Genomic DNA, 57671 nt, shown 5'->3' on the forward strand with positions numbered 1-57671 from the left:
ACTCTTATCACATCGAAGTTTTTTGAATATCATTATTCTGTATATTCAGAATATTAATGATGCCGATAGGTTATTTTTGGAGGACTAAGTCCATTTTTTTAGCAAGAAAAATCTATCAATAAATCATTTTTTTCAGTACTGTACAAGTAGGATAATTTATAGTTATATAATACAAAAAAAATTTCATTAGTAAAAGTAAATGATTTTGTTAAGAAAACATTATTTATTTCTGGAATAGAATGGCTTATCACAGGACTTTACGTATGCAATAAAAAATTATGAAACAAACTAACTATAATAAAAAGCACTGATCATTATTTCATCAGTGCTCGATTCTCTCTATTTAGAACAAATAAATTTTTTGATCGTTTCTTTATTAAAGTTATTAATTGGTCACGGAACCCTTATCCCCGGATAAGGCCCTTTTTCAAAAGGTTCAGTTCAATTATATAATTATTTACAGCTTCATCATAAGTTAATTCACGTGAAAATTTGTCGATGATATTACGAAAGGTTACTGAAGTAATGATTTGCATGACATGAAATAATTCCTTATCATCTGAAATGTTCAAGTTGGATTTATTGATTAATGAGCTGATTTTCTTAAAATTTTCGTTCATTTCCTGATCGCTAATGCTTCCTGCAAATGTTCTTTCGATTTTATACGTCATATTTAAAAAAGTATTTCTTAAGAAATGGAGATTATCTTCTTTTTTTATAATTAATTTAAAAAAGTCGAGCATCGTATCAAATATATCACCATTATTTTTATTTAGGATGAAAACGAAATTGTTTTTGTTTTCTTTTACGAGTTGATTTAATAAAAAGAAAAAAGCATCCTCTTTGTCTTCAAAGTATTGATAAAAGCTGCCTCTTGGTATGCCTGCTGATTTTACAATATTAGAGATCGATGCTTCATATAACGGCACCCTTGAAAATTCTTTTTGCAATGCATGAATAAGCATTTGTTTTTTATCTTCTGGTAAATTAAAAAAAGTTAGTTTTGGCAATTTAGACTCTCCTAATTTAGTTATTATTAACTTTTCCCATTATTGCCTAATGCTAAAAAGTCATTTGGGAGATGGAATCTTTCATTATTAATGAAAAGTTCTTGCATGTCCTCCTGAATACTAGCGTTTTCCTTAAGCTTATTCATTTCTTTATGAATATTCTCCATTTTCATATCTAATTGTGTTGCAGAATCCGCTGCCTCTTTTAATTCATCTAATGTTTTTTGAGGAACTTCCTTGTTATATTTATAGTAAATTTTATGTTCCAAGCTTGCCCAGAAATCCATTGCAATGGTGCGAATTTGAATTTCAACATTGATATAGTCTTCTCTATCTGACATAAAGATAGGTATTTGGGTAATTAAATGAAGACTTCGATAACCATTTGGTTTAGGGTTTTTAATGTAATCCTTGCACTCAATCACTTTTATATCTCTTTGTTTTTGCAACATATTACTTATTTCATAAATGTCAGAGATAAATGAACAAGTAATACGAATTCCAGCTATATCTCGAATATTTTCTTTTATAGAAGAAAGTGAGAAGTCATACCCCTTCCTTTGAACTTTTTTTAATATACTTGCAGGAGACTTAATGCGAGAATTCACATGCTCAATAGGATTATAATCATGAATATATTGAAATTCTTGTTTTAAGATATCGATTTTCGTATTCATTTCAGCTAACGCGAACTTATAGGACATCATAAACCGGATTAAATCTGTTTTTAATGTTTGCATTTGTTTTACACTAACTAATTTTTCGACTTCCATTGTTTATCTCCTTTTTTAATAGCCTCTGTCTCTGTTCATCTATTGTTTTACTAAGGAACATTGATCATTAAGATTTTCCTTCTTTTAAAATAGGTCTCTTACATAATGACACATTAATCCCTTGTAATTGTAATTCATATATTAATTTTTTTAATTTCTCCAGATGCATATGTTTTTTATTCAAAATTGGTATTCACCTCAATATGACATCGTGTCAGCTTTTCTATACCGTATATAATAAGTGACATCGTGTCATATGTCAACAAAATTATGACACGATGTCACAATGAACCAAAAAAGAAACTGCTTCAAAAGGTAATTTATTATACCTTAGCTCTTTAGGAATCTAGTTCGGGAACTGACCATCTGTCCCTTTTTATTCAATGTATTTTTTTAATATTATATTTTTTCCGACTTACTGTATTGAAATCTAAAAAATACTATTATAGTATTTAGTTATAAAGTTCAAGTTAAAAATACCTATATTACTAAATTATATTAAAGAGTTTTTGAACTTGACCAAAAAATGGGAGGCTTATCTAAAAAATAGTAAATATGAATCGATCATCTATTCTATTTTTTAGATTTGTAATAAATATAGAAAAAAGGAGTTTGTAATCTATATATTTCAGATTACGAACTCCCTTTCTTTATTCTTGTTCCATCCTACAGAACAAAGAACAAAAATTTCAGTACATCAAGATAGTTCGATGATTCATATTCTACCTCCTTCGCACCAATTTGTTTCGCCCCCGGATAGAAGGAGCCCCCATAAGCAGCAAAATGATCTGTAAAAGAGATTTCTACCTTAAAATGTTTTGGTAGCTCGATAAGATATTTTGATAGATCATCCCCAAGAACATCCTTCACCTTTTGTTTGATTTCTTTTACAGCTAGCTCTGGGTGAATCGATATTGAGGCATTCCCAATACCTTCACTTACCGGTACGGTCATTATATTTGAGTTTAGTTTTTTGGCCTCTTCACAAAGCAACTTGTCTCCAGTAATGAGAAGAACAGGAACATTAAACATGGACGAAGTATAGGCATTGATTAAAAACTCGCTAGCGATCTGTCCGTTGATTTTCACATATTCATTCTTCATATTCATTGTGTGTGCGAGTGGATTCCCATTTGTTCCCCCTGCTGAATGATAACCGATAAACATAGCTCCAGCAAAAGATTCATCTAACCCAGCCATCATCATATAAGGATTTCTTGCCCACCCCCGCATGATTTTCACCTGTTCAGGAAGCTTTGATGGGATTAGATTTCTTGCAGTATTATGTGCATCTTTAACAAAGATCTCTGTTATCCCAGATTCCAGAGCACCTTCACAAGCGGCATTTACTTCTTTGGTCATTTGTTCAAGAAAATACTTACTATAATAAGTTGCTGGATCAGTCTCATCCCAATTCACAATTCCCGCTACACCTTCAATATCTGCACTGATAAATAATTTCAACAAAGTCACTCCTTATTTAGTATGAGATAATGCTTTCTTCTCTTTATACTTATGTGATTCTTGAATGAAATAACTGAATATTTTTAAGTGAATAGGGTGCCGTTTTTTTTGTATACACTCTGGATTCCATTGTACACCCATTACATATTGATCTAATGTAATCTCCACCGCTTCGACAATTCCATCTGGTGAATAAGAATAGTTTTAAGATGTTCGCCTAGTTGTTTTTGCTTCCGCTACATTCTCTTCAAACAAATTCCCTACAACATCACGATATTCCTTGTCCTGTTGTACACTTTTTTGTGTTTATATCAAAATAGTAAGTACCAATTTTTGAGCTGACAGTAAAAATCAAGAAGAACTATTAAATGAGCTGCGTGATTTATATAAGAAACGTCCGGATTTTATAGATGAATTGAGTAAAATTAAATAACAAGAAAAACCACCCGCATCGTAGTAAATGTATTGGAACAAAGGACCAGACCCTCTGTCCTAAGATATGACAATATTTTTACAAAAATATAGAAAGTATAAAAAAGCAATGAGAACGGAGGTATAATAATAATAGGATAACAAATTTATCCAATTATTATCATTTAGAAGGCAGGGTGTATATGATGTTATACTCTAAAATATTAGTACCTTATAATGATACGGATCTATCAAACAAAGCTTTAGCAACGGCTAAAGAATTAGCAAAAGTTAGTCCGAAGGCTGAAATCGATATTTTATTTGCTTTTCAGCTCCCAATTTCGACTTATTCATCAGGTGTATTTACCCAGGACACACAAGATAAGCTAAATGAATATGCCGAAGAAGTATTAAATAAAGCAATGAGCTACTTAGAAGATCTTCCAAATCCTATTCATAAATATGTTGTTGATAGTCAGCCCATCTCAGCTATTCTTAATCATGTTGAAACAAACGGAAACGATTTAATTATTATGGGAAACCGAGGACTAAAGGGAATTAAGGAGTTTTTAGAAAGCGTAAGTCATGTCGTCGTTCAACAATCTCCAATTCCAGTATTACTAGTAAAATAATATTTCTTTAGAGAAAAGAGGGTGTTTTATGCTCACCCTCTTCTAATTTTCCACCAAAGCAAAATAGCGACAATGGTTATTGGGACAGTGGACCCGACCCCGCGTCCCATCCTATGCTTAGTGTATTTAGTGTCTCAAAAAAGCTCGGGAACGAAACATTTATGGCTTCACTATTTTCAATAATGGTCTCACCATCAGCTATATAGCTTGCAATGGCTAGCATCATACCAATTCGGTGATCACCATGGCTATTTACGCGGGTTCCTTTTAGAGGGGTTCTTCCATAAATAATCATTCCATCTTCTGTTGTTTCAATATGTGCACCCATTTTCTTCAATTCTAAAGCAACTGTATCAATTCGATTCGTTTCTTTCACCTTTAATTCTTGTGCATCTCTAATAACGGTTATTCCTTCTGCTTGTGTAGCAGCTAACGCAATAATTGGAATTTCATCAATTAGTCTGGGGATGATTTCACCAGCAATTTCAACGGCTTTTAACGGAGATGTTTGGATTTGTATATCTGCTAAAGGCTCGAAAGCTTCTCCACTTTTTGGTGTAACCTCTAGTTTAGCCCCCATTTTCTTAAGTACATCTATAATTCCCGTTCTTGTTGGATTTACCCCAACTTGCTGCAATATTATTTTGCTATTAGGAACGATCGAACCAGCTACTAAGAAAAAGCTTGCAGAAGAAATATCTCCTGGAACACATACTTTTGTTGCTTGTAGGCTTTGCTTTCCTTTAATAGATATTTTATTTCCGTTTTGAAGAACCGTAACACCGAATGCTTTCAACATCCGTTCAGTATGATCTCTTGTTGCTTGTAATTCTGTAACTGATGTTGTTCCATTAGCCTGAAGTCCTGCAAGTAATATTGCTGATTTCACCTGGGCACTAGCAACAGGGAGTTGATAATCAATGGACTCCATGTTTCCCCCACTAATGGAGATAGGTGTATAACTACCTGATTTGCGTCCATCTATTTTAGCGCCCATTAATCGCAGCGGTTCAACGATTCTATTCATCGGTCTTTTCGCAATAGATGAATCCCCTTGCAAACAGCTGTAAAAAGGGAGTCCTACTAGTATTCCGGATAATAGTCGAAGGGTTGTTCCAGAATTCCCTACGTCAAGTACAGCTTCAGACTCTAATAAATTTTCTAATCCCTTTCCATCAATTTCCACATAATCTCCGTCTTGCATAATATGAACTCCAAGTTGTCTGAGGCAGGCAATGGTACTCATACAATCCTCTCCAGGTAAAAAGCCTTCTATGATTGTTTTTCCATTTGCTATTGCTCCCAACATAACAGCTCGATGGGAAATTGATTTATCACCCGGGACTGTAATCGTACCTATAAGTCCTTTTTTTGCTTTTTCCAACACGTTAAAAGCCAATTTACTCCCTCCTTATGCTACTTCATAAGTTTTAAATTTCCTTCCGAGCCTACAGGTAATGAATCACGATACTCTTTCGCTTCTTCAAAGAAATGATAAATCTCCTGTTCATTACCGCTGTGCAAAACATTGTGCAATTTATGCATTTCAATTAGCCAATTATCCAATAACCTAACCAGATGCCTGCGATTTTGTATGACAATATCCTTCCACATTTGAGGGCTACTAGATGCAATTCTAGTAATATCCCTAAATCCACCAGCGGCTAGTAACCGAATAAGCGGGTTATTCTTTGCTTGCTTTTTTGTTTGATTGACTAAAGCGCCAGCAATCAAATGGGGAAAATGACTAATCATGCCTGTAATTACATCATGCTCATCTTTATCGATCATTAGAAAGTTTGCATTTGTTCCACTCAACCAATTCTTTAATTCTTCTATTTTTTTCAAACGAGTATGAGGAAGTGGAGTAATTAAATAATAGGCATCTTCAAATAAATTTCCCCTTGCATTTTCAACTCCTGTCGTATGTGAACCTGCCATTGGATGTCCCCCAATAAATTCGATACTCTTTGGGAACATCTCACTGACAAATTCCATAATCTCACCTTTCGTACTACCAGTATCAGTAATAATTACACCTTCTTTTAAAGTCATCCTCGACAATTGTGTAACTATTTTTTTCGTTTCTAATACAGGTGTCGCTAGGATGATTAAATCCGCATTTTCGGCTCCTTCCTTAAAGGAAGTTACCTTTTCATCAATAATATTGAGAGTGATTGCTTTGTCTAATGCATCTATGTTAGCGTCATAACCGTAAATAATAAAATTGGGATGCTGCTTTTTAATAGCAAGTGCTATTGAGCCTCCAATTAAACCTACGCCTACAACAAATACATTGCCTTTCATAAAAATACCTCCACAGAACTATAGCCTATTCATGATGTATATGAATAAATTCGTTTATTGCATTTCTTACTTTTTCGTTTTGCTCTTTTAATCCAATAGTTATCCGCACACAGGTTGGAAATCCTAGTAACCTTCCAGAACGTACGATAAGCCCCTTTGATAACAAAAACTGTGTCGCTTCATCACTATCACATTTAAAATCAATTAAAATAAAGTTTGTCTCTGAAGGAAAATACTCAAGCTGATTTTCTAAGCAAAACGTATAATATTTCTCCCTTTCTTCAGCATTTCTCTTCTGACAATTTTGGACAAATTCTTGATCTTGTACAGCTGTAGCGGCAGCTGTTTGGCCAAGTACATTTGTATTAAAAGGTAGACGCAGCGGTTCTAATTTTTGAATAATTGCTTCCGACGAGATACCATAACCTATACGAAAACTAGCAAGACCATAAATCTTAGAAAAAGTCCTCATAATCAATAGATTAGGAAAATCCTTTATAAAATCGAGTGTATTATGTGATTGGTTTACATATTCAATATAGGCTTCATCAAGGACGATCAACACGTCTTTTGGTGTGTTTCTTAAAAAGCTTAACAGCTGATTATTTGGAATGTATGTCCCTGTCGGATTGTTAGGATTGCATATCCATACCACAGCTGTATCCTTATCAATTTCTGCTAGCATTTGATTCAGATCATGCTTTCCATTCTTTAAGGGAACTTCACGAACTTCTCCACCTTCAATAATGGCATTATGTTTATATTGTGAAAAAGTTGGTGTAGCCATGACGGTATTTTTTCCGTGTTCAAGTAAAGCTCTAGAAATGATTTGAATTAATTCATCCGTACCATTTGTAAAGATTAATTGTTTTTTGTTCACACCTAACAAAGATGATACAGACTCTCTTAATTTAGCTGCACTTGCATCTGGATAAACACTAAAATTGAAATGATATTGTTTCAATGCTTTATCCACATTGGCAGAATAACCATATGGATTTTCATTAGAGGCAAGCTTGATGATTGGATGTAATTGATCATTTTTCACCTCTTCAATTGATTTACCAGGTTGATAGGCTTGTAGATTATGAATTTGGTCCTTCCATTTCATTTATCAATACTCCTTTGCTTAGCTTTCCTGTAGTAAGTAAAAACTTTCACGTAATAGTTGCTGGTCTATCTTTTGAATAACCGGTTTCCCTAATTCCTTCAATAAAATAAATACAGGTGTATGACCCGAAGACTTCTTATCTTTCTTCATCCGTTCAAAAATGGAATCGAAATGAATATTTTTAGGGATTCTCCATTGATACCCCAGGCTTTCTATCCAATGAATAAACTTCTCATATGGCATCTCTAAATGATGAATATGCTTACTCAAATGTAGAGCATAGATCATTCCAATCATGACCGCTTCTCCATGAGGTAAATTTCCATAGCCTAAATGGGCTTCTAATGCATGACCCAGCGTATGGCCAAAATTTAAATGAGCTCGAATATCATTTTCCGTTTCATCCATACTTACGATATTCGCCTTTATTTCAATGCCTCTTTTCAAAAAGCTCTGTAATTGATTATTTGTTAAATCGTCGAGCGATCTGATTTCATTCATTATTTTTTGTAAAAAATGAGGATCAGCTATTAATAAATGCTTAACCACTTCCGCAAAACCGCTTCTTATTTCTCTATCTGATAAGGTTGATAGGAACTGAGTATCGAAAATAACCTGTTCAGGTTGATAAAAAGCACCAACCATATTTTTTCCTAATGGATGGTTGATTGCTACTTTTCCTCCGACTGCGCTATCATGAGCAAGGATCGTAGTTGGAATTTGGATAAAAGGCAATCCCCTCATATAGGTTGCGGCAACAAATCCAGCTAAATCTCCAATTGATCCTCCTCCAAACGCTAATATCATTGATTTTCGATCAATTCCTTTATTTATTCCAAATGAAATACAATCGTTATATACTTCCGATGTTTTTGCACTTTCACCATTCGGGGCGATGTAAATATGCGTTTCAATATTTGGAAGATGCTTTTTAAGAGTATCTAAGTGCAATTCCTTAAGATCTTCATTCGTAATAATTAGTAGTTTAGAATAGTTGGTCAAACCTTCTACTTTACTTAAAATATTCTCACCTAAATAAACATTGTAGTTTTTAGACTTTGTTGAAATATTGATTGTATTCATTTTAAAATCCTTTTGAATAGGTTCTATGTTCGTCAATTGATTGCTTCAACCCCTCGAAGCGATCACTATTAAATTGTTCAGTAATAGCTGCAGCTAATTCCCAAGCAATAACAGCTTCTGCAACAACACAGGCAGCAGGCACTGCACAGCTATCTGACCTTTCGATACTTGCAAAAAATGGCTCTTTTGTTTCAATGTCTACGCTGCCTAAAGGTTTATATAATGTTGGGATCGGCTTCATTACACCTCTAATAACGATTGGTTCTCCTGTTGACATTCCACCTTCGAGCCCGCCTAATCGATTAGTTTTTCGATGATATCCATTGTCCTCGTTCCACATAATTTCATCATGGACTTCACTTCCATGTTTTCTTGCCATTTCGAAGCCCAATCCAAATTCAACACCTTTAAATGCATTAATGCTTATCATAGCTCTCGCAAGTTTCGCATCAAGCTTACGATCATAATGTACATAGCTCCCAATTCCAATAGGCATTCCTTCTACAATCACTTCAACAATACCGCCAATGGAATCTCCCTTTTGCTTAGCACTATCAATCACTTCCATCATTCGAACTCCCGCCTCTTCATCAAAACAACGTACAGGAGATTTATCTGTCACAATCTGTAGCTCACTAAGATCCTGATAACTAGGAGGAGCAGCTTTTACTCCGCCAATTTCAATTACATGTGAGGCTATTCGGATGCCTAAAAGGGATAGTATTTTTTTTGCAACCGCACCTGCAGCAACTCTAACAGTGGTTTCTCTTGCAGAAGAACGCTCAAGAACATTCCTCATATCTCGATGACCATACTTTATTCCACCAACTAAATCTGCATGACCTGGTCTTGGTCTTGTCACTTTACGTTTTACTTCTGCATCACTATCTTCCAGAGGCTCAATTCCCATGATTGTTTTCCAATGCTTCCAATCATTATTTTCGACAATAAGTGATACAGGTGAGCCTAATGTGAATCCATGACGAACACCACTAGCGATACTAACTGTGTCCTTTTCAATTTGCATTCTTCTCCCACGCCCATACCCCTGCTGCCTGCGTGATAATTCTTGATTAATATCAGAACTTGATAATGGCAGACCCGATGGCAAACCTTCTATGATGGTTATAAGCTTTGGACCATGTGACTCCCCAGCTGTTAAATATCTCATCTTATATCCTCCTCGTTTTTTTAGCACCCTGCTGATAATTTATCAGCAGGATTGAATTTTTCACTCAGAAAATTCCGACTTCCGTTTTTCCGGCTAATTTATTACGTAACTCCTTTAATTCATCCATAAATTCATTAAATTGAGGAATATTCATTTGTTGTGCTGAATCCGAAAGAGCAACTGCCGGATCTGGATGAACCTCTGCCATAATTGCATCTGCTCCAATTGCCATTGCTGCTTTCGCAGTAGGAAGCAGTAAATCTCTTCTTCCAGTAGAATGTGTCACATCAACAATAACCGGCAAATGGGTCTCGTTTTTCAAAATTGGCACCGCTGAAATATCTAATGTATTTCTTGTAGCTTTTTCATACGTTCTAATTCCCCGTTCACACAAGATAATTTGGTCATTTCCTTGAGACATGATGTATTCAGCAGCATGAATAAATTCCTCAATCGTCGCTGCAAGTCCCCGTTTTAATAAAATTGGTTTATTTACTTTCCCCACTGTTTTAAGTAATTCAAAGTTTTGCATATTACGCGCACCTACTTGGATCACATCAACATATTCAAGCGCAGCTTCTACATCATTAGGGGTTACGATTTCACTTATGATCGATAAGCCAAACTCATTCCCTACTTCTCTCAAAATGCGTAATCCTTCTACTCCCAAACCTTGAAAATCGTACGGAGATGTTCTCGGCTTAAATGCTCCTCCACGCATCATCGTTAAACCTTGTTTTTTCATGGCAATTGCCACCGATCTCACTTGATCATAGCTTTCAACTGCACATGGTCCCATAATAAATCTCTGTTTTCCGTCACCTAATGTTTCTCCATTGATATTCACAATCGTATTGTTTGATTGAGCTTTTCTTGATACAAGCAACACTTTACGATGGTCATCTTCCTGAAGTTCTAAACTTGCTTTAAATATTTCTTTAAAAATATGTTGTATAGTCGATGTTTCAAATGGCCCCTGATGGTGTTGCATAATTAAATCCAACGCTTGACGCTCACGAACTGGATCAAATCTGTTTAGGCCTTGTTTTTTCTTTTGTTTGCCAATTTCTATTGCAACTTCAGCTCTTTCATTTAGTAACTTTAAAATTTCCAAGTTTATTTCATCTATTTTGTTTCGTAATTGGGTTAATTCATTTGTTTTCATTTTGAATCCTCCTAAGAATTTAGTTGACTAAAATTTATTAAGGTTAAATAGATGTGTGAAACATCATAATTGCGAACATATAGTTATCATTAAAATTAAAATATTTACACCTATCACCTCCTTAAATGAAAAACTATCTGCTTTAACGGATCACTTTAAACCAAAAGCTCTGATACCGTATCTTTAATCTGATCAATGACCATCTGCTGCCTAATAAAAAAGCCCCTACTGGTTTTCCAGTAGGGACGAATTTCTCGCGGTACCACCCTAGTTGTGAACAAATATCGTTCACCTCTTAACCTTGTTAACGATCAAATGACCGTCTTTCCCTTCATAAAGACATCTCTTTATTACGAAAAAGAAGCTCCAGGATTGTAATTCATGCTTATCTTTGTACTGATTTTCACCGACCATCAGCTCTCTATAACAGGGAGATAAAACATTACTTGTTTCCTTTCAATGCTATTAATCTTATTTATTTTATAAACAAAAAGTCCCTACTGGTTTTCCAGTAGGGACGAATATTTTCGCGGTACCACCCTAGTTGTGAACAAATATCGTTCACCTCTTGACCTTGTTAACGATCGAATGACCGTCTTTCCCTTCATAAAGACATCTCTTTATTACGAAAAAGAAGCTCCAGGATTGTAATTCATGTTTATCTTTGTACTGATTTTCACCGACCATCAGCTCTCTATAACAGGGAGATAAAACATTACTTGTTTCCTTTCAATGCTATTAATCTTATTTATTTTATAAACAAAAAGTCCCTACTGGTTTTCCAGTAGGGACGAATATTTTCGCGGTACCACCCTAGTTGTGAACAAATATCGTTCACCTCTTGACCTTGTTAACGATCGAATGACCGTCTTTCCCTTCATAAAGACATCTCTTTATTACGAAAAAGAAGCTCCAGGATTGTAATTCATGCTTATCTTTGTACTGATTTTCACCACCATCAGCTCTCTATAACAGGGAGATAAAACATTACTTGTTTCCTTTCATAGCCGAATCTTATATTAACGAATATTTATTGTTTTGAATTATATATTGATAAGGTGTTTATTGTCAACTCCCAAAATAAATTTTTTTAGCATTATTTTATTGACATCTTAGTATTAACCCAGTCTAATTAATCAATTTTTCATCTGCTTACGATTGCATAGTGATAGTATTAATAAAATCCATACTAAAATAAAATTGACTTTTTTTAAACCTTTGTGTAATTTATATAAATAGGATGTAAATTTAATTTCATATTGTATCTCTTATAAAGAGTAGCTGAGGGACTGGCCCTATGAAGCTCGGCAACCTTTCATGTTCATCGTGATTTGGTGCTAAATCCTGCAAAACATTTGTTTTGAAAGATAAGAGAGGACTCGAACTTGTTTATCCAAGGCCTCTCTATTTTGAGTGGCCTTTTCTTTTTCTCCATCGTTAACAGAAAAGATAGTCCCATTTTTAACTTTCTTCTTCGCTTTGTACAAAATAGAGGGCAAAATCGAAATTATCCTACATTTTAATCCGATTATTCCAATATGAATAATACATTTCAAAGAAGGAGCAATCATTATGTATTGTATGGACTTAACTGGAAAAGTAGCCATTGTAACAGGAGGGGCACAAGGAATTGGAAAAGCAATTATCCATGCACTTTTAGACTGCGGAGCGAAAGTAGTGGCGGTTGATTTAAACGTAGACCCTGAACAATCGACTAAGCAATTGCTATACCACCAGGCAAATGTAACAAAAAGTGAACAGGTCAATGAAATGATACAAACAGCTATCGAAACCTTTGGAAGATTAGACATTTTAGTAAATAATGCCGGAATTTCTTCCATGGATTATGCTGTTGATATTAAAGAAAGCGATTGGGATCGTGTAATGGATGTAAATGCAAAAGGAGTTTACTTATGCAGCCAGGCTGTTGCACGTTACTTAAAAGAACAAGGTGAAGGTGGAAAAATTATTAATATTTCCTCACAGGCTGGAAAAAATGGCTATCGATTAATGGGAAGCTATGTTGCGTCTAAACATGCAGTATTAGGTTTTACAAAAGTAATGGCAATCGAATTAGCAAAAGACCAAATAAATGTAAATGCTGTTTGTCCAGGAATAGTTGAAACAGATATGAAAAAAAATGAAAGAATTATAGGAGGTGAGTTAAGAGGATTAAACGCGGAAGCCATTAAAGATGAGGATATTTCACAAGTGCCATTAGGAAGAACAGCGACTCCTCAAGATATCGCTCATGTCGTTGTTTTCCTAGCATCGAAATACTCTGATTATATGACAGGACAAGGGATTAATGTAACAGGTGGAATGACGATGCACTAATGATCAAAAAATGGAGGGAAGAGAAATGACTAATCAAAAAGAAAAAAAAGGAAGTGCGCTTGCTCTTTTACCCTTGCTTATCTTTGTACTGCTTTTTATCGGTACAGGGCTTCTTTCAAAAGACTTTTCAAAAATGCCACTAAGTGTTGCGGTTATCATTGCTGGTGCCATTGCTCTTTTAATGAATAGGAAAGAAACTTTATCGAAAAAGATTGAGATCTTTTGTAAAGGGGCTGGGCATTCGAATATTATCTTAATGTGTATAATTTTTATTCTGGCAGGAGCTTTTGCGGGTGTTGCGAAGGAAATGGGTGCTGTTGAATCGACAGTCAATCTTGGATTATCCTTACTTCCGGCAAATTTATTAATGGTTGGACTATTCGTCATCGCCTGCTTTATCTCCACCTCTATGGGAACTTCTATGGGAACAGTTGTTGCACTAGCTCCCATTGGAATAGGAATTGCAGGACAAACAGATATTCCTATGGCATTGGCAATGGCTACTGTTATTGGCGGCGCTATGTTTGGGGATAACTTGTCAATGATATCAGATACAACCATTGCAGCAGTAAGAACACAAAATACACAAATGAAGGACAAATTCAAAGTTAATTTCTTTATTGTTCTCCCTGGAGCCATTCTAACAGCTATTATTCTTGGAATCATTACACATGGAAATCATGCAAATATAGGTGGGGAACATCCTTATGAAATCATTAAAGTTCTTCCTTATATCGGTGTCCTAATTGCGGCACTCCTAGGTGTGAATGTATTAATTGTATTACTCGGAGGAACGATTTTTGCTGGCATAATTGGAATGATTTATGGCTCATATGATTTTCTCGGCTTTTTACAAACGATTGCCAAAGGTGTCATGAGTATGGAGGACCTTGCCATTGTAGCCATTATGATTGGCGGGGTGGTTGAATTGATTAAACATAATGGTGGAATAGATTTTCTATTAAACTTCGTAACTAGTAAGATCAAATCCAAAAAAGGTGCCGAATTTGGAATTGCCGGCTTAGTTAGTGTAACTGATATTGCAACAGCTAATAATACAATTTCAATTGTCATTACCGGCCCTTTAGCGAAAAATATCGCAGATGAATATGAAATTGATTTAAGAAAGTCGGCAAGTATACTCGATCTGTTCTCCAGCTGCTGGCAAGGAATCGTTCCATATGGCGGTCAACTGCTAGCTGCAGCAGGTCTAGCTTCCATTTCGCCTGTTAGCATTATCCCTTATTCATTCTATCCGATATTAATGGGAATTTGCGGGATAGTGGCTATACTAATTGGTTATCCAAAGCTTCAAAGCAAAGAAAAAATAGTAAATCGAAATACTTCTTTAAAAGAAAAATCTTTATGATATGTTAATAGAAGAAGAATTTTTTTAAATCCGTATAATTCAAAAAACATTATTTAGGAGTGAAAATCAAATGGTACAAAAAATGAATGTAGAAAGCTTTAATCTCGATCATACGAAAGTAAAAGCACCATATGTCCGTTTAGCTGGTGTTACTCACGGTCAACAAGGAGATGTTATTCATAAGTATGATATTCGATTAAAACAACCGAATAAAGAGCATATGGAAATGCCTGCACTTCATTCCCTTGAGCACTTACTTGCAGAAAATGTTCGGAATCATCTTGATCATGTTGTCGATTTAAGTCCAATGGGCTGTCAAACTGGCTTCTATTTAGCAGTCATTAACCATGATGATTATGATGGAATTCTAGATGCATTAGAAAAAACATTACAGGATGTGTTAAATGCGAAGGAAGTTCCTGCTTGCAATGAGGTGCAATGTGGGTGGGCAGCTAGTCACAGCCTTGAAGGAGCACAAGAGCTCGCTCGTGAATTACTTGCTAAAAAAGATGAATGGAAAGAAATCTTTGTAGATTAAAAGGGACGGTCGAACCGTCCCTTTCCATTTTTTATTGATTAAACAACTGGGAAAATGACTCTGCTAGCTTTTGCCCTATCCCTAGTATTTAAAATTCTGTACGACACTGTTTAAGTTTGTTACTTGTTCTTCTAACATTTTTGCACTGCTTGCCACTTCGTCCATTGCACTACTTGATTGTTCAATCGTAGCAGTTACTTGTTCAACTCCTGCGGCTGTTTCTTCTGATACCGCAGCAATCGTGTCTATCGACTCATTAATGGTTTTCGAACCATCCAAAATATTAAACATTGAGCTGACCATGTTTTCTACTTTATGATTCACTGAATCAATTGTATTTTTTATTTTTGCAAAAACCTCTCCAGTTGTATCCATTTGATCGGTTCCATATACTACCTTTTGGTAGCTGTCTTCAAGAGTACTTACTACTTGATTCGATTCATTTTGGATATCTTGCACAATAGAAGTAATATTTGTAATAGATGCACTGACTTGATCTGCTAATTTTCTAACCTCTTCAGCAACAACAGCGAATCCTCTTCCTGCTTCTCCTGCTCTTGCAGCTTCGATTGCTGCATTTAAAGATAATAGATTCGTTTGATCAGATATTTCTTTGATCACTTTTACTAATTCTGTAATTTTATTCGTTTTATTGTCTAATCCTTTTACCATTTCTAATGAAAGTTTGATTTGTTGATCAATCACCTTCATTTGCTCAGTGGAGCGCATCATATTTTCATTACCTTCATCGGTAATTTTTAACATTTGAGAGGATTCTTCTTTTACATTTTCTCCTTCAACAGCTACATTCATAATCGTTTGAGAAAAATCGCTCATTTGTTCCAGTAAAGTAGTAGAAGAATTAGCTTGTTGTTCAACTCCGTTAGATATTTCCTGCATGGTAGTTGCAATTTGCTTTGCACCTATTCCTACTTCATCAGTATTTTGCGTCAATGCTTCACTTTGATTTGAAATAGTTTCTGAAACATGGGCAATCTTTTTCACCATTTGCTGTAAATTATCTTTCGTTTGATTCAACGTGTTATTTAATTGCCCAATTTCATCTTTACGGTTATTACGAACTATTTCTATCGATAGATTTCCATCCTTGACTTCATTTAAGTCATAAGTCATCTTTGTTAGCGGAGTTGCGATATGTTTTGAGAATAATAAAGTAATAATTGCTCCAACAATTATAGAAATGGCTAATGTAATGATTAACGAATATAAGACAATATCCGCAGACTTATAGAAATCCTTCGAATACGTACTGCCAATGATCACCCAGCCCCATTTAGGTTCTAGCTGACTGTAAGTAATTTTTTCAGCAATTTTTGATTCATCATTTGGAAGATTCCAATAATATGAAGTAAATCCTCCACCAGATTGGGCCATTTTAATAATCTCCTGTGAGAAAGACTTTCCTTTTGTATCTTTTTTATCCCATACGGTTTGACCTTCTAATGATGGATGAGCAATTTCAAAACCTTTTTCATCAAGGACAAAAAAATAACCATTTTCGCCCAAATTCACTTGTTTATTAATTTCCCTTTTTCCATCAGCACCCTTTGGCCCAATAAGGACTGTTTTCACTTTTTCTTGTGCCTCTTCTAAAGTTAAATGCCCAGCCTTTACTTCACTATCTAGACCATCTATCATTCGAATGCTCATTTCTACACCATTTTTCAATGTAGTTTCCCCTAACTCTGTCAGATGCTGTTTTGCTTGAAAATAACCTACCAGACCAACAATTAGTGCAGGAATGGCTAAAAGTAATAATGTCGTACTAATGATTTTCCCTTTAATTGATCTCATCTTCCTATCCTCTTTTCTTAGCTTTCACATTCTCTCAATGTATATATCGGATAGAAAGATGTAGAACTTTAGTGGGACACGGTGTCTGGTCCACTGTCCCGCAATTATTTCTTATTTCTTCGATACAAATCAATGGTTTTATAGCCTTCTCCTAATATTTTCTCCATTTCTAGCAGTCGCTTTTCCTGAGTTTCTTTTCTTTTAGCGCTATATACATAACGTGCCCAATCCTTTTGATATCCAAAGGTTAACTGGCTGTATGTATTTAATAAATCCTCATTTTTGTTTAAATATTTCTTTATATCTTCAACATGCTCAATATAGTCATCAACACACTGGCTATTTTTTGTGCTAGTATTTTTTGGCGCTTTTTTTCGTTCTGATTTAAGCCCAACCACAGTGAAAACATCATTGAAGCTTACCATTCTAGAAAACTTAAGGCTACTACCTTGAACATACCCGTCATCATTAACCGGTATTTCATTAAATAAACTATCACGCTCAATGTACTCTTGGTATTGCGAATTGTTCTTTTTAGGATAAGCAAAGAATAAATATCCTTTATCGTTTAATAATTGTTGGTCAATGACCGACTGCAATTGCTTTGAATAATCGTTTAAACTGAAAACAAAGATAAAAATAAGGTCATATTTATCTTTTTTAATTTGTGAATCATATTCTATTCCATTAAAGTCTTGAATATCTTCAGGGGCATGAAGAATCAGTTTAGTTGGATATTTATTTAAATTTAATTTTTCAATAATGCTTTTTGTTGAATTCATCTGGTACACTCCTTTTTTTATTTTCATCTTATCCTGATAAGAGATTATTTTCAAAGTGATTGTCACACTAGTGTATTCAGTTTTCGTATTATCTAAAATTCCTTTGCTCCTTATAAGTAATTATATTCAATTTACAAACCCTTGCAGGAATCCCGCCACTTTCCGAAGTATTTATTTATTAGGACACTTTTCGTAATTTTAGTTGCGATTTTAACAATCCCTGCGAAAAAATCATTTAACATAAATAAGAAAGGGAAAGCCTATAATTATCCTATATGAGAAAGGATGTTATAGCTGTGGTAAGAAGGTACCGTTTTTTATTGTTCATTTTTCTTTTAGTACTAGTAGGGTGTGGAGATATGAATTTAAAAGATCATAAGGATGTAACAGAGAGGCAAAAAAAAGAGGGGGAAGAAGTGATGAAATCAGCTTTATACATTGACCCAAAGATTGATATGAATAGCGAAAAAACAATTTCAATTATCATTCACTTTAAAACACAACCAGCCAAAGCAGCTGTTGCATTAGCAGAAGCAAAGGGCGTTCCTTTAACATTAGAAAAAGCCAAAATAGATGTAGAAGAGAGTCACGCCCGTTTTCAGGAAGATTTAAAAAGACTTTTAGATCAAAAACATATCCCATACGCCATCACTTATACCTATACAACTGCATTTAACGGAGTTTCCATGAAACTCCCAGGGACTGCTATTAAAACATTGCTGCAATCTAAAGAAATTGACGCGATTTATGCAAATAAAGAGTACCATCTTGAGCCACCACTTAAACCAATGTAGGGACAGGGGGGGTCCCTGTCCCTAGTGGGACATGGGACCAGACCCTCTGTCCCAGCCGAGCCTTGCTGATATTTTCTGTCCAGTATGCACAATGGTTGATTGCAGTTGATTTAATCTATCTTCTGTCATCCTCATTGTCGGTCCAGATATGCTGACTGCAGCTATGACTTTCCCGCTATGATCAAAAATAGGGGCAGCAATACATGCGATACCATACTCATTTTCTTCAAGGTCAAGAGCAAATCCTTTTTGTTTCACTTTGATAAGCTCTTTCTGAAAGGTTTCTTTATCTGTGATTGTTTTATCGGTATGGACAGGCATTCCTTTCCGCTCGAGAATATCTAATACAACACTTGTTGGCAGGTGGGCAAGTATAGCTTTCCCTACAGATGTACAATGCATAGGCGCTCTTTTACCAACCTTCGAATGCATTCTAAGTATTTCATTTCCTTCTAATTTCTCAATATAAACGACTTCACCCTGATCATATACAACAAGGTGAATAACTTCATTCGTCTCATTTTCAAGAACCTGTAAAAATGGTCTTGCTTCTGCTCTCAAGTCAATTGATTCCAGCAACTTCGAGCTTATCTCCAGAAATTTATAGCCTAGCTTGTAACGGCCTGTTTCACTATCCTGCTCAACATATCCATATTGAACGAGAGTCGAAAGAATTCGATAAACAGAGCTTTTATTAATATCTATTTGGTTAGCAATCTCTGTAACACCCAACCCGCCTTTTTTCATACTGACAAGTGTAATGATATCCAGGGCCCTACTTACAGATTTAACCATATTCTCTCTTTCCAAAACGTTCACCTCTGGTACAGCCTATTTTTCCGTTATTATAGCATAATTATTTGCTATTTATTTCTCCTGTAATTACAGCCCAAATTTAGCCTTTGCTTCTAAACGGCGGCGGTGAAGGATCGGTTCTGTATATCCGCTCGGCTGATTATAACCTTCGAAAACAAGATCACATGCTGCCTGGAATGCAATTGAGTTGTCAAAATCCGGAGCCATTGGGCGATATGCGGCATCTCCAGCATTTTGTTCATCAACCACTTTTGCCATGCGCTGCAAGGTCTCTAAAACTTGCTCTTTCGTACAGATTCCATGATGCAGCCAGTTTGCTACGTGCTGGCTGGAAATCCTCAGTGTTGCACGATCTTCCATAAGGGCCACATTATTAATATCAGGAACTTTAGAACAGCCAATTCCTTGCTCTACCCAGCGGACAACATATCCAAGAATCCCTTGTGCATTATTATCGAGCTCCTCTTGAATTTCTTCAGGACTCCACACAGGATTTTCTGAAACAGGGATTTGTAAAATATCATCACGTAAATTTGAAATTTCTTTTAGTAGATCATTTTGAACCTTTGATACATCAACCTGGTGATAATGGAGCGCATGAATAGTTGCAGCTGTTGGTGATGGCACCCAAGCGGTATTTGCTCCAGCCTTCACATGACCAATCTTTTGCTTGAGCATTTCTTCCATCAAGTCAGGCATCGCCCACATGCCTTTTCCAATTTGTGCATGTCCTTGGAAGCCTGATATAAGACCATTATTCACATTTGATTTCTCATAGCCCTGCAACCATTTAGCAGATTTCATATCGTTTTTACGGATCATTGGACCAGCTTCCATTGAAGTATGAATTTCATCGCCAGTACGGTCAAGGAAACCAGTGTTAATAAATGCAACACGATCCTTTACTTCACGAATACATGTCTTTAAGTTTAATGATATACGGCGTTCTTCATCCATCACACCTATTTTAAGTATGTTTCTTTTTAATCCAAGCAGGTCTTCTGTCCGATCGAATAACTCATTCGCAAAAGCTACTTCCTTTGGTCCATGCATTTTCGGTTTTACTATATAAATGGAATTTTTCACTGTATTTTGATATTGTCCATTCCCTAATAGACTATGCTTGGCAATCAAACTAGTAATAACTGTATCAATGATTCCTTCCTGTACTTCATTGCCATCCATATCTAAAATGGCATTGTTTGTCATTAAGTGGCCGACGTTTCGAATGAACATTAACGAGCGTCCAGATAATTGAAACTCCTTTCCTTCAGGAGAGACATAGCTGCGATCAGGATTCATTATACGTGTCACTGTCTTGCCGCCTTTTGTAAAAGTAGCTGACAGATCACCTTTCATTAATCCTAGCCAATTTCTGTAAACCAAAACCTTATCCTCAGCATCAACTGCTGTAACAGAATCCTCACAATCCATAATGGTGGTCAAGGCCGCTTCAAGAAGAATGTCTTTTACTCCGGCATCATCCGTTTTACCAATGGGATGGTCTCTGTCAATCTGGATTTCAAAATGAAGCTTATTATTTTTTAGCAAAATTGCAGATGGCTTATTGGATTCACCTTGATAACCCGCAAACTTTTCCTCATCTGCTAATCCAACTGTATGACCATCGCTAAGAGTAACAGCTATTTTACCTTCTAATACGCTATATTGAACGACGTCTTTATGTGAGCCTTTCTTCAATGGCACTGTTTGATCGAGGAAATCCTTTGCAAAAGAAATAACCTTTTCACCGCGAATCGGATTGTAGCCTCCTTCTCGATACGCTCCCCCTTCTTCACTAATTACATCTGTTCCGTATAATGCATCATAAAGGCTTCCCCAGCGTGCATTTGCTGCATTGATGGCGTAACGGCCATTATTAACTGGCACAACTAATTGCGGACCGGCTTGAACAGCGATCTCATCATCGACTCCTTCAGTTGTTATCTTGAAATCCTCTGCTTCAGGCTCTAAGTAACCGATATCTTCCAAAAATGCTTTATATTGATTAAAATCAAATTCTTTATTTTCTAGATGCCATGTATTAATTTTATTTTGAAATGCCTCCCTTTCGGCAAGCAATTCTTTGTTTTTAGGCGTCAGGTCTTCAATCAGGGTACCAAATCCTGCCCAAAACTCTTCTTGATCAACTTTACTACCTGGCAGTGCTTCTGAATTAATAAATTCGTAGAGTTCGTTTGCTACTTGTAAATTTCCTTTTTTTACATATCCACTCACAATTAATTCCTCCTTAAAATATCATTAATTTTGGAAAGGCGTTATAAGGAGATTCTTTTTGTTTGTTATTACGAAACGCCGTTCCGATAATTCGTTAAAAAAATAATAACATGGTTCCTATTCACATTTCAATAATTTTACAAAACCCACTCATTAATTATCAGATATATTTTTCGATGGTTTTCGCATGATTGCGTGTTCAGGCAAAATAATAGATCTAAAGGAACTTTTTGTCCGTATTTCACAAATAATCTTGTAGTTTTTGACGTATTAAAAGACCTTTATAGTTTACTTTTACTCTACTAATCTAAAAATAGAATAAAGTTGCCTATTCCTCTGCAGATTAATGCTTTACTGCAAGGGACAGGCACCAAGACAGATGTCTATTTAAAAAGCTTCATAAATAATTGATCCTATTTGCGAAATATCATAATCTCCTAAAGACTTGATTTCTGATTTAAATGAATCGGAAGATAAAATTCCCTTCACTATCCGTATGAGTGGTTCGTTTTCTGGTGTTTTTAGAATGACCAGGTCATAATGTTCTGTTATTAATGGGACAAAATCGACCCCAACGATTTTAGCAGCTTTTTCATTTCCGACTCCCACATCTGCAATTCCGGTAGATACAGCTGAAGCTACACTAAAATGATTGGTTTCTTCGTGTGTATAGCCATTTATTTCGGTAGAAGAAATATTGTTTATCCTGAGTTTTTCATCCAGAAGGATTCTTGCTCCTGACCCTTTCTCTCGATTAACGAATGTTACATGCTCTTGTTTTAAATCAGCCCAAGAAGTTATGTTTAAAGGGTTTCCTTTTTTTACATAAAGACCGGCTTTCCTTAAAATTAGATTGATTAAAATATACGGGTAGCCCGTAAGTATTTTTTTTGTATATGGAAGATTATACTCCCCAGAATCTCCATCAAACATATGTAAGCTTACAATGTCACATGTTCCATTGTACATAGAGATAAGACTATTTAAGCTTCCAGTATAAGATCGTAATGTTTTATAGGTAGAATTTTTCTCAATATACTTGCCCAAAATATCGAGTACCATATCTTGTCCGCTAATAACAATATTATGAGAATCCTTTGTAATTGGCATGTGAGGGTCAACAACAGGAACTGAGATTGTTTTTTTTTGAGTTGTTTTATGACTTTTTATATAAATGTCCAGATCTTGTGCATCTACTCTCATTTGTCTTCCAACACGAAATACTGGCAATTCCTCTTTTTTCACAAGATCATATACTGTTAACTTCGATACTTTTAACAGCTGTGACACTTCTTCAATCGTATAGGAAAGCTCCTTTGACATGTTCATTCCCCCTTATTTAAAAAGTATTTATAGCGGATGATTAAATTGCCTTTGATAGGCGATTGACTCTTTTTTGATGACCGTTTACCTTGATTTTTGCTCCGAACGGGAGTCATTCGCTCTCTTTGACGACCTCCCCCCTTGACCTTAAAGGGATGCAGCGTTTTTCTTATATTTTACTCCAATCCCCTTACAAAATATATTTCGAATAAAATTAATTTTTACACTTCTATTTTAAATATATCTAATTATAATTAATTATAACTAATTATAATTAGATAAAGGAGAAATTGGATAATGACAAAACGTTATTATGTATTTAGCTTGATAATGTTGTTTGCGCTACTAATGTCAGCGTGCTCAACAAATGAAAAAAGTAGTTCGTCTGATAAAAAAGTGGAATTAACTATCTCGGCAGCCGCAAGCTTACAAGATGCACTAAACGACATTAAATCATCTTTTGAAAAAGTGCATAAGAATGTGAAATTAAACTTTAACTTCGGGGCTTCAGGAGCACTACAGCAGCAAATTTCTCAGGGAGCACCTGTCGATCTCTTTTTCTCTGCTGCCGAGGACAAATTTGACAAATTAGTGCAAGAGGGATTAATCGAAAAGAAAAATGGCATCGATCTTGTTGGGAATGAACTTGTGTTGGTAGTTCCAAAGGATTCAAATAATGGAATCAACGCATTTGAAGACATTTCAAAAACAAAGAAAATTTCCATAGGTACTCCTGAATTAGTTCCAGCGGGTCAGTATGCTAAGGAAACTTTAGAAAATTTAAATCTCTGGAAAGCTGTTGAAAAGAAAATAGTATATGCCAAGGATGTACGCCAAGTACTTACATATGTAGAAACAGGAAATGTGGATGCAGGAATTGTTTATAAAACAGATGCATTAATTTCTCCAAAAGTGGAGATTGTAGCAACAGCTAAAGAAAATAAACATGCTCCTATTATTTATCCGGTAGGTGTAATAAAAAACAGTTCCCATCCAAAAGAAGCCCAACTATTCTATAATTATCTTCAAAATGATAAGTCTATACAAACTTTGGAAAAGTATGGATTTAAAGGTTTAAATTAATTCAGATGACAACAAGCTTTTGGTCACCGATCAGACTATCCATTGAAATAGCGTCTGTATCGTGTGTAATCGTGTTAATTTTGGGATTAGTTTTAGGGAAGCTAATGGCAAATAAAAAATTTAAGGGCAGATCCCTTGTTGAGACAGTTTTCCTTTTGCCGTTAGTCTTACCCCCTACTGTTGTGGGTTTCTTACTAATTATTATCTTTGGCCGGAATAGTCCTATAGGGCAATTAATCGAGTGGATTTTTAAACAACCGGTTATGTTTACTTGGTGGGCTGCTGTTATTGCTTCAACGGTTGTCGCTTTTCCCCTTATGTATCAGTCATCAAAAACGGGATTTGAGGCAATTGATAGTGATATTGAGGATGCGGCTCGTGTGGATGGGGCAAGTGAGTTCAAATTATTTATTTCTGTTTCTATCCCCCTTGCACTTAAATCAATTATTTCGGGGGGGATATTGAGCTTTGCAAGAGCACTTGGTGAATTTGGAGCTACTTTAATGTTTGCAGGAAATATTCCTGAGAAAACTCAAACCACCCCTACAGCTATATACATAGCCATTGATTCAGGAAATATGGACATGGCTTGGCTATGGGTGGGGAGTATGATAGTTATTTCATTTCTCATGTTGTTTTGTATACATTTAACAAAAAACTAAAAAATTGATGCCTGGACTCAAGTAAAAGGGTACAGGCATTTTTGGGGCAGAATTTTTCCATTCTAAAAATATCTGCTACAACATCCCATATACCTTATCAATCAAGGAATCGATGACTTTTCCTCCTACGAAATATTCATAAAAATTTTCCTACTACACAAAATAGTTTTATCCCTTTTAAGGAAGGAGGCATTCCCATGACAAATAAAAATGATAACCGCCAACGAAAAAATAAATACCCAAACAATAAGCAAAGAGATACTGAGTTTTCTAAAGACGTTAATATTCGTAGTGAAATGACGAAGAAAGAAATGAAAAAATAAAAAGCAAAGATTCTGTAAGAACTACCTCCAAATTGACTTTACAAAAAAGAACTGTTAGATTTATTAGTAACTTTAAATATTTTATTTTTAAGGAATGTTACCGATAGGGCATAACCTGATCTAATTTGTTTACACTACAGCTGTGTACAAATTGGCTCAGGTTTTTTTGTTTTTTGGATTTGTTAAAACAATGCTGGTGTTTTTGATACACTCTTGTGAGTTGCTTTCAGCTAGGTATACTTCGTATAGAAATCGCTTCAAGCGTGCCCTCAAAGATCATTTAATCAACATCATCACTAACAAATCCTTTTTTACCATAGGAGGATTTTAATTTTCATAGTCTTTCTATCTATTAATTAAAAAAGGAGTTTTTACTATGTCAAATTACACATTTCCAGAACATTTTTTATGGGGCGGAGCAATTGCTGCCAATCAAGCTGAAGGGGCGTATTTGGAAGATGGTAAAGGATTAACGATTGTCGATCTATTACCAACCGGAGATAAGAGAAGAGATATTATGAAAGGAAATGTTCCTTCCCTCATGCCTCTTGAAGATGAATTTTATCCATCTCATGAAGCCATTGACTTCTATCACCGTTATAAAGAGGACATTGCATTATTTGCTGAAATGGGTTTTAAAGCACTCCGTGTTTCTATTGCTTGGGCTCGCATTTTTCCAGCAGGAGACGATGAAGCACCAAATGAAAATGGATTGAAGTTTTATGATCATTTATTTGATGAATTAATCAAAAATGGTATTCAGCCGGTCGTAACTCTTGCACATTTTGATGTACCTGTAAATTTAATTGAGAAATACGGAAGCTGGAGAAATCGCAAGCTTGTCAATCTATTTGAAAGATACGCAAAAACAGTCTTTTCTCGTTATAAAGAAAAAGTAAAATACTGGATGACCTTTAACGAGATTAATATGCTTCTTCATTTACCATTCTTAGGTGCGGGTCTTGCCTTTGAAGATGGGGAAAACAAAAAACAAATTCAATATCAAGCAGCACACCATCAGCTTGTAGCTAGTGCATTAGCTGTAAAAGCATGTCACGAAATAATTCCAGATGCCAAAATTGGCTGTATGCTGGCTGCCGGTACTTTCTATCCTTATACATGTAATCCAAATGATGTTTTCCAAGCAATGGAGAAAGATCGTGAATCTTACTTCTTTATTGACGTACAATCACGTGGAGAATATCCAGGATATGCGAAGCGCTTCTTTAAAGATCATCAATTAACAATTGAGATGGAACCAGAAGATGAAAAGATTTTAAAAAATCATACGGTAGATTATATCGGTTTCAGCTATTATTCAAGTCGAACAACGAGTACAGATCCGGAAGTAATCAAAAATATAACAAGCGGTAATGTGTTCGGCTCAGTTTCAAATCCTTATGCAGCAAAGTCTGAATGGGGATGGACAATTGATCCGAAAGGGTTTCGGATCACTGCAAACCAATTATATGACCGTTATCAAAAACCATTGTTTGTTGTAGAAAATGGACTTGGTGCGATAGATGAAGTAACTACTCAAGAAGAAATCAACGACGATTATAGAATCGACTACTTAAAACAACATGTTATAGAAATGGGTGAAGCGATTCAAGACGGTGTTGAAATTATTGGCTATACTAGCTGGGGTCCTATCGACATTGTTAGTGCTTCCTCTGGCGAAATGAAAAAACGTTATGGTTACATTTACGTTGATAGAGATAATGATGGAAAAGGAACGTTAAAAAGAATCAATAAGAAAAGCTTCAATTGGTATAAAAACGTTATTGAATCTAACGGAGAAAATTTAGGAGAATAATGAATTTTCAAAAGCGGATATTTAATCATTTCCGCTTCTTATATCTTTCATTTTACAACTATTATTTAAGAATATAGATGTTAAGATGAAAGCGTTGACAGACTATTATAGTAAATATATACTAAGATTAAAATATATCATTGTAATTAGGATTGTTACTGATTATGCAGGCAAAACCTAAGTCACTATTTTTTCAGATCATAAGTGGTCTTATTTAATTGTGGCTTAGGTTATTTATTTTATTTAGATATTCTCTAACATAGGGATGCCACCCATCTAACCAAATTTCGATATCAAACTATTGATCGAATTCATAGAAACCGACAGAAAGGATGCAAAGTAACTTGAAAATTGCAAAAGTCATTAATAATAATGTCATTAGTGTTTTACAAGCAGATGGTTCGGAATTGGTTATTATGGGAAGGGGAATTGCTTTTCAGAAAAAAATAGGTGAAGAAGTAGATCAGGAGAAGATCGAAAAAGTCTTTGCCTTAAAAAATAAACAAACATCCGATAATTTTAAAATGCTGCTTCGTGAAGTTCCTATTGAACTTATGGCTGTCGTTGAAGATATTATCAATTACACCAAAACGAATTTGGGTAAAAAGTTAAACGAAAACATTTATGTTTCTTTAACAGACCATCTCAATTTCGCCATGGAACGTTTCCAAAAAGGAGCAGAAATTAAAAATGCATTATTATGGGAAATAAAGCAGCTATATAGAGAAGAATTTTTAATCGGCTTAAAAGCATTAGAGCAAATAAATCAAAAGTTTCATATTGACCTTCCTGAAGATGAAGCAGGGTTTATCGCCATTCATATCATTAATGCGGAAATGAATGAAAATGTTGCAACCACATTGAATATTACGAAGTTCATTCAACAGATCATTAATATTGTAAAGTATCATTTCAATGTAGAATTTGAAGAGGACTCATTAAACTATTTTCGCTTTATTACCCATTTAAAGTTTTTCGCCCAACGCATTTTTATAGGAACACATTATGATAATGATGATGATTATTTATATATTATGATAAAACAAAAACATAAAGAGGCAGCAAAGTGTACTGAAAAGATTAAGGATTATATTAAACATACGTATAACCACGTTTTAACAAATGAAGAAATGCTTTATTTAACGATTCATATTGAACGGGTCGTAAATAGATAAGTGAATATCTTTTATTTTTACAAAAAAGTAGACAATATACATTACTTAAAAAATTCCGAATGATAGCGTTGACAAAATAATCATCTCAATATACACTAACGTTATATAAATATAATAACTTTCAATCTAGGATTGTTACTGATTATGCAGGCAAAACCTAAGTCTTGAAAAATAGTTGAACAGAACTGTCTACTATTTTCTATGGCTTAGGTTTTTTTGTTTGCTAAATACAAAACTCGGAGGTATTGGAATGAGCTATGAAAAATTAGCCAAAGAAATATTAGAGCTAGTCGGTGGAGAGAAGAACGTTATATCGCTCGTCCATTGTGCAACACGATTACGTTTTGTATTAAAAGACGATTCAAAAGCAAACAAAGGAAAATTAGAAAATACTGAAGGTGTCATCACAGTTAAAGAAAGTGGAGGACAATTCCAGGTAGTTATCGGAAATACCGTTCCCGAAGTGTACAATGCATTTGGAAAAATATCAAATCTATTAAACGATTCAAAAAAAGCAGATGCTTCAAATGAAGGAAGAAAAGGAAATATCTTTGGACGTGCCGTAGATGTAATCTCAAGTATATTTGCTCCATTACTCGGTGCAATGGCTGGAGCAGGGATATTAAAAGGCTTGTTACTCATAGCAACTAATTTAGGTTGGCTGGATACATCAGAAACCACTTATACTATTTTAGCAGCGACTGCTGATAGTTTGTTTTATTTCTTGCCATTGTTATTAGCGGTAACAACTGCTAGGAAATTTGAAGGAAATGTATTTACTGCATTAACAATTGCAGGTGCACTACTTTATCCTTCTATCATTGCTCTCAAGACTGAGGGTGTGGCAACAACATTTTTGGGAATTCCTGTAACAATGATGAGTTATTCGTCAACTGTTATTCCGATTATTTTATCTGTTATTGTAATGAGCAAACTTGAAAAGATATGTAATCGTTTCATCCACGAAAGTGTTAAAAATTTCTTAACACCATTGATTTCTCTTGTTGTCATGGTTCCTCTGACCTTAATTGTATTTGGACCGATTGGAGTCAATGTGGGCAACTGGATTGCAACTGCCATTCTCTCAGCATTTGCTTTTAATCCTATGATAGCGGGTGCTATTCTAGGTGCTAGTTGGCAATTACTTGTTATCTTTGGTGTTCACTGGGGATTGATTCCAGTTTTTATCAATAACATTGCTGTAAACGGCAGAGATGGGATCAAGCCAGCAGCAACAGCATCAGTATTTGCACAAACAGGTGCAACTTTTGGAGTTTTTCTTAAAACCAAAAACAAAAAGCTAAAAGCATTAGCAGGTTCTGCTACCATTACTGCTCTATTTGGTATTACTGAACCAGCCGTATATGGCGTAACATTACGACTAAAACGTCCATTTATTGCGGGTATTATCGGCGGTGCAATTGGTGGTGCAATTATTGGTCAAGCAGGTACACAAGCATTTGCTTCTGGTGCACCTGGACTTCTAACACTGCCAATTTTCTACGGACCTGGTGGTCAAGGATTTACTGGGCTCATAATTGGTATCGTAGTAGCATTTGTAGTCTCAGCTGTATTAACTTATATTTTAGGATTTGAAGATCCTGTTGAGATAGATGAACCTACAAAAGTTTCAAAAGATGCTAATGAAAAATCTGACGAAGAAATATTAAGTCCACTAGAAGGAACTGTAATTGCACTTTCTAAAGTTCCAGATCCAGCATTTGCATCGGAAGCAATGGGGAAAGGTATTGCTATTGAACCAACTTCCGGGAGAGTAGTATCACCTATAAATGGAACTGTAACAGTGGCTTTCAAAACAAAACACGCGATTGGCCTTGTTTCAGAAAGTGGAGCAGAAATTTTAATACATGTTGGTATTGATACGGTTCAATTAGATGGTAAATATTTCACTTTTCACATCAAACAGGGGGATCAAGTAAAAGCTGGCGACCTTCTTGTTGAATTTGATATTGATCAAATTAAAGAAGCAGGTTACCAAATTGTTACACCAATCATTGTGACAAATACCTCTAATTATAAAGAGATTACAGCTACTAAGAAAGAATCTGTAAGTGAACAAGAAAAATTACTTAGCCTAGATATATAAAATTTACACCGCCTATAAAAATGGCGGTGTTTTTTAGATTTTCCCCTTTCAAAAATAGACACTAAAGTCCTTTACCAGGCAAAAAAGTGGATGGTAATTTTCCTTAGCAATTGGATGGTCCATTTCACTATATAGTCATTTATTATTTGTTATAAAGATGAACAATTTTACATTTAGGCAGGAGTAATTTATTCATCTTCGCTAATTAATAGAATGATATATGGGGATGATGAAATGACGCAATATTTAATAGAAGTAATTGGTGTACTGATCATTGTGATCGTTTTTCCCGGAGTGATTCTAATGTATGAAATGCTTAAAATGTTTCCTTCAGACTCAACAAAAGTAATTGATCCGCCCCCTGCCAAAAAGGATCAATCAGCTGTTATTTAGAGATAATATTACATGGAGCTTCCCGATTTCCAAGTCAATTATGATATGAGTAATTGACTTGGAAATTGCAAAGGCTTAACTTAAAAATCTATTAAATGTTTCTTTCTACTTCAATGAAGCATTTCTACTGCATTCGCTAAACGTTTAATTCCCTCAAGTATTTTCTCTTCGTTCACTCTTGCAAAAGTAAGGCGGATAAAACCTTTTTCTGTACCAAGAGTAGTTCCTGGTGCAAATATCACCCCTGCTTTTATTGATTGTTCTAAAAGCTGAAGTTCATTAAATTCATTCTTAAACTTGCACCACAAATGAATCCCTCCTAAGGGAGTAAAGCATTCAACATGATCACCAAAATATTTATGAATCTCATTCAATATCAAGTCTCGTCTCTTTTTCAACTGCAGCTTCAATAATGGCAGGTGCTCGTCGAAATAATTTGAGCTTAAAAACTCATTTCCTATCCACTGTGAAACTGTTGAATGGCCAAAATCAAATTGTTGTTTGGCATCAGCTAACCTTTCAATTACTGAAGTGGGTCCAATAATCCAGCCTATTCTCAATCCAGGTGCAGCAATTTTTGATAGCGAACTGATATATAAAACATTTCCGTTTGTATCCATAGATTTTAATGTTGAAACATCATCCTCAATAAAAGAAGTTAAACTGTAAGGATCATCCTCAATAACCGGAATTCCGAATTTAGATGAAAGATCCAGTATTCTTTTTCTTTGCTGGTAAGGAAGTAAGGTTCCAGTTGGATTTTGAAAAATAGGATTTAAAAAAAGCATCTTGATTCGATGTTTTCTATGTAAGTCAATCAAATCATCTGGATTAATGCCTTTTTTTCCAACAGATAAATAAAAAACTTTTAAACCTGCCGTTTTAAAAATAGGCAAACTAAAACTATAAGAGGGATTTTCAATGGCTACTGCATCTCCAGGCTTCAATAAGCATTGAACGACAAGCTGTAAAGCCTGCTGAGCTCCAGAAGTAATAAGAACAGAGTCAGGATTTGTTTCTATATTTCGATAGTCTCTAACATGGTTGACAATTGTTTTACGAAGATCAATATTTCCTTGTGGATGATCATAACCTAAATATCCAGTAAATTCTTTAGTAGAAATGGTCTTCCGTATAAATTCATTAGGAAATAAATCCTCCGACAATTCGCCACTGGCAAGATTAATTAAATGATCTTCTTCCATTTCTTTCCGCAGACGCTGTATGACTGGGATGTTTGGCAAAAAAGTTCCCGCCTCAATATACCTGTTCCAACTAGGGATACGCTTTTTAGTAAGGCCCCAAATATCCCTGCTTATTATCGTACCGCTTCCCTTCTTCCGGTCGACCAATCCATTTGCTTCTAGCTCTGAATAAGTCGCCACTATAGTACTGCGATTCACTCCATATTTACTTGCTAAACTTCTTTCAGAAGGAAGGGGTTTATCCAGCGGAAACGTACCATTTGCAATTCCATTTTCTATATATTCAGCAATTTGTTTATAAATTGCTTTTTTTAACTTTCTATCCGGCATCCAATCCATTTATAAACAATCCTTTATCTAAAAAATAGATATGACAAGAGATTCACTTTTTGTGTTACAACTACTTATCATTGTAACTAATAGAATGATCTTAGCAAGGAATCATATAGTTGATTGAAAAATCCATCTAAATATTCCTTTCTGACTAAAATAAGTCGACAAAGTTGTTTTTAAATGCATATTTTATCAGCTCATGCTTATCCTTCAAACCGAGCTTTTGCATGATATTTGATTTGTGATTTTCGACCGTTTTAGGACTAATTCCTAGTTGCTTTCCGATTTGAACATTTGTATATCCTAAAGAGGTTAAGCGAACAACCTCTTCCTCCCGCCGTGTTAAGACAGACTGCGGTTCTTCTGCATTCACTAATCTCTCTAGCTGTTCATCCGGAATTCTTGTTTTGTAATATCGTTTACCTGTAAGGACGGTTTGAATTGCATCGTACAATTCATTCGCATCACTGTTCTTCAATAAATAGCCTTGGATATGACATTGAATAGCTCGTCTTACATAGATTTCTTCATCATGCATTGTTAAAACTATAACTTTTGTATTTTTCACCTCAGATAGAATCGTTTTCGATGCTGTAAATCCATCTTGCAAATAATCCGGCAACTCTTTGAACTTTTTCAAAGAGTTGAACATTTGTCTTGCTCCTAATTCAGCTGTACCTCCCTCTCCCGCTGCTTTTTCAAGTAAATCTGGACGACCGATATCACCGACAAAAACGAAATCCCCTGAAAAGATTCCCATCGGTTCAGTTGAGCCTCCGCCTTTATCTGTCAGCACGAAAGAAATGCTTTCCGGCGTGTGTCCAGGTGTATGCATCACCCTAAATTCAATATACCCAATCGTAAATATGCTGCCTTCTTTCAGCAAAACATGATTGATATCATGAATATATTGATATTTCCAGTTTTCGTCGCCTTCATCTGATAAATATAATGTAGCACCGAGCTGTTTTGCCGCTTCCCTTGAACCCGATACAAAGTCAGCATGTATATGGGTCTCTGTTGCAGCGATAATATTTAGCCCTTCTTTTCGAGCTGTTTCTTTATAAATCTCTAGATTACGAGCAGGATCGATAATAATCGCTTCTCCTGTTCGCTGACACCCAACTAAATACGACATGTGAGCTAGATTTTCATCAAAAAAAGAACGAAAGAACATATTCATTCCTCCTATTTAACTTTCATATTAATAACTTCTAGTAATGATTCAAAATACTTAAATCCCTTTTGGATAGTAGGATCTTTTAGTAATCGATACAAACGTAAGATTGATATATTACTTGTATCTTTATTTTCTTGATAACGTTTATTCGTTTCCTTCATAATTTCGATACCCTTTTGTATCGGCATCACATCGTCTATTCCACGAATTAAATAATCTACTGATTTAGAATCTCCAAGTATATTTGTTATGAAAATTGTAAATTCTTCCATCTTATTGGTTAGTGGGACAAGCTTAGGTAAAAATTGAACGAGTGTCACCATTGCTTCCAAGTGATCCTTATTTAAATGCAGTCTTTCTACTTTTTCTTCCGCTTCATTTACTAAACTATTTAAAGCTTGTTTATCGTTTAATGTATTTGTAACAAATGATAATTTATCTTCAATCGATTGAATGGCTGCAGTAAACTCAGGGAGTTTCTTTACAAGATAAGAAAGCGACTCTATTTGTTCACTCTTCTCTAACTCTTGTAAAACGACATCAAAATCCGTATCTGTTTTCATATTGTTCATTATGCTCCCCCTCTCCCTTAAATTTCTTACATAACACCTTTAAGCATTCCGTTAAAGTACATAATCGGTAAAAGATTCTTTTTCACTAGATACATGCTCATTCTTTCTTTTGATTGATCTAATGGGAAAGATTCCCTTGGATTTTTATCATAATCAAATTCAGCTAATACGAGTTTGTTATAGCCAGTTACTAATGGACATGATGTATATCCATCATATTTTGCTTTCATTTCTCTATTATTCATAATGGCAAGTAAATTTTCCGCTACAACAGGAGCTTGTTTACGAATTGCTGCTCCAGTTTTTGATGTTGGAAGATTAGAACTGTCTCCTGCTGCAAAAATATTGCGGTATTGATTATGTCTTATGGTAAACTTGTCTACATCAACAAATCCCTCTGCATCTGCAAGCGGACTTTGGGAAATAAATTGAGGTGCTCCCATTGGCGGTGTGACATGGATCATATCGTAATCCTTTGTCATGATTTCATTTGTATCGATATTTTTAAACATCGCTTTTTTCTTTTCAGCATCTATTTCTATCAAGTCAATTCGGTACTGTGTTTCAATGTTTTTTCGTTCAACGACTTTTTCTAGTGTATCTGCATAGCGTTTTACACCGAAGATCGTAGGCAAACCACAAGCAAATAAAATAGATGATTTATGACGAACACCTGAAATTCTGAAGTAATCATCTGCTAAATACATAATTTTTTGCGGTGCACCGCCACATTTTACTTGTGTACTAGGCTGTGTAAAAATAGCTGTGCCGCTTTTGAAATTTTGAATAACTTCCCATGTACTTTGAACATAGTCTACAGAGTAGTTACTGCATACTCCATTTTTCCCGATCGCTTCTTTTAACCCTTTTACTTTATCCCAATAAATTTGAAGACCTGCTGTTACGACGAGATATTCATAGTAAATTTGAGTTCCCTTACTTGTTAGGATGATATTTTCATCTGGAAGAAACTCTTCTACTGCTTCCTTCACCCATTTTGCCCCTTCGGGAATTAAGGTTTCTTGGTCACGAACAGAGTCCTCAATATTCGCTGCGCCTCCACCGACTAATGTCCACAATGGTTGGTAGTAATGCTTTTCAGATGGATCAATGATGATTATTTTGTCCTTTAGGTACGGAGCACTTCTTAATAAACGTGCTGCAATCGATATCCCCGCTGAACCAGCTCCTACAATTGCTATTTTTGTATTAAGCATATTTGCCATTCTGTTTCCTCCTTATATAGTGGTGGTGATTAACCTTTGGTGAAGCTGTATATAAATTTTATTAAAACGCTTTCACGGGATATATAGGGGAAATCCCCCAAAATTTAGTGAGGTGTCAGGCACCGTTCGTAGACAAATCTATGTTTTTTCCACTCCAGGTGGACACTTTGGTATTAAGAGGAATTCCATAGAAAGAGAGAGAGGAGAAGTTATGACTTTCTTAATTATAAGCGATACCGTAGTAAGGAATTTTCCATACTACGGTATTGTTTGTCATATCTATTTATTTACTTAATTTAAAATGGGACACAGAGTGATTCAACTCTTCCGCTAATTTTGCAACAGATTCTGAATTGGCTACTATTTCATCCATTACACTAGTCGATTGTTGAGTAGAGGCTGAAGTTTGTTCAATGCCTGCCGATGATTCCTCTGCAATTGCGGCAACATTCTCTAATGAATGATTAATTTCTTCACTTTGCTTGGAAATCGCATTTAAATTCCCTGAAATTTTTTGTATTTGTGTTTGCATGCTCAATACTGAATGATTAATTTCAGTAAATGTTTCTCCTGTAGTTTTTATCTTCTTTGTTCCCTCAGCTACTTGTGTAAAGCCATGTTCTAAAGCGATAACCGTATCATTTGATTCATTTTGAACACCTTCAACTATTTTCACTATATTTCCTATCGATCCTGATACCTGCTCTGCTAATTTCCGAACTTCTGCCGCTACAACTGCGAATCCTTTACCATGTTCCCCTGCTCGCGCCGCTTCTATTGCAGCGTTTAATGCCAGTAAATTGGTTTGGTCAGCAATATTTTGAATAACTTGAACTAGCTTAGAAATCTCTTTTGCTTGTAAGTCTAGGCCCTTAACCTTTTCAATTGATTGCATGACCCCTTGATAAATTACTTCCATTTGTTTCTCAGATTCACTCATCAAATAATAACCATTTTTAGTTAATTCAATAACCTTACTTGAAGAATGACTAAGCTCATCGCCTTTATCACTTGCTTCTTGAATTTGGTAAGAAAAAGTTTGCATTGTCTGAGAAACTTGATTAGCAGAATTCGCCTGACCATCTGCCCCATCTGATAATTCATTCATAGTGATGGCAATCTGTTGATTGCCTTCTTTCACTTCGTTTGTGCCATGCAAAAGTTGGTTAGATGTAGACACTAATTTAGTAGAATTATGATGTATCCCCTGAATAATTTGCTTTAAATCATCCATCATCTGTTGGAATGCGGTTGTTAAAGTTCCTATTTCATCCATTCTCTGTGTCTCAAGAGTAATGGACAGGTCACCATCACCTACTTTTGAAATCTTATTTGTCAAATCCTTTAACGGTTTGATTAAGAAATGAGTAAAGCCATAAACAACGATTAGACTGATTAACAAAATAATTAGAGTTAAAATAATTATTTTTTTCTTAAAAGATCCCATTGCACTATATAATTGATCTGCATTTAAATCTGCACCAACAATACCAATCACTTCACCAGATTCGGACTTCAGTGGAACATATGTTGTAATAAGACCTCCATATTCTTTCGTGTTTGACATCAAAATTTGCATCTTCCCAGTTTCAAAAGCTTTCACAATACTAGGAAAAGTACTTACATCTTCTTTATCTCCCAGTTGTGACGCATCTTTATCCCCTAAAGGCTTTCCGTCTACCATATAAAAGTAATCATACCCATTGTCAGTTTTTTTACGTGACATTGTAAACAAATAGTTCAAACCTGTTCGTTCTCTGATATCATTGAGTTCCGACCGAAGCTCTTTATAGTAATCAGTTTCTCCGGTATCAATTGATATTTCTTGTTGATACCTTTTTATATCAATTATTCCAGCTGCTTGTTTTGAGATATTTCCTGCTACATCACTTAAAGAATCTTTAGCTAATTTAACAGAGGAAATATAACTTAGATAGGAAATACCCAAGCAAGATAACAACACAACTGTTGAAAATATCAACATCATTTTAAAACGAATACTTTTTTTCACACTATAAACCTCACATTCTTTTCCTATGAGCTCTTATTATTCATAGGTAAAAATAACTACTATTTTCGATCCAACTATCCATTATACACCCAAAATTATCCACTAAGCTATTGAAAATCCAATTTTTACATTCAATTAATTAATTTGGATACGTATTTTGCATTAACATCCAGAAAAGTAATAGATTGAAAGAAAAATTGTAGTTATAATGGTAGTAAATTCATAATTAAACGAAAATTAAGGTTAACTCAATACGGAATGATCGATTGAGGGAATTTTATATTAAAAAGTTAAAAATTCACAGTACTTCTTATCACTTGTTTTTTTAACGCAAATGGAGGTGTATGATTCTGAAAAATCAAATAACCAATTTCATAATAGAATCTGTTTTTCTTCTTTGTTTAACTATTTTGTTAGTCTTTGATTATTTCCCACAAAAAACATTAATTAGCATTATTCCATTTGGAGCTATTAAATGGATCATCATTGCAGTGTTTTTAATCAGTATGATATTTAATCAAAATAAAAGCTCCAACGCGAAAGAATCCTTTAAGCGATCTCTTTTTCTGTTATCTTATTTCATATTATTAATTGGTTTGTTGAATATACTTGGAGGAAAATCATCAGTCGGAATCTCTTTCGACAGCTTCTACTTTTGGATTGTGGTCATTATTGCAGTATGGGAGATGAGGCAACAATACAAGAAAATGGGACATTCTTCGCTAATAAAATTCAATATAGTGGCTCTAATTCCAATCATTGTCATTTTTTCATTTAACTATTGGAATGACTATCGGGAAAGGAACTTAACTGAATTAATAAGATACAATCCGCAAGATTTTTTATCAATTAGATTTACAAATAACATAACATCTGATCATCTATCTGAATGGTGGACGAAAGACAGAGAGGCAACAGATGAATTGATAGAATATCTTAGTCAGTTTCGTGTAAAAAGGGTGAAAGAGAACGAGTTTGCGAAATTAGATACACATAAAATGTTTGAATTTACTATTACACATGTTCATTCAAACCCAGCCATCGTTTATGCAAAAGAAAATTTTATTCACATTTTAGTAGGAGATTATTATCAGGTTTTGAATGGCCCAATAGATATGGAATGGATAGATAAATACAACGATAAATATCGAGACAAAAATGTAGAATAACTTTAGATGTATTTTCGAATGTAACTTTATTAACAAAAGATGCAATCCGTGAAAGCATATTCATCTATTTTTAATTTACTCTGCTCAAACTAAACGATTAAACAATGACACCTTTGCTTATTTTCAAACGGCTTCTACTATTAAAAAGTGGTCAAAAAGAAAATGTAATCATTTCGCTTTTTGACCTCCCACACAATCGGTATTATGGTTTTCACGATTCTAATTTATTGTACAATTAAAGCCTATTTATATAAAAAATAAAAACACTCTATTCATGACAACGAAAAAATTCACTATCAATACCTATCTTTTGCCAAACTCAACCCAATACTCGCTATCCTTCACTTGCATTTGGATCCCCCGCCAGCCTTTCTTTAGAAGAGCTTGCTGACCAGAAATATCATCCATTCGAAGTGTAGCTGTTTCTTCCCATTTCCTATCGCTTTTTTCTTCTAGTCCCTTAACAAAGATATAACGCAGGCGGCCGCCATATTTTTCTTTTAACGCTGCCATTTCCATGTCTTGAGCAAATTTATCTTTTAAACTAGGAATATTAGATGGAGCTACGGTACAACAAATATAAGCATAATTGTTCGTGTGTTTTTTGAGTTCCTGCATAATAAGTGTAGCTAATGTTTGCTGCAATCGATTGCCACGGTATTCAGGATGCACATTCGATATTTCTTGGTAAATAACTTTTGACAAATCGTTTTCTCCTAAACCAATATCCAATCCTAAATGGTCCTGATCGATTTCGGGTACAAGAAGAGCACGAAAGGCAATGAGCTGTTTCTTAACAAACGCCCCAATCATGAATCCATTTCCACCTAATATATTTTCAAACTCCTGGGTGTTTAGCGGCTGTAGAATCTCTTTGTTTTCCAATGCATCAACAACCAGCTCCTGCAAGGTTAATATTTGCTTTATATGAGACATCGATAATGGAGAAACTTGATATTGCTCCTTTTTATTATTCAATGTACCTTCATAGATGATTTCCAACATTCTTCCCCCTTAACATACGCTACCTTAATATAGCGTCAACTCTAGTAAAATCTCCATTCACTTTTACACCTAGTCCAAGGGTATCAACCGTATAGTATGTAAATTTTTCGAAATTTCTAGCGGCCATGTCAGTTGGCAACAAGTACTACAATATGGTTGAACAAAGCCTAAATAAAATCTCCATGTTATTATTATTCCTATTGTTTCACTAGTACTTTTTCTGCAGATGTAACAAATTCGCTATCATTCAATTTATTTTGTACTTCTTTATTCCAATGATCTTCCTTTAGTATTTCTCCAAAGTTACTATACAATTTCTCAACATCTGTTCGTTTAACTTTATAGGATGTCCCTGGAAAATTATATATAATCGCTTGCAAGTTATCGATTAGTGCAAAAGCAGCAGTTGAATTATAAATCAATGATTGATTTACCTTCACTTCACCGATATTCCAAACCGTCTCCTTATAGTTCACTTCCAGTGCTAGGTCATCACTATAAAGTTGAAATGTTGTTCCAACATTACTGAGTGGAAGGTGATTAAATAAGTTTATGAGATTCCCAGCATTCCCCATATATTTATTCTTAAATTTTAATATACTCTTTATGTCATGAGTTGTCGGTTCTTTTTGCTCTTCCAAATATTTATCCGCTCGTACATTCTGTTGAGGGACAATCCAATAGTTAACCACTCCATATAAAATAATTCCTATAACGACTAGGCCAATAATTATTCTATTTCTAGTTTTCATCCATGTCACCCACCTCATACTTTTCAATCACTTTTAAAGCAGTATTCCACATTAAAGGGACGACAATGGTTATGATTGGAAGAATAAAACGAATCGCTATAATCGCAAACTGATAAGGTCCATCAATATGAATTGGCCTTAAAAACCATATATTGCTTCCAAAATGAATAGCTGTTGTAGATAATGTGACTGCTACTATAAACAAAATCCAAATGATCCATACTATTTTTTTCTGCTTTGAAAGGGGTGTAATATTTACAAACTTTTTCGTATTTAAATAGGTTTTCCCTTTTTTGTTGTAGAGTACTAGATAGCCAATACCGACAATGATTGTGGCAATTAATAGGAGTGTATTAATAGATGTACCGCTCAAACCTATTTGTAAAGGAATGGTAATAATCCATGCAACGAGAAGATAAATTAACCCCCATTGAACCAATTCAAGCTTAAATTTATTAATAAATACATTTTTATTTCCATCAATGAGATAATCGATACTGGTAATACTTTGTTTTGCTTCATGAAGAGCAGATATTTCATCGAGCCCTTTCGCTAGCAGATCAGCTTTTTTCGATTCAAGATTCCCGAAGATTTCTTCCTTCAATTCTTTAATTTGCTGGGTCTCGGGATATTTACTAAATAAGGTATCGACATACATTTTTAACTCATTCATCTTCCCCCGCACTCCTTTCAATGAGCTGATCGATTAATTTTTTCGCTATTTTCCACTCTGCAAGTGATTTTTCATAAAATTCTTTGCCATGTTGTGTAATTTTATAATATTTACGTCTTCCCCCCTGACTTTCATCACCCCAATAAGATTCTATAAGCTTCTGGTTTTCCAATCGTTTTAAACTGGTGTAAAGAGAAGGTTCTTTTAACTCATATTGACCATTACTATTTATCCCAATGGCTTTAATAATTTCATAGCCATAATTGTCTTTATCCATTAACACACGCAAGATAATGGTATCGATATGACCTCGAATAAAATCACTTCTTATATTTTCGCTCATAAAATTATTCACCTCGTTAATTGCATCATAAAACATATTACTATGTGTGTCAATGTAATATTTATTGAATAGTAATTTAATGAAAGTGGGAGTTAGAAAACTTTATAAACCTTTGTTTCATTGTTATTAATTATCAGATCTGCAACTTTTATTTGGTTTAAAAACATTGCCAAGTAAAAATATTTTCAATTCGCCATGGTTCGTTCCCCTAGAAAATACCAAAATTTCGCCAAAAATATTAACTGAAAATTTAGTGTTTTTAATCAATTTATCTTGATAAAACAGATCGTCTAAGGTATTATTTTCTTTAAATTACAAATATTTAAAAAAGTCTTAGAAGCGAGGTGACTTTCTTTAAAAAATAAGATATCTGCTAGCAAAAAGATTGATATGAAAGGGGAGGTTGAAAAGTGAATAAGAAAATACTTTCTATTTTAATTTGGACTATTATTTCTATTTTAGGTGCTATTGCATTTGCACTGCTTGGATTGGCAAATGGGGAAACCATTTCTGCCGCTTGGCTTATTGTTGCAGCTGTTTGTACCTATGCTGTTGCCTATCGTTTTTATAGTAAATTTATTGCTTATAAAATCTTCAAATTGAATGATCAACGTGCAACACCTGCAGAAGTAAATGATGATGGGAAGGATTATGTACCTACAAACAAATGGGTACTATTTGGCCATCATTTTGCAGCTATTGCCGGTGCTGGCCCACTTGTCGGGCCGATTTTAGCCGCTCAAATGGGTTATCTTCCAGGTGCTCTTTGGATCATTATTGGAGTAGTATTAGCTGGTGCGGTTCAAGATGCTGTTATTTTAATGGGGTCCATGCGCAGGAATGGGAAATCTCTCGGTCAAATGGCCAAAGAGGAAGTGGGGCCATTTGGAGGTATTATTGCATCAATTGGTATTCTAGCTATTATGATTATCTTATTAGCTGTTCTTGCACTTGTAGTTGTGAAAGCGCTCGCCGGTTCTCCTTGGGGTGTATTCACGATTGCAGCAACGATCCCAATTGCTTTTCTTATGGGAGTTTATATGCGTTTCATTCGCCCTGGGAAAGTACTTGAAGGTTCAATTATTGGATTTGTCCTATTAATGCTTGCATTATGGGGCGGTCAATATGTTGCTGCAGATCCAGAATTAGCAAAAATGTTCACATTTACTGGTGGACAGCTTGCCATTATGATTGGTATTTATGGATTTGTTGCATCTATTTTGCCTGTATGGCTATTGCTGGCACCACGTGATTATTTAAGTTCCTTTTTAAAAATTGGTGTCATCTTCTTATTGGCAGCAGGGATTTTAATTGTACTTCCAGATTTACATATGCCAAAAATCAGCCGATTCTTTGATGGATCAGGCCCAGTATTTGCCGGAAATCTGTTTCCATTCTTATTTATTACCATTGCTTGTGGCTCTGTATCTGGTTTCCATTCACTCGTTTCATCGGGTACGACACCGAAAATGCTTGAAAAAGAATCACACTCCCGCTTTATCGGATATGGCGGAATGCTTATGGAATCCGGTGTAGCCATAATGGCACTCATTGCAGCTTGTTCACTTCATCCAGGTCTTTATTTTGCGATGAATGCACCTGCAGCAGTAATTGGTACCGATGCTAGTGCCGCTGCAAATGTCATCTCTTCTTGGGGCTTCCAAGTAACAGCTAGCGATATTACAAATGCTGCAAAAGAGATTGGCGAATCCACGATTATGTCACGGACAGGTGGTGCTCCAACTTTAGCAGTAGGGATGGCAGAGATTTTCACAAGCTTTTTGGCAGGAGCAAAAGCATTTTGGTATCACTTCGCTATTCTATTTGAAGCCTTATTTATTTTAACTACGATTGACGCTGGAACACGTATTGGAAGATTTATGATGCAGGATTTAGTTGGAAATTTCTATAAACCATTTGCAAAAACAAATAATCTGTTAGCTAATATTATTGCTTCTGCAATCATTACAATCGGTTGGGCATATATCACTTATCAAGGAGCAATCGACCCATTTGGCGGAATCAACTCCTTATGGGCACTCTTCGGTATTTCCAATCAAATGCTTGCTGCTATTGCCCTTGCCGTTGCAACAACAATTATTATCAAAATGGGCAAAGCCCGTTATGCATGGGTAACGATTATCCCATACGTATTCCTTACGGTAACAACACTCACAGCAGCATTTATGAAACTATTTTCAAAGGTGCCTTCGATTGGATTTTTTGCCCATGCAAAAATCTATCAAGATGGGATAGATGCCGGAAAAGTGCTTGCCCCTGCTACCGATATGAGCGTCATGAAGCAAATTGTTTTTAATGACAGGTTGGATGCTGTATTAACAATTATTTTTATCGCCATCGTTCTCTTAATGGTAATTGCTTCATTTAAAGTTTGGTATAACATTTTAGTTAAAAAGAAAAAAGTAGTCTTACATGAATCACCTTTCGTTCAATCAAAATATCCTAATATTTCAGTTGGAAGGTGAGTTTGATGAACAGACTCTCTAAATCTATAAAAAATATGAGTTGTAATATAAAAACGATCTTTGGTTTACCAAACTACCAAAATTATGTTGACCATCGTAAAAGAAAGCATCCGAATGAGCCAATCATGTCGGAAAAAGAATATTATATGTTTGCATTAAAGGAAAGATATGAGAGCGGAAAGGTAAACCGTTGCTGCTGATTAGAAAAGCGGAAGCGGCTTGCTCATCGACGTACGGATTTCGTAGTCTTTGACTGAGATAAAGGAGACACGGCGAGGGAAGAGTCGATGTTGACTTATCGTAGGGAGAAGACGGAGAAATCCGCTAGTCGACGGCTGCTTGCGCTAGACACAGCAGACACTTTTCATATCTAATATCCTTAGTAATTTTTATACTTCCTTATCTTTAAAAAAAGGACGCCTAATATATGTTATACATATAGGTGTCTTTTTTTCAGTACCTACTTTGTTTAATCCCCTATAAAATCAATCTTCCTGATACTCCAGCATGATCAGATGGCCAAAGTCCCTTGGCTGTTCGATCATGCTGCTTTTCTCCAACTACATTAGATTGTATCGGCCGCCACCCATTTTTAAATAAAATAAAGTCTATTCTACTATCCAGCCCTGACACAGCATTCAATAAGTCAGGATCTTGACAACAGGTAAACCGATGTCCCTTACCTACCTCTCTCCATACATCATGAAAACCTGCTGAAATAAAGTTTCTGTAAGTAATTCCGTTACCCTCAGCATTGGAGTTTAAATCACCAGTAATAATAAGGGGCAGCATGGTGTCAGCTGGACCTTCCAGAATCTCTTTTCCTTGTTCCACTTGAATATCGGTAACCGTATCTAAATGAGTATTGATCATCCTAAACATTTTCCCATTTGACTCAACATCAATAGAAGACCACCCTCGAATGACCTCCACTCTGTGCCCTGCAATCTGTACGTTTAGATTGTTCTTGAAATTCGCTTCCATTCTTTCTGCAATCTTGAGACCACGAGCTTTTCTAATTAATATTACATCCCTGTCCAACACCTGGATTAAATTACCACAGTTATCCGGGAGCTCGACCGACAAATTTTTATTTTGTGCAGCAACTTCGTAATCTAAGCCTCTCTTTTTCAGCTCAAACTGCAACCATTGTACATAGTCATAGGTGACTATTCGAAAATTTGGAATTACGAGCTGCCACCTTACAGCTTCTTGTAGACCGATAAAATCAGGTTTCTTCCGAGCAATCTCATTGGCTAAAACTTTCACTCGAACAGGAAAATTGGTTGCAAGAAATTGCCTGAATACTTTGGTAACCATCTTAGGAATTTGTTCCTGTCTAATAGATAAAAGAGATGTCAGTTCGGCTCCAAGATACAGATTCCATGTAAGAAACGAAAAACGAAAATCATTTCTTTTTTCCATCTTTCTACACATCCAATCTTTAATTCTATTCATAGTAGATGAATAAACAAGACGAATGGAAACGGCCTTTTCGATATTGTTAAGCGTAAATATTTGGATTGCCTTTTCATTCACGGCTTTTATAATTGGATGAACAATAAGTAATATTCACTAAAAGGAATTGAAAGAAAACAGCGAATAGATAATAAAAAGAATTTACAACTGGAAATGGAACACTTAATGGGGAAGAGTAAAATGATTAATCTTCATAAACTCTTTTTGATGACCGTGAATTGAGAAATAAGCATTGGATAGGAGTCTTTCACTCTCTTTGATGACCGTTCAACAGAAAAAATAGTCTGGATGGGATTCATTAGCTTTCTTTGACAGGAGTGGACTGCTTTACCATATAATCATACTCGTGACCATTAATCTCAATCACCTTTACCTTGTTGTAACCGAGCTTTATGTATAGTTGTTTTGCACGAGGGTTATCTTCTGCAACATTCAAAGAAACGCGGTTGTAGCCTTTTCTACTCGCAAGCTTTTCAGCTTCTTGAATTAGTAAGGTGCCTATCCTTTTCCCCTGGTACTCAGGTTTAACACTTACAGTATCAAGATAATAATCTCCATGATCTGCTTCTTTATCCAGACTAATACTACTCTCGTCAGATTTCCTGTATAATCGTTCAAGAATCGGTTTATCCAAAGCCTCCGCATCATCCCCGGCATAAGCAATAATTATTCCGGCTAAGTTATTATCAACTTCCATCACTAGACAATTTTGATAGCTGAGACGATTGTCCTCTTGACTAAACAATTGAGCTAATACTTCTCTAATTTTTGTTTGTTCCGATTCACCTGTTAGAGATTCTGCAATATCATGAATGGCAAGATGAATTAAATATGCCGCTTCTTTTGCATCGTTTTTTTCTGCATATCTACATTTCATATTAAATTTTACCTCCATCTAACATTGGGTTAATTAACGCTTTATTTCCCCCACCAAAATATGTAGAACTAATTCATTTCTCAGTTCAACTATAACTGATTTATACTAAGGATAAATAATATATTTGGAAAATGAAAGCAATTGGTCTTAAAAATGAATAAAACTACTTTATTAAAGATAAAGTAGTTTATGAAAAAATATTAGTAAAACAAGATTAATTAAAAGAAACAGTGTTATCTACTTTGGATTAGAAATGATGAAGAACCACTATCAGCCTTCAAGTCTTTTTTTGCATAGGCTCTTTTCTTAAACTTTGTTGCTATTTTTACGGTTATTTTCCGCTATCAAAATGAAATATAAGATGTTGAAAAGAGCACGACACTATATTTATTCAGGATTCACCCTTTATGCGAAAAGCAACAATCTATACGAAAACTGCCTTTGCATATATAATGGCTTTCTCTAAATTATTTTATTTGAATCAATAATTCTCCATCCTAATAAGATTGTCCAAAATAATGGAATTCCGGATGTTATAGGAAGTACTATTACACCAAAGGTAGGAAGACATAGTGAAATGATGATCCCTATTACCCCAATCCATCCACCGAAAAAACCAATAAATATTATCCATACTGGAATTTTTTCGAAACCAATAATTTTTAGCTGCATGCAAAATAATGATACCCCTATCCAAGTAAGAATAACTGCTATGTAACCGCTTAAAAGACCAAAAGCAAAAAGTGCCTTCCAGACTATAAAAACAGAGTTTTTAAATACGGATCCAGCTGTTAGGATGGGTAGAGCAGTTAACTCCATACATAAAATTAATACCCAGATCGTTAAAGAAATAATAAAAAGACTACCATAATTCCGTGAAATAGAAAAAGAAGATAATAATTCAGTTTCCGCAACAAAAAGCCCAATTAACCACAATAATACTGCAAACAGCATAATGCTATGATCAATTTCCCACATCAAAGGATTCTGCTTTATTTCTTGAAATGCAGTTAATCCATCCCACGGATTAATTGTAAGTGGGTGCAGCACTGTTGAAACAATAATAAGGACGGCACCTAACAAAATCATGTATCCTATTAACTTTTTTGATAAACCGTTATGTTTCATCATATACCTCTTTTTTATCATAAATCTCTATAATAAAAATTTAAAAAGACTACGTTTTTAAGATTACTTTGATGCAATTATCTTCTTTATCATTAAAAATTCGGTATCCGTCACTGGCTTCGGTTATCTTTAACCTATGTGTAATAATTGCAGTTGGATCAAATTCTCTCTCCTCAATTTTTCTAAACAGTTCAGGCATATAGTGAATAACTGGTGCTTGTCCCATCTTCAATGTAATATTTCTTGCAAAAAACGGACCAAGAGGGAAAAAGTTATATAAACCACCATAAACACCTGTCAATTGAACAGTTCCGAACTTTCGAACAGCCTTTGTAGCAATTTGAATAGCTCCAAGTGTTCCTCCTTGAAGCTTAAATGTTTGTCCTACTTGTTCAAGAGGAGACTTTTTCCCATCCATCCCAACACAATCGATAACAACATCTGCCCCACCTTTGGTTATTTCTTTTAAGTGCTCCCCCATATCTTCATATTCTGTGAAACTAAAGGTTTCGACTTGATTAATCTTTTTTGCATGGTTCATTCGATACTTCAAGTAGTCAATCGCAATGACTCTTTTTGCCCCTTTCATCCAAGCAAATTTTTGAGTCATTAAACCAATAGGACCACAACCTAATACGATGACAGTATCGCCCTGCTTAACTCCAGCATTATCAACACTCCAATAAGCGGTAGGAAGTACATCCGATAAAAATAACAATGACTCATCTTCCAATTCACACGATTTAGGGACGACAAAAGGGGTAAAGTTGCCAAACGGAACACGAAGGAATTCTGCTTGACCGCCTGGATAATTACCAAACTTTTCGGAGTATCCAAAATATCCACCTGAATCGTAATGTGGATTTGAATGATCGCACTGACTCTCCATTTCATGTTTACAGTAGTAACATGAACCACAAGCAACATTAAATGGAATAATAACCCTATCACCTTTTTTCACTTTAGTAACTTCAGGTCCTACATCTTCTACAATTCCCATTGGTTCATGTCCAATAATATACCCTTTCGGAAGAGGGAAATTCCCTTGATAGAGATGAAGATCAGACCCGCAAATTGCTGTGGTAGTAATACGAACAATAATATCATCTTTATTTTTTATTTCTGGATCTGGTACCTGTCGAACCTCAATTTGCTTTTTGCCTTGGTATGTTACAGCTCTCATAGTGCCACCTCATTTAGTACATCTCAATATGAGGTTGTACATAATAAAGTTTTCTTATTCATTTGACCATCCTTGTAGTTCGAAGATAAAAAGATAACCATTACTTGAGATTATGGAGAATTTATCATTACATGCTTATATTTCGTGAATAATAAAACCGGTAACAAATTGATTAAAGTTTTGTTCATAAATAAAATTCTCAATGAAAAACTATCTATGATTTCAAAAAAATTAAAGGAGGGAAAATATATGGATAAGAATATTGATATTTCATATGGAAGTGATTATAAATATATTCCTGCGACATCTATAGGTAGTGGAATTGGAATTGAAGTTTTACCAGATTTATTCTGCTTTACTATTCAGATCGTCAATATTTGTTTGGTAGGATATCCTCATACTCGAGACTTTGTGTTAGTAGATGCAGGCATGCCAGAATCAGCAAATGAAATCATCTCAATCACTGAAGATAGATTTGGTAAAAATAGCCGACCAAAAGCAATCATCTTGACTCACGGGCACTTTGATCATGTGGGGGCAATTATTGAATTAGTGAAATATTGGAATATCCCTGTATTCGCGCACGAAAAAGAACTTCCATTTTTAACTGGAAAAATGAGTTACTCAAAACCAGATCCAACTGTGGAAGGAGGATTAATCGCAAAAATCTCACCATTTTTTCCAAATGAACCAATAAATTTAGGGAATTCCATTGAAATACTTCCTAAAGATGGAACTGTTCCGTTTATGAAGGGCTACCGTTGGATTCATACACCAGGACACTCACCAGGACATGTATCTCTATTTAAAGATGAAGACCTCTCCTTAATTGCCGGGGATGCTTTTGTTACTGTAAAACAGGATTCATTATATAAGGTATTAATCCAAGAACAAGAACTTAATGGACCTCCAAGATATTTTACAACTGACTGGAAATCAGCTTGGGAATCAGTAAAAAGGCTTGAAGAGTTAAACCCATCAGTTGCAGTAACTGGCCATGGATCACCAATGTCAGGTGAACGGCTATCAAGAAGTTTAAAAAAATTAGTGAATGAGTTTGATAAAATAGCCATTCCAGATTACGGAAAGTATGTTTAAAATCAATCACAAAAAGCCACAATAATATTCTCTTAAGTATTCAAGCACGCATCGACAGCGTGCCTGACCTTAACTCATTTATATTCATAATAATCCTGTGAAACTACGGTTTTGAAACCACAAGATTCATATAATCTTAAGGCATTAGAGTTTGTTGTTTCTACTTCTAAGAAAATAGGAAATCCTTTTTGATATTCATCTCTAATTATTTTTTTCAAAGCTTTTCTTCCGAAACCTCGTCCTTGGTAGTCTGGGAATATTGCAAATCCATAGATCCATGCCTCATCATTCAAATGTTGAACACGGATTTTCCCAACCTTTTGTTGATCTGCTTCGATTAGATAGAATTCTTGAGTATTTTCCTTCTTTATCCGCTGGTTATATACTTTCGCCTCCTCTTCTGAAAAATCAAAGCAGCTTACATCCAATTGGATTTCAGTTTCAAGGTCATCCGGGGTCGAGGTTCTAATGATAATATCTTCCTCTCCTCCCAGATCAATTTCTGACCATTTCATTTGATGTTCAGAAAAAGAGAAATGACATGGGATGGATTGTAAAAATTTCTTCGCTGAAAAAGAATTAGATGGAGCATTTAAAAGGATTGTTTTCACTTTTTCTTTTTTAATTGTGCTGATTGCTTCGGTAAACATCTTAGAAAAAATTCCTTTTCTTCGATAACACGGATGAACCATTCCACACAACTCCATCTTATTACCGAATCCATACAGACCAAGAAATCCGATAAGAAGATCATTTTCATAATGGAAAAAATCTCTTACTTCCTTCTCGTTACGGGTTTCAAGCATATCCCAATTCAATTTTAATTGTATATTCTCCTCTTGTTCACAAACGAGTTGAAGTTTCTTAATATCATCTAATTGAATACTATTTAGCATACTTATAATCCTCCTGCATATTAAATATGTGAATTATTAATTCGACATAGTAACCAATTCCCCCTCTAAAAAACACCTATTCTATAGAAAAAATAGGTGTTTTTAGTGTAGTCACCAGTTTAACGGCCACCAAGGTATGCCATTTTCACTTGATCACTTTGATTTAGTTCTTCTGGTGTACCAGATAGGACGACACGTCCTGTTTCAATTACATAGGCACGATTAGCGATCGAAAGTGCCATATTCGCGTTTTGTTCAACGACCAAAATGGTGGTTCCTGATTGATTGATTTCTTCAATAATTTTAAAAATGGTTTTTACAAGGAGTGGTGCAAGCCCCATGGATGGTTCGTCTAACAAGAGCAGACGCGGCCGTGCCATTAATGCCCGTCCCATCGCTAACATTTGCTGCTCTCCGCCTGATAATGTTCCCGATAATTGCTTTCTTCGCTCAAAAAGGCGAGGAAAGAGCTGATATGTTTTTTCGAAATCTTTCCGGATTCCTGTTTTATCTTTCCGTAAAAAAGCACCTAATTCAAGGTTTTCTTCAACCGTCATATTTGCAAAGACACGCCTGCCTTCAGGTACGTGGGAGATTCCTTTCTTAACAATGGTTTGCGCAGGCTTACCAGCAATAGAGCTTTGTTCGAATAAAATCTCACCTTGCTTCGGTTTTAACAAACCGGAAATGGTTTTTAATAGGGTACTTTTCCCCGCTCCATTTGCTCCGATTAATGTTACAATTTCCCCCGGATTAATCGTTAAGGAGACTTCTTTTAATGCCTGGATGTTTCCATAATATACATTAATATCCTCTACTTTCAGCATTATGAAACCTCCTCCCCTAAGTAGGCTTCGATTACTTTAGGATTGTTTTGTATTTCTGATGGGGTCCCAACCGCAATCAGTTGGCCGTGATCAAGAACATAGATTCGCTTACATACCCCCATAACTAGCTGCATATCATGTTCAATTAACAATATTGTCAAATCAAACTTTTCTCTAATAAAGCTAATTAAATTCATTAATTCCTCTGTTTCCTGCGGATTCATACCAGCGGCAGGCTCATCCAATAAAAGAAGGCTCGGTTTTGTAGCTAGTGCACGGGCAATTTCAAGTCTTCTTTGCTGCCCATATGGTAAATTTTTCGCCTTCTCATATAGATAAGGATCCAGATTAAAAATCTTTAAGAAATCAATGGCTTCTTTCTCCATCTCCCTTTCACCTTTAAAATGCGAAGGAAGACGAAGCATTGAGCTAAAAATACCATGCTTAGCATTGGAATGATAGGCAACTTTTACATTATCCAAAACAGATAGTTCATTGAATAATCTGATATTTTGAAAGGTACGACTTATTCCTTTTCTCGTGATTTGATAAGGAGCAAGCCCGTTAATACGTTTCCCATCAAGCAAAATTATTCCGTCAGTCGGTTCGTACACTCCTGTCAATAAATTAAAAAAAGTCGTTTTTCCCGCCCCATTCGGTCCGATCAAGCCAATTAATTCACTTTTATTTATTTCAATATTTATATCTGACACTGCCTTTAATCCACCGAATGTAATACTTACACTTTCTACTTTAAGCAATGGTTTGTTTGTTTCCATTCTGTGTCCCCCCGCCAACATCCTTACCTTTTTTGAAGAATGAAGTAATTTCTTTTGTTCCTAGTAAGCCTTGTGGACGGAAAAGCATCATTATGATAAGTACAAGAGAATAGATGATCATCCTTGTTTCAGCGTATTCCTGCAGAAATGTAGATACAATCGTTAGGAGAATGGCGGAAATAACTGCACCTGATAAACTCCCTAACCCACCCAAAACAACAATAATCAAAATATCAAATGACTTTAGGAACCCAAAGTTAACTGGCTGGATAATATAAAAATGATGAGCATATAAACCTCCAGCTATCCCTGCAAAGAAAGACCCAATCGCAAATGCTACTACTTTATAATAAGTCGTATTAATTCCCATTGCATCCGAGGCAATTTCATTTTCGCGAATGGAAATACAGGCACGTCCATGTGTAGAATTTGTAAAATTAACAATAGCAATGATGCAAATTAAGAGACAAATGTAGATCCAAGGCCAAGTAGTTAAGTGTGATACTTGCATACCACTTGCACCGCCTACATAGTCAATATTTAACATAACGATTCGAACAATTTCCCCAAACCCTAAAGTGGCAATAGCTAGATAATCACCTTTTAAACGAAGACTGGGGATCCCGATAAAGAGACCAGTAATGGCGGCCACAATCCCTCCTACCAATAAAGCAAGAGGAAAAGGTAATTGAAATTTCATTGTAATAATTGCCGATGCATATGCTCCAATTGCTAAGAATCCTGCATGGCCGATAGAGAACTGTCCTGTTATGCCAATAATCAGGTGGAGGCTTGCGGCTAGAATGATGTTTATCGCAATCGTGAAAAGGGTATTCGTATAATACGGATTAATCATGTCGCCACTTATTAAGAATTGGACCACAACAAAAAATATCAGGGATGCAATGATTGATAGCCAAAAACCTTTTGATTGTTTGAATATGGACATTCCTTCCCCTCCCTTCCTAAACCTTTTCCTTGATGTTTTTCCCAAGTAAACCAGATGGGCGGAAAATTAATATTAAAATGAGAACAACAAAGGCAGCACCGTCTCGCCATAATGAAAATCCAATGGCACTAACAAATGATTCAATCACACCTAAAAGCAGTCCTCCAACCATTGCACCTGGAATAATCCCAATCCCGCCTAAAACAGCGGCAACAAATGCTTTTAATCCAGGGATGAGACCCATTAATGGATCGATTTTGCTATAATAGGTTCCGAAAATAACACCTGCAGCTCCTGCAAGTGCAGAACCAATGGCAAATGTTGCAGAAATGGTACGATCCACACTTATTCCCATTAGTTTTGCTGCTTCGGCATCATGTGAAACAGCTCGCATTGCCTTTCCTGTTTTGGTTTTATGAACAATAAATTGCAGAACGATCATAAGGATAATAGCTATACCAAGAATGATTAATGATTGACTGTTAATCGTCAAACCGAATAGATTAATATTTTTAGTAAGGAGTGTCCCAGCAGGATATGCTTCTGGCTGAGCGCCTCGGAAATATACCATCCCATATTCAATAAGCATCGAAACACCAATCGCTGTAATAAGGGCGGCAATTCTTGTGGTTTTTCGTAAAGGTTTATAAGCAATTCTTTCAATAATAACACCAAGAATGGCGCAAACGACCATGGACAAAATTAAGGCTGGAAAAAATCCCAAATGCAGCATAGTAATGGAATAAAAACCAACAAACGATCCGATCATGAAAATATCACCATGTGCAAAATTAATCAATTTCACAATTCCATATACCATTGTATAACCAAGTGCAATTAGTGCATAAATACTGCCTAGTGAGATCCCGTTAACTAGCTGCTGAATAATCTCCATTTTCTCACTCTCCCTGTAAAAATGGTTGTTTTCGCATAAATTATTTCTTTCTTATATAGTGGCTAACAACTTAATAAAGCTAGGATTCTGGGCATCTTTTCGTAAAATTCCGTTAAATATTTATTGAATGCTAATTTTTTAGGATTTTCAATTTAAAAATTAACTTCGTTTCAAAAAGAGTCTTAAAAATAATTCGATTGAAAAAAGGGGGACAAGCCCCCTACTCTTTCATATTAATTTTGTGGATCAATTTTAGATTCGAATTTTTGTTCGCCATCTACATATCTTAAAATCGTTGCTGATTTAATCGGGTTATGATTTTCATCAAGAGTCATTGTTCCAGAAACTAGTTGAAGACCATTTGTTTCTGCTAGAGCTTTTTGAATTTTTTCTGAATCATTGCTTCCAGCACGTTTGATTGCATCAGCTAAGAAAAACAAAGTATCATATCCAAGTGCATTGAACGTATCAGGAGTTTTATCTTTGTATTTTGCTTTAAATGCTTTTACAAATTCTTGAATCTTTGGATCATTATCTCCGGAAGAATAATGGTTTGTAATAAATGTGTTATTTGTTGCTTCTTTCCCGCCAATTTCAATCAGTTTTGGAGAATCCCATCCATCTGCACCCATAAACGGAACATTTAAGCCAAGTTCACGAGCTTGTTTTAAAATCAACCCAACCTCTTCATAATATCCTGGTACATACACAAATTCTGGATTTTGTGATTTAATACGTGTAAGTGTAGCACGGAAGTCTGTATCTTTTTGGACATATGCTTCCTCTTTGCCTACAATTTTTCCACCATTCTTTTCAAAAGCTTCTTTGAAGGAAGCTGCTAATCCTTTTGAATAATCACTAGAGCTATCGATTAGAATAGCTGCGGTTTTTACTTTTAGTTCGTTGGAGGCGAAGTTCGCTGCTACTGTACCTTGGAATGGGTCGATAAAGCATGTTCTGAAAGCATATTCATTCAACTTTCCTTTATCCACAGTAATTGTTTCACTAGTTCCAGAAGGAGTAATGATTGGAACTCTATTGTCTGTAACAATTTGCATTTGCGCAAGAGTATCTCCCGTCGTTGCAGCCCCAATGATGGCAGATACCTTATCTTTATTTACTAACTTAATAGCTGCACTTGTTGCTTCTGCCGCATCAGATTTGTTATCCACCTTAATAATCTTGATTTTTTTTCCATTTATTCCTTCTTTATTGATCTCATCAAGTGCCAAATTCACTCCTTCAAGGATCGATTGACCGTAAGAAGCTACTCCACCTGATAGTTCAAGGTTGGCACCAATTAAAATCTCATCCCCGCCTTTACTACTTTCACCAGAGCTTTTTTCCGTTCCACAGCCTGCCATAATCCCTGCTGACAATAGAAGTGACATCGAAATTCCTACAAGCTTTCTCACTTTTTCATGCCCCCTTTTAGTCATAATCTTAGCGATTGGAAGAAAGTAATATTATTTTCCCTTCAATCAACTACTAGTATATTAGAACTATTCATAATAATACCACTATTCTGAAGTTATTGTACAAAATTATTTCAATCTAGTCTATATATTCTGACATTTTTAATAATATTATTTTTTTGTAGTAATGGATACTGCTTACTCTACACAATGAAACACGCTATTAAATACAAAAAAACACCTTTCTAGTAATACAAGAACTAAAAAGATGTTTTTATTTCATATTTATTTCTCCTTTAATGGAGTAAACTTCTTCTTTACACTTTCCTCCCACTTGTCGACATAATCCCCAATTGCCCATTCTGCCATTACGATTGAATCCCCTGTTTTTAGCGAGATTTCCTTTAATGGCTTTTCTGAAATATTCCCCTTGTCAATTGCATAGATGTATAATTCATCTTTTGAGACAAGTAGTGCGATATCTTTATTTGGTGAGAGATAGGCATCAATAATCCATGGCAGTTTTGATTTTATTTCTCCCCAAGGGATGTTCATTTCATCGTAATTAATAAGTTTCGAAGGGACCATTAAGTTGATATCGAAATCCTCATAATTCTTAAGACCAATCGGTTGCTTGTAATAAAGTCTCCCTCTCATAATCCAATGACCATTTCGCCTTTCAAGGGTGAAATTCTCTTTGATTGGTTTATTATTAAGCAATTGTGCCCTCTCTCGATCTAGAGAAGCAATAAACACTTCACCCGATCGCAATATTGCGGTGTCAACATCACCACCAGCAACATCAGAAGGCGTAATCCCCTTACCTGCACTAATTTGATCGATAGGTAGCACCTGATATTTTTCTAAATACTCAGTACCAATATAATCATTTCCTACAAACAAAATCTTTCTTACCGTGTTCTCTGTAAGTACATTTCGAGTCTTATTATTAGTTTTTATTTTGGCTGCTGGCTGAAGGATTTCCTGCATTGGTTTGACATATAGACTCCCTCCAGCTCCCTCATCTGCTTTTGCGTATCCCACTTCCCAGAAACCCTTCATGCGTGGGACAAAAAGCTGTTCTTTTCGCAAAATAGGCTTCAGTTTTTTATCTTTAGCGCTTATCCATAATGTCTTGTATTTGTTTTCTGATGAGCGAATGCCCAGTAATACACCTGATTTTAAAAGTTCATTGTCCTTTTTTTCATTATTCACTTTTACCTTCGAATCGGTCAATCTTGATTTTATACTGTTTTCATTTACTTCATCTGACCGTTTGCGTAATGACAAAAAACCACCATCTACATAAACCAATAAAGTACGCGAATCCTTTTTGATTAATTCATAAAATATTTGATTGTTTGATGTAACTGTAATAACATCAATTCTTTTGGAGTGAATTCCTATCTTTTCTAAATTCACTTTGTATTTATTTTGCATATAGTCTAGCGCAGAAACATTGATAATTTTGTATATTGGATTTCTACATTGATCACGACCTAACACACAAACTTTTTGATCAAACATAGCCGTCTTTCCGATATAATGGCGGATATCTTTATAGTCTGCGGTTGGATCGTCTTTTATTGTAATAAATTTTTCAATATCCCATGTACCTTTAACGGTAAGGGCTTTATTTTCTGGAGGAGCGATTTTTCCCTCTATACTAAAATCCTTAACACTGCAGCCAGTTAGAAAAAATATAAATATTCCTATCAAAATGATAAATAACCGATGCATTTTTATTTTCATTATCAAGATACCCCTGCATTTTTTATTTCAAGTGGAAGTTTTACAATCACTTCAGTTCCCACATTTACTTTACTTATAAAAGTTAGACTACCTTTATGCAGTTTTATGATTTCATCACAAATAGACAGGCCAAGTCCAGTTTGTGCTTTACTGTTTTTCCCTTTATAAAATTTCTCAGTGATCCTTGGCAGTTCGTCTTCACTAATTCCACATCCTGTATCTTTAACAGTAATGACGATGGATTGATCCTCATTAAAGGCATTTAAAGTCACAGAACCTTTCGCAGATGTAAATTTAAATGCATTTCCTAAAAGATTGATCAATACTTGTTTAATTCGATCTCGGTCTAATTCGACTAAAGGAAGCTCTCCACAATTGACCTCGAAATGAACATCTTCTCTTACCGCTTTAGGTCTCATTTGTTTTTCTATATAATTTATTATCTCAGAGAGATCTGTCACTTCTTTTTTTAATGTGATCTTTCCTGAAACAAAACTAGAAAAATCAAGAAGCTCTTCCACCATGACAGTCAATCTATCGCTTTCTTTTTCAATGATCGTTAAGCCGTCATCAAAAATTTCTTTTTCGTTGCTATCAACTCTACTAAGGGTAGATGCCCATCCTTTAATGGCAGTTAGTGGTGTTCTTAATTCATGAGAAACGAGGGAAATAAAATCATTTTTAATCTCTTCTCTTTTTTCAACCTCTTCAGCCATATAATTTAATGTATCTGTCAGTCT

The 57671-nt window shown here is 35.2% G+C and carries 51 protein-coding genes, 2 pseudogenes, 1 riboswitch and 3 other annotated features (1 of these 57 only partly in view); of the genes and pseudogenes, 16 read left to right on the forward strand and 37 right to left on the reverse strand.

Annotated features, from left to right (window positions below; genetic code table 11):
• Positions 1 to 404: 404 nt before the first annotated feature.
• The 4 genes and pseudogenes from ACQKP0_RS01710 to ACQKP0_RS01725 form a co-directional block, all read right to left on the reverse strand.
• Positions 405 to 1010, reverse strand: coding sequence for a TetR/AcrR family transcriptional regulator (locus ACQKP0_RS01710; protein ID WP_427404076.1), 606 nt, complete (start codon positions 1008 to 1010; stop codon positions 405 to 407).
• Between the two features lie 26 nt (positions 1011 to 1036).
• Positions 1037 to 1783: a GTP pyrophosphokinase gene (locus tag ACQKP0_RS01715; protein ID WP_427404077.1), complete on the reverse strand. Its 747-nt coding sequence runs from the start codon at positions 1781 to 1783 to the stop codon at positions 1037 to 1039.
• A 666-nt stretch (positions 1784 to 2449) separates the two neighbouring features.
• Positions 2450 to 3247, reverse strand: coding sequence for a M55 family metallopeptidase (locus tag ACQKP0_RS01720; RefSeq protein ID WP_427404078.1), 798 nt, complete (start codon positions 3245 to 3247; stop codon positions 2450 to 2452).
• Between the two features lie 12 nt (positions 3248 to 3259).
• Positions 3260 to 3430: pseudogene (locus ACQKP0_RS01725) on the reverse strand (hypothetical protein); the annotation flags it as partial.
• Positions 3431 to 3864: 434 nt separating this feature from the next.
• On the opposite strand from ACQKP0_RS01725, the gene ACQKP0_RS01730 reads away from it, so the two are divergent.
• Positions 3865 to 4290 carry a universal stress protein gene (locus ACQKP0_RS01730; RefSeq protein WP_427404079.1) on the forward strand — a complete coding sequence of 142 codons (426 nt, stop codon included), beginning with the start codon at positions 3865 to 3867 and terminating at the stop codon, positions 4288 to 4290.
• Positions 4291 to 4366: 76 nt separating this feature from the next.
• Here the strand turns inward: ACQKP0_RS01730 and aroA are convergent, their stop codons facing one another.
• The 6 genes from aroA to ACQKP0_RS01760 all read right to left on the reverse strand — a co-directional run bounded on the left by aroA (position 4367) and on the right by ACQKP0_RS01760 (position 11127).
• On the reverse strand, positions 4367 to 5689 hold the full coding sequence (gene aroA / locus ACQKP0_RS01735) for a 3-phosphoshikimate 1-carboxyvinyltransferase (protein ID WP_427404080.1): 1323 nt from the start codon (positions 5687 to 5689) through the stop codon (positions 4367 to 4369).
• A gap of 17 nt (positions 5690 to 5706) precedes the next feature.
• A complete protein-coding gene (locus ACQKP0_RS01740; protein ID WP_427404081.1) occupies positions 5707 to 6597 on the reverse strand; it encodes a prephenate dehydrogenase in 891 nt (296 codons plus the stop codon).
• A 25-nt stretch (positions 6598 to 6622) separates the two neighbouring features.
• Positions 6623 to 7708, reverse strand: coding sequence for a histidinol-phosphate transaminase (hisC, locus tag ACQKP0_RS01745; protein ID WP_427404082.1), 1086 nt, complete (start codon positions 7706 to 7708; stop codon positions 6623 to 6625).
• Between the two features lie 18 nt (positions 7709 to 7726).
• On the reverse strand, positions 7727 to 8827 hold the full coding sequence (aroB, locus tag ACQKP0_RS01750) for a 3-dehydroquinate synthase (RefSeq protein WP_427404083.1): 1101 nt from the start codon (positions 8825 to 8827) through the stop codon (positions 7727 to 7729).
• Positions 8793 to 9962: a chorismate synthase gene (gene aroC / locus ACQKP0_RS01755; RefSeq protein ID WP_427404084.1), complete on the reverse strand. Its 1170-nt coding sequence runs from the start codon at positions 9960 to 9962 to the stop codon at positions 8793 to 8795. Before aroC ends, aroB begins: the two co-directional genes overlap by 35 nt.
• Before the next feature lie 64 nt (positions 9963 to 10026).
• Positions 10027 to 11127, reverse strand: a complete 1101-nt coding sequence (locus tag ACQKP0_RS01760; protein WP_427404085.1) for a bifunctional 3-deoxy-7-phosphoheptulonate synthase/chorismate mutase — start codon at positions 11125 to 11127, stop codon at positions 10027 to 10029.
• Between the two features lie 238 nt (positions 11128 to 11365).
• Positions 11366 to 11596: a binding site (T-box leader), on the reverse strand.
• Positions 11597 to 11637: 41 nt separating this feature from the next.
• Positions 11638 to 11869 (reverse strand) — a binding site (T-box leader).
• A gap of 41 nt (positions 11870 to 11910) precedes the next feature.
• Positions 11911 to 12141 (reverse strand) — a binding site (T-box leader).
• Between the two features lie 251 nt (positions 12142 to 12392).
• Positions 12393 to 12501, forward strand: a riboswitch (SAM riboswitch).
• A 198-nt stretch (positions 12502 to 12699) separates the two neighbouring features.
• Between ACQKP0_RS01760 and ACQKP0_RS01765 the strand changes: the two genes are divergently transcribed.
• The 3 genes from ACQKP0_RS01765 (at position 12700) to ACQKP0_RS01775 (ending at position 15371) form a co-directional block, all read left to right on the forward strand.
• A complete protein-coding gene (locus ACQKP0_RS01765) occupies positions 12700 to 13464 on the forward strand; it encodes an SDR family NAD(P)-dependent oxidoreductase (protein ID WP_427404086.1) in 765 nt (254 codons plus the stop codon).
• Positions 13465 to 13489: 25 nt separating this feature from the next.
• A complete protein-coding gene (locus ACQKP0_RS01770; protein WP_427404087.1) occupies positions 13490 to 14833 on the forward strand; it encodes a Na+/H+ antiporter NhaC family protein in 1344 nt (447 codons plus the stop codon).
• Positions 14834 to 14903: 70 nt separating this feature from the next.
• Entirely contained in the window at positions 14904 to 15371 is a 468-nt protein-coding gene (locus tag ACQKP0_RS01775; RefSeq protein WP_427404088.1) for an S-ribosylhomocysteine lyase, read from the forward strand.
• A gap of 81 nt (positions 15372 to 15452) precedes the next feature.
• On the opposite strand, the gene ACQKP0_RS01780 is transcribed toward ACQKP0_RS01775, so the two are convergent.
• Both ACQKP0_RS01780 and ACQKP0_RS01785 read right to left on the reverse strand, forming a co-directional pair.
• Positions 15453 to 17186 (reverse strand): methyl-accepting chemotaxis protein, encoded by a 1734-nt coding sequence (locus ACQKP0_RS01780; protein WP_427404089.1) that lies wholly within the window; start codon positions 17184 to 17186, stop codon positions 15453 to 15455.
• 104 nt (positions 17187 to 17290) lie between these two features.
• The gene (locus ACQKP0_RS01785; protein WP_427404090.1) at positions 17291 to 17968 is read right to left on the reverse strand and encodes a YdeI/OmpD-associated family protein; all 678 of its coding nucleotides are present in this window, start codon (positions 17966 to 17968) and stop codon (positions 17291 to 17293) included.
• Positions 17969 to 18327: 359 nt separating this feature from the next.
• Between ACQKP0_RS01785 and ACQKP0_RS01790 the strand changes: the two genes are divergently transcribed.
• Positions 18328 to 18762, forward strand: a complete 435-nt coding sequence (locus ACQKP0_RS01790; protein WP_427404091.1) for a protease inhibitor I9 family protein — start codon at positions 18328 to 18330, stop codon at positions 18760 to 18762.
• Positions 18763 to 18783: 21 nt separating this feature from the next.
• Here ACQKP0_RS01790 and ACQKP0_RS01795 read toward each other — a convergent pair whose 3' ends face one another.
• From ACQKP0_RS01795 to ACQKP0_RS01805, 3 genes are all read right to left on the reverse strand, one after another.
• Entirely contained in the window at positions 18784 to 19572 is a 789-nt protein-coding gene (locus tag ACQKP0_RS01795; protein WP_427404092.1) for an IclR family transcriptional regulator, read from the reverse strand.
• A gap of 72 nt (positions 19573 to 19644) precedes the next feature.
• A complete protein-coding gene (locus ACQKP0_RS01800) occupies positions 19645 to 21816 on the reverse strand; it encodes a malate synthase G (protein WP_427404093.1) in 2172 nt (723 codons plus the stop codon).
• A gap of 387 nt (positions 21817 to 22203) precedes the next feature.
• Positions 22204 to 23139, reverse strand: a complete 936-nt coding sequence (locus tag ACQKP0_RS01805) for a substrate-binding domain-containing protein (RefSeq protein WP_427404094.1) — start codon at positions 23137 to 23139, stop codon at positions 22204 to 22206.
• A gap of 297 nt (positions 23140 to 23436) precedes the next feature.
• Here ACQKP0_RS01805 and modA point away from each other — a divergent pair, with 297 nt between their 5' ends.
• The 7 genes from modA (at position 23437) to ACQKP0_RS01840 (ending at position 30698) form a co-directional block, all read left to right on the forward strand.
• Positions 23437 to 24222 (forward strand): molybdate ABC transporter substrate-binding protein, encoded by a 786-nt coding sequence (gene modA, locus ACQKP0_RS01810; protein ID WP_427404095.1) that lies wholly within the window; start codon positions 23437 to 23439, stop codon positions 24220 to 24222.
• A gap of 5 nt (positions 24223 to 24227) precedes the next feature.
• Positions 24228 to 24884, forward strand: coding sequence for a molybdate ABC transporter permease subunit (gene modB / locus ACQKP0_RS01815; RefSeq protein ID WP_427404096.1), 657 nt, complete (start codon positions 24228 to 24230; stop codon positions 24882 to 24884).
• 197 nt (positions 24885 to 25081) lie between these two features.
• Complete coding sequence (locus ACQKP0_RS01820; protein ID WP_427404097.1) at positions 25082 to 25207, forward strand: hypothetical protein; 126 nt, start codon at positions 25082 to 25084, stop codon at positions 25205 to 25207.
• Positions 25208 to 25583: 376 nt separating this feature from the next.
• The gene (locus ACQKP0_RS01825) at positions 25584 to 27023 is read left to right on the forward strand and encodes a 6-phospho-beta-glucosidase (protein ID WP_427404098.1); all 1440 of its coding nucleotides are present in this window, start codon (positions 25584 to 25586) and stop codon (positions 27021 to 27023) included.
• A 344-nt stretch (positions 27024 to 27367) separates the two neighbouring features.
• On the forward strand, positions 27368 to 28198 hold the full coding sequence (licT, locus tag ACQKP0_RS01830) for a BglG family transcription antiterminator LicT (protein ID WP_427404099.1): 831 nt from the start codon (positions 27368 to 27370) through the stop codon (positions 28196 to 28198).
• A 250-nt stretch (positions 28199 to 28448) separates the two neighbouring features.
• Complete coding sequence (locus ACQKP0_RS01835; protein WP_427404100.1) at positions 28449 to 30305, forward strand: PTS beta-glucoside transporter subunit IIBCA; 1857 nt, start codon at positions 28449 to 28451, stop codon at positions 30303 to 30305.
• A gap of 234 nt (positions 30306 to 30539) precedes the next feature.
• Positions 30540 to 30698, forward strand: a complete 159-nt coding sequence (locus ACQKP0_RS01840) for a hypothetical protein (RefSeq protein WP_427404101.1) — start codon at positions 30540 to 30542, stop codon at positions 30696 to 30698.
• 110 nt (positions 30699 to 30808) lie between these two features.
• Here the strand turns inward: ACQKP0_RS01840 and ACQKP0_RS01845 are convergent, their stop codons facing one another.
• From ACQKP0_RS01845 to ACQKP0_RS01870, 6 genes and pseudogenes are all read right to left on the reverse strand, one after another.
• Entirely contained in the window at positions 30809 to 32242 is a 1434-nt protein-coding gene (locus ACQKP0_RS01845; protein WP_427404102.1) for a PLP-dependent aminotransferase family protein, read from the reverse strand.
• Between the two features lie 145 nt (positions 32243 to 32387).
• On the reverse strand, positions 32388 to 32609 hold the full coding sequence (locus ACQKP0_RS01850) for a response regulator transcription factor (protein ID WP_427404168.1): 222 nt from the start codon (positions 32607 to 32609) through the stop codon (positions 32388 to 32390).
• A gap of 75 nt (positions 32610 to 32684) precedes the next feature.
• A pseudogene (locus tag ACQKP0_RS01855) lies at positions 32685 to 33413 on the reverse strand (MBL fold metallo-hydrolase); the annotation flags it as partial.
• Positions 33414 to 33424: 11 nt separating this feature from the next.
• Positions 33425 to 33988 (reverse strand): hypothetical protein, encoded by a 564-nt coding sequence (locus tag ACQKP0_RS01860; RefSeq protein WP_427404103.1) that lies wholly within the window; start codon positions 33986 to 33988, stop codon positions 33425 to 33427.
• Positions 33989 to 34014: 26 nt separating this feature from the next.
• Complete coding sequence (locus tag ACQKP0_RS01865; RefSeq protein ID WP_427404104.1) at positions 34015 to 35214, reverse strand: FAD/NAD(P)-binding oxidoreductase; 1200 nt, start codon at positions 35212 to 35214, stop codon at positions 34015 to 34017.
• 283 nt (positions 35215 to 35497) lie between these two features.
• Positions 35498 to 37225, reverse strand: coding sequence for a methyl-accepting chemotaxis protein (locus ACQKP0_RS01870; protein WP_427404105.1), 1728 nt, complete (start codon positions 37223 to 37225; stop codon positions 35498 to 35500).
• 344 nt (positions 37226 to 37569) lie between these two features.
• Here ACQKP0_RS01870 and ACQKP0_RS01875 point away from each other — a divergent pair, with 344 nt between their 5' ends.
• Positions 37570 to 38394 (forward strand): hypothetical protein, encoded by an 825-nt coding sequence (locus ACQKP0_RS01875; RefSeq protein ID WP_427404106.1) that lies wholly within the window; start codon positions 37570 to 37572, stop codon positions 38392 to 38394.
• 303 nt (positions 38395 to 38697) lie between these two features.
• Here the strand turns inward: ACQKP0_RS01875 and ACQKP0_RS01880 are convergent, their stop codons facing one another.
• The 4 genes from ACQKP0_RS01880 to ACQKP0_RS01895 all read right to left on the reverse strand — a co-directional run bounded on the left by ACQKP0_RS01880 (position 38698) and on the right by ACQKP0_RS01895 (position 41167).
• Positions 38698 to 39396, reverse strand: a complete 699-nt coding sequence (locus tag ACQKP0_RS01880; RefSeq protein WP_427404107.1) for a GNAT family N-acetyltransferase — start codon at positions 39394 to 39396, stop codon at positions 38698 to 38700.
• Between the two features lie 200 nt (positions 39397 to 39596).
• The gene (locus ACQKP0_RS01885) at positions 39597 to 40151 is read right to left on the reverse strand and encodes a DUF4825 domain-containing protein (RefSeq protein WP_427404108.1); all 555 of its coding nucleotides are present in this window, start codon (positions 40149 to 40151) and stop codon (positions 39597 to 39599) included.
• Complete coding sequence (locus tag ACQKP0_RS01890) at positions 40141 to 40824, reverse strand: permease prefix domain 1-containing protein (protein WP_427404109.1); 684 nt, start codon at positions 40822 to 40824, stop codon at positions 40141 to 40143. Before ACQKP0_RS01890 ends, ACQKP0_RS01885 begins: the two co-directional genes overlap by 11 nt.
• Complete coding sequence (locus ACQKP0_RS01895) at positions 40817 to 41167, reverse strand: PadR family transcriptional regulator (protein WP_427404110.1); 351 nt, start codon at positions 41165 to 41167, stop codon at positions 40817 to 40819. Before ACQKP0_RS01895 ends, ACQKP0_RS01890 begins: the two co-directional genes overlap by 8 nt.
• Before the next feature lie 410 nt (positions 41168 to 41577).
• Here ACQKP0_RS01895 and ACQKP0_RS01900 point away from each other — a divergent pair, with 410 nt between their 5' ends.
• Both ACQKP0_RS01900 and ACQKP0_RS01905 read left to right on the forward strand, forming a co-directional pair.
• Positions 41578 to 43653: a carbon starvation CstA family protein gene (locus tag ACQKP0_RS01900; protein WP_427404111.1), complete on the forward strand. Its 2076-nt coding sequence runs from the start codon at positions 41578 to 41580 to the stop codon at positions 43651 to 43653.
• A 5-nt stretch (positions 43654 to 43658) separates the two neighbouring features.
• A complete protein-coding gene (locus ACQKP0_RS01905) occupies positions 43659 to 43853 on the forward strand; it encodes a YbdD/YjiX family protein (RefSeq protein ID WP_427404112.1) in 195 nt (64 codons plus the stop codon).
• Positions 43854 to 44130: 277 nt separating this feature from the next.
• Here ACQKP0_RS01905 and ACQKP0_RS01910 read toward each other — a convergent pair whose 3' ends face one another.
• The 4 genes from ACQKP0_RS01910 to ACQKP0_RS01925 all read right to left on the reverse strand — a co-directional run bounded on the left by ACQKP0_RS01910 (position 44131) and on the right by ACQKP0_RS01925 (position 48320).
• Entirely contained in the window at positions 44131 to 45078 is a 948-nt protein-coding gene (locus ACQKP0_RS01910; RefSeq protein WP_427404113.1) for an endonuclease/exonuclease/phosphatase family protein, read from the reverse strand.
• 352 nt (positions 45079 to 45430) lie between these two features.
• Positions 45431 to 46009, reverse strand: coding sequence for a GNAT family N-acetyltransferase (locus ACQKP0_RS01915; RefSeq protein WP_427404114.1), 579 nt, complete (start codon positions 46007 to 46009; stop codon positions 45431 to 45433).
• 462 nt (positions 46010 to 46471) lie between these two features.
• On the reverse strand, positions 46472 to 47137 hold the full coding sequence (locus ACQKP0_RS01920) for a hypothetical protein (RefSeq protein ID WP_427404115.1): 666 nt from the start codon (positions 47135 to 47137) through the stop codon (positions 46472 to 46474).
• 49 nt (positions 47138 to 47186) lie between these two features.
• Positions 47187 to 48320 (reverse strand): zinc-dependent alcohol dehydrogenase, encoded by a 1134-nt coding sequence (locus tag ACQKP0_RS01925; protein ID WP_427404116.1) that lies wholly within the window; start codon positions 48318 to 48320, stop codon positions 47187 to 47189.
• Between the two features lie 249 nt (positions 48321 to 48569).
• Here ACQKP0_RS01925 and ACQKP0_RS01930 point away from each other — a divergent pair, with 249 nt between their 5' ends.
• Positions 48570 to 49418, forward strand: coding sequence for an MBL fold metallo-hydrolase (locus tag ACQKP0_RS01930; protein WP_427404117.1), 849 nt, complete (start codon positions 48570 to 48572; stop codon positions 49416 to 49418).
• A gap of 74 nt (positions 49419 to 49492) precedes the next feature.
• Here ACQKP0_RS01930 and ACQKP0_RS01935 read toward each other — a convergent pair whose 3' ends face one another.
• From ACQKP0_RS01935 to ACQKP0_RS01970, 8 genes are all read right to left on the reverse strand, one after another.
• On the reverse strand, positions 49493 to 50314 hold the full coding sequence (locus tag ACQKP0_RS01935; RefSeq protein WP_427404118.1) for a GNAT family N-acetyltransferase: 822 nt from the start codon (positions 50312 to 50314) through the stop codon (positions 49493 to 49495).
• A gap of 119 nt (positions 50315 to 50433) precedes the next feature.
• On the reverse strand, positions 50434 to 51141 hold the full coding sequence (locus tag ACQKP0_RS01940; protein ID WP_427404119.1) for an ABC transporter ATP-binding protein: 708 nt from the start codon (positions 51139 to 51141) through the stop codon (positions 50434 to 50436).
• Complete coding sequence (locus ACQKP0_RS01945) at positions 51141 to 51920, reverse strand: ABC transporter ATP-binding protein (protein ID WP_427404120.1); 780 nt, start codon at positions 51918 to 51920, stop codon at positions 51141 to 51143. The genes ACQKP0_RS01940 and ACQKP0_RS01945 overlap by 1 nt, the downstream gene beginning before the upstream one ends.
• Positions 51895 to 52869: a branched-chain amino acid ABC transporter permease gene (locus ACQKP0_RS01950; protein WP_427404121.1), complete on the reverse strand. Its 975-nt coding sequence runs from the start codon at positions 52867 to 52869 to the stop codon at positions 51895 to 51897. Before ACQKP0_RS01950 ends, ACQKP0_RS01945 begins: the two co-directional genes overlap by 26 nt.
• Before the next feature lie 16 nt (positions 52870 to 52885).
• Positions 52886 to 53764 carry a branched-chain amino acid ABC transporter permease gene (locus ACQKP0_RS01955; RefSeq protein WP_427404122.1) on the reverse strand — a complete coding sequence of 293 codons (879 nt, stop codon included), beginning with the start codon at positions 53762 to 53764 and terminating at the stop codon, positions 52886 to 52888.
• Positions 53765 to 53997: 233 nt separating this feature from the next.
• A complete protein-coding gene (locus ACQKP0_RS01960; protein ID WP_427404123.1) occupies positions 53998 to 55203 on the reverse strand; it encodes an ABC transporter substrate-binding protein in 1206 nt (401 codons plus the stop codon).
• 261 nt (positions 55204 to 55464) lie between these two features.
• Entirely contained in the window at positions 55465 to 56931 is a 1467-nt protein-coding gene (locus ACQKP0_RS01965) for a hypothetical protein (protein WP_427404124.1), read from the reverse strand.
• A gap of 2 nt (positions 56932 to 56933) precedes the next feature.
• Positions 56934 to 57671, reverse strand: the 3' portion of a protein-coding gene (locus tag ACQKP0_RS01970; protein WP_427404125.1) for a sensor histidine kinase. 711 nt of this gene lie beyond the right edge of the window; 738 of the gene's 1449 nt are visible here — the last part of the coding sequence; the start codon falls outside the window, past its right edge; its stop codon occupies positions 56934 to 56936.

Origin of the sequence: Heyndrickxia sp. NPDC080065 (assembly GCF_050281185.1) — a bacterium.
In the GTDB taxonomy this organism is placed as follows: Bacteria; Bacillota; Bacilli; order Bacillales; family Bacillaceae_C; genus Heyndrickxia.

Coding starts and splice junctions, on each gene's coding strand:
- ACQKP0_RS01715 (WP_427404077.1), bottom strand. CDS start 1,783: ATGGAAGTCGAAAAATTAGTTAGTGTAAAACAAATGCAAACATTAAAA.
- ACQKP0_RS01730 (WP_427404079.1), top strand. CDS start 3,865: ATGTTATACTCTAAAATATTAGTACCTTATAATGATACGGATCTATCA.
- ACQKP0_RS01740 (WP_427404081.1), bottom strand. CDS start 6,597: ATGAAAGGCAATGTATTTGTTGTAGGCGTAGGTTTAATTGGAGGCTCA.
- hisC (WP_427404082.1), bottom strand. CDS start 7,708: ATGAAATGGAAGGACCAAATTCATAATCTACAAGCCTATCAACCTGGT.
- aroC (WP_427404084.1), bottom strand. CDS start 9,962: ATGAGATATTTAACAGCTGGGGAGTCACATGGTCCAAAGCTTATAACC.
- ACQKP0_RS01760 (WP_427404085.1), bottom strand. CDS start 11,127: ATGAAAACAAATGAATTAACCCAATTACGAAACAAAATAGATGAAATA.
- ACQKP0_RS01765 (WP_427404086.1), top strand. CDS start 12,700: ATGTATTGTATGGACTTAACTGGAAAAGTAGCCATTGTAACAGGAGGG.
- ACQKP0_RS01770 (WP_427404087.1), top strand. CDS start 13,490: ATGACTAATCAAAAAGAAAAAAAAGGAAGTGCGCTTGCTCTTTTACCC.
- ACQKP0_RS01775 (WP_427404088.1), top strand. CDS start 14,904: ATGGTACAAAAAATGAATGTAGAAAGCTTTAATCTCGATCATACGAAA.
- ACQKP0_RS01780 (WP_427404089.1), bottom strand. CDS start 17,186: ATGAGATCAATTAAAGGGAAAATCATTAGTACGACATTATTACTTTTA.
- ACQKP0_RS01785 (WP_427404090.1), bottom strand. CDS start 17,968: ATGAATTCAACAAAAAGCATTATTGAAAAATTAAATTTAAATAAATAT.
- ACQKP0_RS01790 (WP_427404091.1), top strand. CDS start 18,328: ATGAATTTAAAAGATCATAAGGATGTAACAGAGAGGCAAAAAAAAGAG.
- ACQKP0_RS01805 (WP_427404094.1), bottom strand. CDS start 23,139: ATGTCAAAGGAGCTTTCCTATACGATTGAAGAAGTGTCACAGCTGTTA.
- modA (WP_427404095.1), top strand. CDS start 23,437: ATGACAAAACGTTATTATGTATTTAGCTTGATAATGTTGTTTGCGCTA.
- modB (WP_427404096.1), top strand. CDS start 24,228: ATGACAACAAGCTTTTGGTCACCGATCAGACTATCCATTGAAATAGCG.
- ACQKP0_RS01820 (WP_427404097.1), top strand. CDS start 25,082: ATGACAAATAAAAATGATAACCGCCAACGAAAAAATAAATACCCAAAC.
- ACQKP0_RS01825 (WP_427404098.1), top strand. CDS start 25,584: ATGTCAAATTACACATTTCCAGAACATTTTTTATGGGGCGGAGCAATT.
- ACQKP0_RS01835 (WP_427404100.1), top strand. CDS start 28,449: ATGAGCTATGAAAAATTAGCCAAAGAAATATTAGAGCTAGTCGGTGGA.
- ACQKP0_RS01840 (WP_427404101.1), top strand. CDS start 30,540: ATGACGCAATATTTAATAGAAGTAATTGGTGTACTGATCATTGTGATC.
- ACQKP0_RS01845 (WP_427404102.1), bottom strand. CDS start 32,242: ATGGATTGGATGCCGGATAGAAAGTTAAAAAAAGCAATTTATAAACAA.
- ACQKP0_RS01860 (WP_427404103.1), bottom strand. CDS start 33,988: ATGAACAATATGAAAACAGATACGGATTTTGATGTCGTTTTACAAGAG.
- ACQKP0_RS01865 (WP_427404104.1), bottom strand. CDS start 35,214: ATGGCAAATATGCTTAATACAAAAATAGCAATTGTAGGAGCTGGTTCA.
- ACQKP0_RS01875 (WP_427404106.1), top strand. CDS start 37,570: ATGATTCTGAAAAATCAAATAACCAATTTCATAATAGAATCTGTTTTT.
- ACQKP0_RS01885 (WP_427404108.1), bottom strand. CDS start 40,151: ATGAAAACTAGAAATAGAATAATTATTGGCCTAGTCGTTATAGGAATT.
- ACQKP0_RS01890 (WP_427404109.1), bottom strand. CDS start 40,824: ATGAATGAGTTAAAAATGTATGTCGATACCTTATTTAGTAAATATCCC.
- ACQKP0_RS01895 (WP_427404110.1), bottom strand. CDS start 41,167: ATGAGCGAAAATATAAGAAGTGATTTTATTCGAGGTCATATCGATACC.
- ACQKP0_RS01905 (WP_427404112.1), top strand. CDS start 43,659: ATGAACAGACTCTCTAAATCTATAAAAAATATGAGTTGTAATATAAAA.
- ACQKP0_RS01910 (WP_427404113.1), bottom strand. CDS start 45,078: ATGGAAAAAAGAAATGATTTTCGTTTTTCGTTTCTTACATGGAATCTG.
- ACQKP0_RS01915 (WP_427404114.1), bottom strand. CDS start 46,009: ATGAAATGTAGATATGCAGAAAAAAACGATGCAAAAGAAGCGGCATAT.
- ACQKP0_RS01920 (WP_427404115.1), bottom strand. CDS start 47,137: ATGAAACATAACGGTTTATCAAAAAAGTTAATAGGATACATGATTTTG.
- ACQKP0_RS01925 (WP_427404116.1), bottom strand. CDS start 48,320: ATGAGAGCTGTAACATACCAAGGCAAAAAGCAAATTGAGGTTCGACAG.
- ACQKP0_RS01930 (WP_427404117.1), top strand. CDS start 48,570: ATGGATAAGAATATTGATATTTCATATGGAAGTGATTATAAATATATT.
- ACQKP0_RS01935 (WP_427404118.1), bottom strand. CDS start 50,314: ATGCTAAATAGTATTCAATTAGATGATATTAAGAAACTTCAACTCGTT.
- ACQKP0_RS01940 (WP_427404119.1), bottom strand. CDS start 51,141: ATGCTGAAAGTAGAGGATATTAATGTATATTATGGAAACATCCAGGCA.
- ACQKP0_RS01945 (WP_427404120.1), bottom strand. CDS start 51,920: ATGGAAACAAACAAACCATTGCTTAAAGTAGAAAGTGTAAGTATTACA.
- ACQKP0_RS01950 (WP_427404121.1), bottom strand. CDS start 52,869: ATGTCCATATTCAAACAATCAAAAGGTTTTTGGCTATCAATCATTGCA.
- ACQKP0_RS01955 (WP_427404122.1), bottom strand. CDS start 53,764: ATGGAGATTATTCAGCAGCTAGTTAACGGGATCTCACTAGGCAGTATT.
- ACQKP0_RS01960 (WP_427404123.1), bottom strand. CDS start 55,203: ATGACTAAAAGGGGGCATGAAAAAGTGAGAAAGCTTGTAGGAATTTCG.
- ACQKP0_RS01965 (WP_427404124.1), bottom strand. CDS start 56,931: ATGAAAATAAAAATGCATCGGTTATTTATCATTTTGATAGGAATATTT.